The following is a 57,671-nucleotide window of genomic DNA, read 5'->3' on the forward strand; positions in this document are numbered from 1 at the left end:
GTCTAGTAAAAATCTACCTAAGACCAGCCAGCCACCAGTTGGAGTATTTGCTGAGGTTTTTGAAGATTTGTCAGCAGAAGATGTCCAAATCATCTCGATTCACATGTCTCATGCTTTATCTGGCACCGTAGAGGCAGCTCGTCAGGGAGCTACCTTGGCTAAGGCTGATGTAACGGTTGTCGATAGTTCTTTCACGGACCAAGCGATGAAATTCCAAGTCGTTGAGGCTGCTAAGATGGCAAAAGCTGGAGCGACTTTGGAGGAGATTTTAGAAAAACTTGAGGAAGTCAAAGCCAAGACAGAACTATACATTGGCGTATCAACCTTAGAAAATTTGGTCAAAGGTGGCCGTATCGGCCGTGTGACTGGTTTGATTAGCTCGCTTTTAAATATTCGTGTCGTCATGCAGATGACAAATCATACCTTGACTCCTATTGTCAAAGGACGGGGCGCTAAAACCTTCAAGAAATGGCTGGATGACTTGAAAGAGTCTCTGAAAGAGAAGGAAATTGAAGAAATCGGAATTTCCTATGCGGGTGGACCAGAATTTGCCAATCAAATGAAGGAAGAGTTACAAGAGTTTGTTGAAAAACCAATCCCTGTCTTAGAAACAGGTTCCATCATCCAAACTCACACTGGAGAAAATGCATGGGCCGTTCTAGTTCGCTATAAATAGAGTAAATTATTTGTAAAATGTCTGCTTAAGACTTGACCTAGACGCTTTTTTTAGATATGATAATATCTGTTAGGGTTATTAACCCAGAAAAAAATTGGAGGATTTGTTAAATGGCTAACAAACAAGATTTGATCGCAAAAGTGGCAGAAGCTACAGAATTGACTAAAAAAGATTCAGCAGCAGCAGTTGACGCTGTATTTGCAGCAGTTACAGAATACCTTTCAAAAGGTGAAAAAGTTCAATTGATCGGTTTTGGTAACTTTGAAGTTCGTGAGCGTGCAGCACGTAAAGGTCGCAACCCACAAACTGGTAAAGAAATCACAATCGCAGCTTCTAAAGTTCCAGCTTTCAAAGCAGGTAAAGCTCTTAAAGACGCTGTAAAATAAGACAAAAATCAAAAGCCTATTGTATCAGCTTCCTAGCTTTTACAGTAGGCTTTTTCTTATGTTTTGGCATAACACCAATCATTTTTCCTAAGCTTCTAGAAGATACAGTATTTGTTTGTTAGAGAAGGCAGCAAAAATCAGGATGCTCCTCCTGCTCAACTTAAAATATGATATAATGTAGCTAAGAAATGGGGGTAACTATGTATTTTAAAAAAGTAATAACCTTTTTAACCATGCTTGCAGCTATTATGGCTTTGACAGCTTGCTATTATCCAAGGAAAAGAGTTCCTAGGTCTGAAGCCTCTTCTGTCCAAAAGGTGAAAATACCAAAGAAATCAGAATCGACGAAGGCTACAAGCTCTAGTCAGCAAGAAAGATCAAAGAGTAGCCAGACCTCATCATCTAGTGCTCCAGCTTCTGAGAGTAAGGCGACAAGTTCGCCAGATGAAGTAACGGATGGCTTGCCTCAAGATGCACAGTCTGCCAATAAAGACAAGATCTATGCAACAGGTAATGCCAAGGTGTATTATCGTTCTTTTGAAGGAGGATTTAGTGCTCAAACGCCTGATTTCAAAGGCTATACAGAGGAGCAAGTCAAAAAGGTGCTTGGCGAGCCAGAGGCCGTCATAAAGGATCCAAACTATATTAAAGACACTTTTAAAGCTCAGGAGTTAGAAAATATAAAAGAGCTCTATCAAGGTCAGCGTGTGACAGAAGAGCAGGCAAAAGCTTTCTATGTAACAGCAGCGGATATTGCACAGGCAGCTAGCTTGAACCAAGACTATCAGTTGGAGAGTGACTATATTTTATATAGCTATAAGCAACATAAAATTAATCTGATTTTCTCTAAAGGAGAGTTGTATTATATGACTCCTAATCCTGATTATCTTTATTTTAAATAATCTTGGAAAATTCTTGCGCTAGTTTACTAGGCTTGCTATAATAGCTAAAACGAAATGAGAAGGAGCAAGGATGAAAGCTTATACGAATGTCAATCTGGTGACCTGTGACAGCGCATTTCATGTTTATCGGGAAGGCTTGCTGGTTGTGGAAGATGAACGCATTGCCTACTGTGGCCCCTATGACGAGGCCTGGCTAGAACAGTGCAGCGAGTTGGTGGATTATGAAGGCGCTTGGATCATGCCAGGGCTGGTCAACTGCCATACGCACTCAGCCATGACCTTGCTGCGTGGGATTCGTGACGACAGCAATCTGCACGAATGGCTAGAGGACTATATTTGGCCAGCAGAAAGTCAATTCACATCGGATCTAACAACCAAAGCTGTCCAGCTGGCTCTAGCTGAAATGCTCCAATCGGGAACAACGACTTTTAACGACATGTACAATCCTCAGGGAGTGGAGATTGACAGGATCTATGAGACTGTGCGGCAGTCTGGTATGCACTGCTATTTCTCACCAACCCTCTTTAGCTCAGAGGCGGAAACAGCTGAAGAGACTCTGGCTCGTACTCGTGCCATTATTGAGGAAATCCTCGCTTATGAAGATGAAGATTTTCAGGTCATGGTGGCGCCGCATTCGCCCTATGCCTGTGACGAAGATCTACTCAAGGGCAGTCTTGAGCTAGCGCGTGAGCTGGATTTGAAGCTTCATATCCATGTGGCAGAGACTCAGGAAGAAAATAAAATCATCCTGGAGCGCTATGGTAAACGGCCTTTGGCTTTCTTGAAAGAGCTTGGCTACTTGGAGCAGCCAGCCATTTTTGCTCACGGAGTTGAGCTCAATCCGTCAGAGATTGCAGATTTAGCGGCATCTCCAGTCAGCATCGCCCACAATCCTATCAGCAACCTCAAGCTGGCTTCCGGTGTAGCTCCGGTGACGGATTTACTAGCCGCTGGGGTGACTGTTGGCTTAGCGACGGACTCTGTCGCTTCCAATAATAATCTGGACATGTTTGAAGAAGGTCGGACAGCAGCCCTGCTCCAGAAAATGCAGGCAGGTGATGCGACTCAGTTTACGATCGAGCAGGCCTTGAAAGCTTTGACCATTGAAGGAGCCAAGGCACTGGGATTGGATAACAAAATTGGCAGTCTGGAAGCGGGTAAGCAAGCCGATTTCATTGCCATTCAGCCTAAGGGACGACTTCACCTCTATCCTTTGGAAAATATGCTGTCGCACCTAGTATATGCAGTCAAAGGCAGCGATGTTCAGGATGTCTATATTGCAGGGCAGCAGGTTGTCCGAGACGGTCAGGTACTGACAGTTGATCTAGAATCGTTCCGTTAGAAAGAAAAGCCGAGTTTAGCAGAGCTGACGCTTAGCAGTTTAGTTATTAGGGTTAATAGTAGCGAGTCAGTCCGCCTGACTCGCTTTTTCGTTATTTAGTTTTCCGATAAAATTGTAATAAATGTTTACCCGAATAATTCAGTTGCGTTTCGTGCCAGTTGGCTTGCGACTCAATTTCTGCCAAGTCAGAAATGAAACTCCCGTCGGAATGAGTTAGACTGACAAATTTAGACTAAGTTTTGTAGTATTTCATGTGATAGATTAGGCTTAAAAATCTCATTTTATGGAGTTGAAATAAGTTGCTTCATGGACACGATTCGAAGAGCGATTGGAACGATTCTCATTTTGAGTACGCATCTTGTTTTATGTTATCTCTACATGATATAATGAAAAAGAGGTATAAGCTATGTCAGATTTAGAAATTAAAAAAATTGATATCAAAGATTTTGGTTGCTATAAAGACTACAAACAGCATAGTCAGTCAGGCATCGGTAATGATTTTAATGATGGAAGTATTAATATTTTTTACGGTAGAAACTATTCCGGAAAAAGTACTTATTCGAAAATTTTTCAAACTATTGAACTTAAGCAACTTCCAGAAAAGTACGGAGATATAGAGTTTGAAATCAAATTATCTAACCAGATAGTTATCAAATCAAATGAAATAATGACTCATGAGTTACCTATAGATTGTAAGGTTTTTAATCAGCGATTTATTGACGATAATATTTATCTTCACAATGACAATAAATTAAATAGTTTCCAAATTTCGATAGGTAGTGATACTAATGAGATTTTGAAGAAAATCGAAGATATACGATTAAACGAACTTAAACCTAGAAATGAAAAATTGTCACAGATTGAATCGGATATAACTAAAAAACAAGAAAAGCTTAAGAGCAGTGAAGATGATTTGAATTTAAAACTGAGAACAACTGCATCAGAAATCAAGAATTTAAAGAATCCCTCGGTCGTAGTTGGTAATAGATATGATATACGAGATATAAAGGAGGAGTTTGAAAAATATTCAGCTCATTTTCCTATTTTACCATTACAAGATGATGAGAAGGCTGTAGCTGAGTTAGAAAAGAATGTTGAACAAGCCAAAATACGAATTCTTGAAAAAACATAAATAAACCACAAAAAATTGATTTAGTTAGTTTTGATAAAAATTTTAATTTCACATTATTTTTAGAAAATACGAAGAAACTTTTATCTAAAGTTGTCTCAGTAAGTAATATTTTAGATGAATATAAAGATAGTCCAGATAAAATAAATTGGATTAAGCATGGTGTTGATATCCATGGAGATAATCCAGAAAAATGTGTATTTTGTGGTAACAGCATTGATGGTGAGCTTATTAAAAATCTAAAGTTGGCTTTTTCTGATGAGTTAAGCTCTCTGGAAAACGAATTAGTATTGCAAAATAATAGGATAAAATCAGAAATCCAAAAATTAGATGCTATTCCAAATATTAATAGGGAAGATTATTTTAAAGATTCTGTATCTGATATTCAAAATATAAACAAAGAGATTGAAAATAATATTGATAATAGAAAAGAGTTCTAGAAATACTAGAATCAAAGATTTCAGAAAAACAACGAGACATTTTTTTAAAATTGAAATTAATGATTTAAATTGGATTGATTTTTCCGAAATTCAAGTTGAGATTGACTCACTATATAATGACACTATTGAACAGATAGAACAATTTGAGGATAGGAAAACTAAAAGTATAGATTTTCTTCGAAGATATTATATTGTAAAAGAGTTTCCTGTATCTGAGTTCACTAAACTATCTCAAGAAATTAACCAACTTAAAGAAGATATAAATATAAATGAAAATTCTGAAGAACATAAAAAAATAAAGGAACAAAAAGAAAAATTTGAGCAAGATATTATTGAGCTTGAAGGTAGTTTAAAGTCAGAATCTGAAGCAGCAAAACGTATAAATATGATACTTCAAAATTCTTTAGCACATTCAGAGATGTCCCTAAAATCAGTCGATGATGAGGAAGGTATATATTTTGAAGTTTCTCGTAATGAAGAGAGAGCATATAATTTAAGTGAGGGTGAAAAATCATTAATAGCCTTTGCTTATTACATTACAAGATTAGAAAGTTTGTCGACAGAAGAAAAGTCAAAAACAATCTTATTTATTGATGACCCTGTCTCTAGTCAGGATGAAAATAACATTTTTTATATTTACAACCTAATTTTTTGTCTTCTAGAAAAGAAAGAATTTTTACAGTACTTCTTGTCCACTCATAATCTAGATTTCTTGAAATATACAAATAGATTTTCTAATAAAAATAAAAAAGATTATTACTTAATAGAAAAGATAAAAGAAGCTGAAAATGTCCCGTCGAAAAGTTATATAAAAAAATTGCCCAAGCATTTATCAAATAAAGTCACAGAATTTGTATTTCTGTTTGAACAGATATATAGAGTGGCGACGGAAGATGAAGACGAAAATAATTTTTCTGTTTTTTATAATTTTCAAAACAATGGTAGAAAATTTATTGAAACTCTCTTGTACTTTAAATATCCTGATTATAAAACAAAGAATGACGATAAAATTATTAATTATTTCGGAGATGAGAATGCTCCATTTATACAACGCATAAATAATGAGTACTCTCATGGAGAAGATAGGTTTGATAGAACTCGCAATCCTATTAATACAAGCGAATTTAAGCATGATGCTAGAATAATATTAGGTGTCTTATACCAAAATGATTCAGAACAATTTAAATCATTTCTCAATAATAGTAATTTAACTCTCCCAGATTTTCTGGAAGATAGATAAAAATAAAATAAGGACATTTCATTAAAGAGAAGTCCTTATTTCTATATTGCTAAGTGTCATGCTCCCTTTGTCTCGGCTTTTATGCTAGTCCGGAGAGTTCTTTTCAATTTTTGCTGGCTAACAGATTCTTTGTCAAAGAAAAACTCCGGGATACCCCAGAGTTAGTGTTAGATTTAAGCTTTCTTTGATTTAGAAATATAGAATAATTGTAGAACGATACCAAGGAGTGCCATACCAATAACGATGTAGAAGGCCATTGAATAGTCTCCCTTGTTTGCTTGAGCAAGTCGAGCTCCTAACTGTGGTCCGGCAATAGCTGCAACACCATAGGCCGTGAACATCCAGCCGTAGTTTGTGCCGACATTGGCCACGCCCCAATTTTCGGCTGTGATACCTGGGAAAGATCCAAGGAAGCCACCGAAGGACAGGGCAACAAGCATGACGCCTAAGATTGCAAGGATGCTTCCTTCCCCTTTAAAGAGGGCGGTCAGTGCCAAGCCACCAGCGACAGCGCCAAACATGGCGATTACAGTAGGGTAGCGGCCGATTTTGTCCGATACAGCTCCCCAGAAGATTCGTCCAAAAGTATTGGCGATAGAAACCAACATAACGAATAGAGTTGCTTCTCCAACTAGTTTATATTGGTCGGAGATAGACGCTGCTGAGCCGATAATCATCATACCACCAGTAGCACCTAAAATGTAGATGAGCCACAGCAACCAGAAGTTGCCTTCGCGCAGCATTTCTTTGTGAGTTTTTCCTGTCTGTGCAGAACTTCCTGATGCTGGAGTAGCCGCTGGAGCTTTTTCCATGACAAGAGAAGAGCAGCAGATAACGACAAGTAGGGCAATTCCCAGAACTTTAAATGTAGAATAAACGCCCATTGAAGCGATGAGAGTTTTGGCAAGTGGTCCGATGATTAGTGGTCCAAGTCCAAAGCCAGCTGCGGTTAAACCACCCGCGAGACCTTTTTTATCAGGGAACCATTTGGTAGCGACAGAAGTTGAAGCGCCATAGGCTGAACCGATACCGAGACCAAGGACAACCCCGTAGGTCAAGTAGAGTACAGGAAGAGAAGTTGCAAATCCTGTAGCAAACATACCAGCACCAAAGAGAATGCCTCCTAGAAAGACAAATTTCTTAGGGCCTAATGAATCGACTTTAGGTCCGAAAAGAATCATGCCGATTGGCACCATTGCAAAAGAGATACTGAAGGCTAGAGAGGTTTGAGCTTGCACCCATCCTTGGCTAGCATTGGCTTCCAGTAGCGCTTTTTGAAAAACAGACCAGGCGTATCCAGCACCTAAAGAAAGGTTGGTTAAGATAGCTGCTGCTAAAATGAACCAGCGATTTGGTGTTTTTTTCATAATGATATCCTCATTTATATATTTTTTCTAAAAAGTGATAGAAAACCAGCCGTACCCAAATAGTTGTCCTGCATGTTTCCTGCAAGGCAGGTAAAATAGCAGAAGCTTGGCTACAGAATTTCTTACGATAAAACCGATATATCAAAATTAAGCGCTTACATATTTGTTAACATCTCTATCATATCGTGCTTTGAGGCAAAAATCTACTTAATTAAAATGAATAGGTCTATTAGGCAGATTAATATTTTTCCTTATTTACAATCATTCTTAATAGAAAATCCCTCTTTGTCATGATATAATGGAAATAAGCTAGAAATGAATGTATATGGAGTATAGAGAAGATGAATGAGGAGCATAAAAAAGATTACCAAGAAGTGATTAAACATCTGAGGCTGAAAGGTGTTCGAATCACGGAGACGAGAAAGGCTGTGATTGCTTTTATTATCAGCAGTCATGACCACCCTAGTGCAGAGATGATTTACCAAGCCCTCTTGCCTGAATTTCCTAATATGAGCTTGGCGACTGTTTATAATAACTTAAAAGTATTAATTGATGAAGGCTTTGTCTCTGAGCTCAAAGTCCGAAATGACACGACGACTTATTATGATTTTATGGGGCATCAGCACCTCAATGTCATTTGTGAAAAATGTGGTCGAATTGCAGATATGGACTTGGATTTACCAGATGTTCAGCAGGAAGCAGAAGAGCAGACCGGTTATCAAATTACCAAGAGCCAGATGGTCGTTTATGGCATTTGTCCAGAGTGCGCCCAGCAGGAACAAGTGGCTAGTTAGAAGTCTTGAATGAGAATTGATTTTCTCAAAATCCTGATCAAGTGGAAAATTTCACAAATATCCCGCTGAGACTAGATTTTTGAGAGAAAATTTTGTAAAATAGAATAGATAAACGGGGTAGACCCCGGAAAATAAAAGGAGAATCCATCTAATGGTAAAATTGGTTTTTGCTCGCCATGGTGAGTCTGAATGGAACAAAGCTAACCTCTTCACTGGTTGGGCTGATGTAGATCTTTCTGAAAAAGGTACACAACAAGCGATTGACGCTGGTAAATTGATCAAAGAAGCTGGTATCGAATTTGACCAAGCATACACTTCAGTATTGAAACGTGCAATCAAAACAACAAACTTGGCTCTTGAAGCTTCTGACCAATTGTGGGTTCCAGTTGAAAAATCATGGCGCTTGAACGAACGTCACTACGGTGGTTTGACTGGTAAAAACAAGGCTGAAGCTGCTGAGCAATTTGGTGATGAGCAAGTTCACATCTGGCGTCGTTCATACGATGTATTGCCTCCAAACATGGATCGCGATGATGAGCATTCAGCTCACACTGACCGTCGTTACGCTTCACTTGACGACTCAGTAATCCCAGATGCTGAAAACTTGAAAGTGACTTTGGAACGTGCCCTTCCATTCTGGGAAGATAAAATCGCTCCAGCACTTAAAGATGGTAAAAACGTATTCGTAGGAGCTCACGGTAACTCAATCCGTGCCCTTGTAAAACACATCAAACAATTATCAGATGACGAAATCATGGACGTGGAAATCCCTAACTTCCCACCATTGGTATTCGAATTCGACGAAAAATTGAATGTAGTTGCTGAATACTACCTTGGAAAATAATTGATGATGAAGCTCTGCTTAGCAGGGCTTTTTCTCATTGTTGGAGAAAAATTCTTTTTCGATCCTTTTAGATTTCCATGCTTCATTGCTGGGGAAATGTGGTAAAATAAAAGATAGATTTTTACGAGGATGAGAGAAGAAATGTCTAAGAGAAAATTTGATAGCCATTCTATCACAGGCCGACTCTACCTTCTATTTGGTATAGTCGGAGTCTTATTTTTGGTGCTGATTGCTCGTCTGGGCTATATGCAGGTCGTCAATCAAGAATTTTATACTGATAAATTAGCTAAGGCCAGTAAAACAAAGATTAAGTCGAGTTCGGTTCGTGGACAAATCTATGACGCTTCGGGCAAGCCCCTGGTGGAGAACACAACCAAGCAAGTGGTGACCTTTACACGAGACAATAAACTGACAGCAGAAGAAATCCGTGAAACAGCACAAAAACTGCTGCAGTATGTGTCTGTGTCGGACCTAAAGGTGACCGAGCGCCAAGAAGTTGACTATTATCTGGCGGACAATAAAGTTTACCGCGAAGTGGTTGAAAAATTACCTAAGGAAGAAAAATTTGATACGGATGGCAATCGTTTACCTGAAGCCAAGATCTATAAGGCAGCAGTGGAGAGTATTGATCCAAGCCAGCTAGGCTATACAGATGAGGAAAAGAGGATTATCGCTCTATTTAGCCAGATGAATGCTGTTCCAAACTTTTCAACAGGGACGATTCAGACAGATGATTTGACGACGGAGCAGGTCGCTACGATTGCGTCCATCGGAAAAGAACTTCCGGGTATTAGTATTTCAACCAGCTGGAATCGGAAAGTTTTGGAAACATCGTTGGCTTCGATTGTTGGTCAAATTTCAACCGAAAAAACAGGTCTGCCAGCTGAGGAAGCAGATGACTATGTCAAGAAGGGCTATTCTCTGAATGACCGAGTGGGAATTTCTTATCTGGAAAAAGAGTATGAGTCTGTTTTACAAGGAAAACGAGCAGAAAAAGAAATTCGGCTGGACAAAAATGGCAACATGGAGAGCGTTGAGACCATTTCCGAGGGAAGCAAAGGGAACAACTTGAAACTAACCGTAGATCTGACTTTCCAGCAGGGAGTCGAGGATATTCTCAGAAATGCCTTTAATATGGAGCTAGCCAAGGGCAATGCAACCTATTCAGAAGGTGTCTATGCCGTGGCTATGGATCCCAATACAGGATCAATCTTGGCTCTGGCTGGTGTCAAGCATGATCTGGAAACAGGCGAAATCTCGGCGGATGCGCTGGGTACCATTACCAATGTTTTCGTTCCAGGTTCTGTCGTCAAGGCGGCTACCTTAACCGCTGGTTGGCAGTATGGAGCCATTTCAGGAAATCAATCCTTGGTCGATCAGCCGATTCTTTTTGCGGGTTCTACTCCCATCAATTCTTGGTTTACGGCCTATGGTTCACGTTCTATTACGGCGGTGGAGGCTCTGGAATACTCGTCTAATACCTATATGGTTCAGGTGGCCCTAAATATGCTTGGAACTCCGTATAGCCCAAATATGGCTTTAGGAACCCATAATGTCGATGCTTCAATGAAAAAGCTCCGTTCGACTTTTGCAGAATATGGTCTGGGGACTGAAACAGGGATTGATTTACCGACAGAATCAACAGGCTATATTCCTAAAAACTTCACGGTCAGCAATTATATTACGGATGCTTTTGGTCAGTTTGATAACTACACTCCACTTCAGTTGGCTCAATATGCGTCGACAGTAGCCAATAACGGCAAACGGGTAGCTCCGCATCTGGTTGAAGGCATTTACGCCAGCAACGACCAAGGTGGACTGGGAGACTTGATTGAGAAGAAGGAAACAAAAGAATTAAATCAGGTCAATATTTCTGAGGGAAATATGGCTCTGATAAAACAAGGTTTCTATCAGGTGGTCAATGGATGGAGTGGCTTTACAACTGGACGGACGATTGCGCAGGGCGCTATGGTTTCTATCAGTGCCAAAACAGGGACTGCCGAAACCTTTGTCAACGGTGGTACATCTGCTATCAATACCAATGTTGTATCCTATGCACCAAGCGATAATCCTAAAATAGCTGTGGCCGTGGTCTTTCCGCACAATACCGACCTTTCCTCAACGGTTAGCCACAGTATCACCCGTGATATTATCAACCTTTATAATCAACAGCACCCTATGAATTAGAAAGGAAAGGCAGTAGAATCAGATCAAGATTTTACTGCTCAACGATTACCATTATGCTTTATCCAACCCCTATCGCCAAATTGATTGATAGCTTTTCCAAACTGCCGGGAATCGGCATCAAGACAGCTACTCGTTTGGCCTTTTATACCATCGGGATGAGTGACGATGATGTCAATGAATTCGCCAAAAATCTACTAGCTGCCAAGCGTGAGCTGACTTACTGCTCTATCTGTGGCAATCTGACGGACGATGATCCCTGTGCCATCTGTACAGATCAAACGCGCGATCAGACTGTGATCCTCATCGTTGAGGATAGTCGTGATGTGTCTGCCATGGAAAATATCCAAGAATACCACGGACTTTATCATGTCCTCCACGGCCTCATTTCCCCCATGAACGGTGTAGGACCAGATGATATCAATCTCAAGAGTCTCCTGACTCGCTTGATGGACAGCCAAGTGATGGAAGTGATTGTGGCCACCAATGCAACGGCTGACGGAGAAGCAACTTCTATGTATATTTCGCGGGTGCTCAAGCCTGCAGGTATCAAGGTGACTCGACTGGCCCGCGGATTGGCTGTCGGCGCTGATATCGAATATGCAGACGAAGTAACCCTGCTCCGAGCGATTGAAAATCGGACAGAATTGTAAGACAACGGAAAGATTTCCTGCTGAAAAACAGCTTTGGGAGTCTTTTTTCTATTCAAAAATGCGGGGAAATATGGTATACTGAAACAGTCTAAAAAGAAGATGGGGCAACCCAAAATGAACTTATAGCTAGAAATGTTAGGATAAGATAATGGTCAAACAAACCTTGATTTTACTATATGGTGGCCGTAGTGCTGAGCGAGAAGTTTCAGTCTTGTCGGCTGAGAGTGTCATGCGCGCTATCAACTATGACAAATTTTCTGTCAAGACTTATTTCATCACAAAAGCTGGCGATTTTATCAAAACGCAGGAATTTACAGAAAAACCAGCTACAGATGAAAAGCTCATGACCAATGATACGGTTGACTTCTCGCAGCAAGTCAAACCGAGTGACATTTATGAGGAAAATGCAGTTGTCTTTCCTGTTCTTCATGGACCTATGGGCGAGGATGGCTCTATCCAAGGCTTTCTTGAAGTGCTGCGCCTTCCTTATGTGGGCTGCAATATCTTGTCTTCCAGTGTTGCCATGGACAAAATCACTACCAAACGTATTCTGGAATCTGCTGGAATCCCACAGGTTCCTTATGTAGCAGTGATTGAGGGTGAAAATCTGGAAGAAAAGATTGTCGAAATCGAAGAAAAATTGACTTATCCGATTTTTACCAAACCGTCTAACATGGGCTCTAGTGTCGGTATTTCTAAGTCTGATAATCAAGAGGAGCTGCGGGCGGCGTTGGATTTGGCCTTCAAGTACGACAGTCGTGTCTTGGTTGAGCAGGGAGTCAATGCGCGTGAGATTGAGGTTGGTCTCTTAGGAAATTATGACGTTAAGAGCACCTTGCCGGGCGAAGTGGTCAAGGATGTGGCTTTCTACGACTATGAAGCCAAGTATATTGACAATAAGATTACCATGGATATTCCTGTAAAAATCTCGGATGAGGTTATTTCAGTCATGCGTACGAATGCTGAGACAGCCTTTCGTGCCTTGGGCGGACAGGGATTGGCTCGCTGTGATTTCTTCTACACTGAAGAGGGGGACATTTTCCTCAATGAGCTCAACACCATGCCTGGCTTTACTCAATGGTCTATGTATCCCTTGCTTTGGGAAAATATGGGACTGCCTTATTCCGAGTTGATTGAGACATTGGTAAATCTAGCTGAAGAGGCCTTTGCTAAGAGAGAAGCGCATCTTTTATAATTATGATATAATAGAGGGACTGAGATGACAGACTGAATATTTACTATTTAGTCTGGCCTCAATCCCTTCTTTTTTGGGAAAAAGCGGAAAAATGAGTTAAAAATATGAAATTAGATTTATATGAAATAGCAGAAGTCTTGGCTGCCAAAAATGATGTCAGTCAGTTTGAAAATGTGACTTTGAGAAAGGCTGAATTTGACAGCCGGTTGATTGAGGCGGGGGATCTTTTTATCCCGCTTAAGGGGGCGCGTGACGGACATGACTTTATCGCGACGGCCTTTGCTCAGGGAGCTGCAGCGACCTTGTCTGAGCATACAGTAGCAGACGGTCCTTATATCTTGGTCGATGATGTACTAGCGGCCTTTCAAGCCTTGGCTCAATACTATCTGGAAAAGACAGGGGTAGATGTGCTCGCTGTGACGGGCTCCAATGGGAAGACTACAACCAAGGATATGCTGGCTCACCTACTGGCTACTAGCTACAAAACCTATAAAACTCAAGGCAACTATAATAATGAAATCGGTCTGCCTTACACGGTGCTCCACATGCCGGACGACACAGAAAAGCTAGTTTTGGAAATGGGACAGGATCACTTGGGGGATATTCATCTTCTGTCTGAAATTGCCAAGCCTAAAACGGGCATTGTGACCTTGGTTGGCGAAGCTCACTTAGAATTTTTCGGAAGCCGTATGGAGATTGCTAAAGGCAAGATGCAGATTGCGGATGGCATGAGGAAAGACGGTCTACTCTTGGCTCCGGCTGATAAGATCGTCAATGATTTTCTGCCAGACCAGCAAAAAGTGGTTCGCTTTGGTCCCGATGCAGATATTTGCTTGACCCGTCTAGAAGAGCGCAAGGATAGTTTGACCTTTGAAGCGAATTTTCTGGAGCTGGCGATTGACTTGCCCGTGACTGGCAAATACAATGCGACCAACGCTATGATTGCGTCTTACGTAGCTTTGCAGGAGGGGGTCAGTGAGTCGGCGATTCGTCAGGCCTTTGCACAGCTGGAATTGACCCGCAATCGAACCGAGTGGAAGAAGGCGGCTAATGGAGCCGATATCCTGTCTGATGTCTACAATGCGAATCCAACAGCTATGCGCTTGATTCTTGAAACCTTCTCAGCGATTCCAGCTAGTCAGGGTGGCCGCAAGGCTGCAGTCTTGGCGGATATGAAAGAGCTGGGTGCTGACTCCAAGCTGATGCACGGAGCCATGATTACCAGCCTCAATCCAGAGATTATCACAGATCTATTCCTCTATGGAGAGGATATGGAAGCTCTCTACGTCTATGCTCGGGAAATCTACCCACCAAATCGGGTGCATTATTTTGTCAAAAATGCTGACAAGGATCAGTTTGAAGATTTGACCAAGACCGTTAAGACTTGGTTGCAATCATCCGACCAAATCTTGCTCAAGGGCAGTAATTCGATGAAGTTGGATAAACTAGTGGAGGTCTTGGAGCATGGAGACAAGTGATACAGCTTTAATTCTGCAACGACTGTTGGCTATAACGGATACAGGTTTGTCTTTTGCTGCCAGTGACTTTGATCGAGAACGCTATGCGGATATCAGAGACAATCTGAATCAGCTGCTCAGAGAGACCAGCCATCTGGAACCGGATGAGCTGTCTGACTTGCTCCGTCCGACAGATTTTTATGCGACTCCTTTGGTCGATGTCCGAGCTTTTATCGTTCAGCAGGGCAAGATTTGTCTAGTACGAGGACAGCAAGAGGAGACATGGGCTCTGCCGGGTGGTTTCTGCGAAGTAGGCTTATCTCCCAAAGAAAATATAGTAAAAGAAATTCAGGAAGAAACTGGATTTCAAGCTAGCGTAGTACGCTTGCTGGCTGTCTTTGATAGCAATAAATTCCAGCCACAAAGTAAGCAGTATGTCAAACTTGTGTTTGAATGTCAGCTGAAAGAAGGAGATTTTCAGCCAAATTTAGAAATCGCTGAGCTGAGTTTCTTTGCCCCACAGGATTTGCCTCTTCTATCCGAGAAAAGGATAACAAAAGAGCAGCTGCAACTTCTCTGGAATATTTATCAGAATCAGCAAGAACAATATATAGACTAGATTGAAGTTGATGCTGATTGGATGCTTATATCCAGTAGACCAGATAATCTAGCTCAATCTGACTAGAGTTGTAATGGCCAGAAGCTATTACTCTAGGAAGTTGAAAACTTTTTGAAAAGAAATTAAGGACTTTGCTAGGAAGAGCAAGCCCAGTGTCCTTAAAAATATTTATTAGGATGAAAATTTGAAAGATGAATTTACTAGATTTTTTTACTAGTCACAAAACAGAACCGCCTGTGATGACGCCTTTTGCTTATATTCTGCTCATGATGAGCCTAGTGTCCGTCATCTATGTTGCTAGTCGTTTTTTTGAGCGAAAGAAAGTGCAGACTTTTTTTAGAGTTGCCCAAATCGTGCAATTAGTCTCTTTGTATGGCTGGTACTTGGTTATTCAGGAGCCTTTGTCGGAGAGTCTCCCCTTGTATCATTGTCGAGTCGCTATGTTTGCTGTCTTGCTACTGCCAGATAAAGTAGCTTATAAGCAATATTTCGCCTTGTTGGGAGTATTTGGACCGATTTGCGCTATTGTCTATCCGATTTTGGACCCTTATCCATTTCCGCATATCACGCTATTTTCATTTTTCATCGGTCATTTAGCCCTGTTAGGCAATTCGATTATCTACCTGATGAAGCATTATGATAGACTTAATCTGTCCTATCGCCGTATCATAGAAATCACCTTTGGCTTAGATTTCCTCATCTTGCTTGGAAATATTGCATTCGGAGGCAACTACGGTTTCTTAAAGGAGCCACCTCTGGTAGGAGATCATGGTATGCTTGGGAATTATATGATCGTGTCTGTGGTCTTAGCGACGGCCTTGCTTCTATTTTCTTACTTGTTCAAAGAAATGAAGGAAAGACAGGCAGAGCGATTGACCCAATAAAGATTGGAAGAGGAAATGATTTCTCTAGCAACTAGGAAAATTCTGCCTAGATCTTCAATCTGACTGCGAGTTTGAACTTACAGATTTTAAAAGTAGAAAGGAAACTGGATGCATCATTTTTTGACTACCAACCAAACTGAACCACCCTTTGTTTCAGCTTTGGCCTACTCTTTGATGATGGCATTGCTTTTGCTGTCTATATATGCATCGATAAAATACCATAAGAATCCTAGCTTTATCAAAAGCATGAAAATTCTTCAATTGTGCCAACTGGCAATTCTTTATAGCTGGTATGTGGGTTTTCAGCTCCCTCTGGCAAATAGTCTGCCTTTGTACCATTGCCGTTTGGCCATGTTTGCGGTGGTCTTTCTGCCAGATAAATGGCCCAGCAAGCAGTATTTTGCCCTTCTAGGAGCCAGCGGGGCAGTCTTCGCCCTCGGTTATCCAGTCTTTGATCCTTATGATTTCCCGCATATTACCAGCTTCTCTTTCCTGATTGGTCACTATGCCCTCTTGGTTAATTCCCTGATTTATCTGATGAATCACTACGACAAGACCCAGCTCAAGAAATATACGATTGTCCTCTATACTTTTGTGCTCGATGCCTTTCTTGTCGGTGTTAATCAAGTGACGGGTGGGAATTACGGTCTGCTAAAAAGTCCGCCTTTTATCAGTCAGCACAATCTTTTAGTAAAATATTTAGCTGTGTCAATTATTTTGTCCGCTACTTTGCTTCTTTTTGATGAAGTATTTAAGAAACGCTGGAAAAAACAGTTGGAAATTGTTTAATATTGAATGTTATAGCTCCTGCCAAGTTTAGTTGGCAGGGGTTTTCTTAAATCTGATTTTAATCTTAATCTTTGCAATTTTCTCTTTAGCAGTGTCATTGTCGAATTTTAAGACAAGTTAGCCAAATATAAAGAATAGAATCGCTGGCAAGGGCGATTTTTATCTTTCTTATATAATTGAAAAAAAGCGCTAAATCCGCTATAATAGGTAGGTTGAAAGGATTAGAATATTCCAATGTAAAATAAAAAAATACTGACATTCACCATTATCCTAAAATGAAAGAAAGAGAAGAAAATGACTCTACAAGAAGAAATTAAGAAACGACGCACCTTTGCCATTATTTCCCACCCGGACGCGGGGAAAACAACCATCACTGAGCAGTTGCTCTATTTTGGGGGGGAGATTCGTGAGGCTGGTACCGTAAAAGGTAAGAAAACAGGAAATTTTGCTAAGTCTGACTGGATGGATATCGAGAAACAACGTGGGATTTCGGTCACTTCATCTGTTATGCAATTTGACTACGACGGCAAACGTGTCAATATCCTAGACACACCAGGGCACGAGGACTTCTCTGAAGATACCTATCGGACCTTGATGGCGGTGGATGCTGCGGTCATGGTCGTGGACTCTGCCAAGGGTATTGAAGCCCAAACCAAGAAATTATTTGAGGTTGTCAAACACCGTGGGATTCCCGTCTTTACCTTTATGAACAAGCTGGACCGTGACGGTCGTGAGCCACTGGACCTCTTGCAAGAATTGGAAGAAGTCTTGGGGATCGCTAGCTATCCGATGAACTGGCCAATCGGGATGGGGAAAGCTTTTGAAGGCTTGTATGACCTTTATAACCAACGTTTGGAGCTCTATAAAGGGGATGAGCGTTTTGCTAGCCTGGAAGATGGGGACAAGCTTTTTGCCAGCAATCCTTTCTACGAGCAAGTCAAGGATGATATCGAACTTCTAAATGAAGCGGGGAATGAGTTTTCAGAGGAAGCTATTTTAGCTGGTGAGCTAACCCCGGTCTTCTTTGGTTCAGCTCTTACTAACTTTGGTGTGCAGACCTTCCTTGAAACTTTCTTGAAATTTGCTCCAGAACCACACGGACACAAGAAAACAGATGGTGAAATTGTGGATCCTTATGATAAGGATTTCTCAGGATTCGTCTTTAAAATCCAAGCCAACATGGATCCTCGTCATCGAGACCGTATCGCTTTTGTCCGTATCGTATCGGGTGAATTTGAGCGAGGCATGAGTGTCAACCTGCCTCGTACTGGTAAGGCTGCCAAACTGTCGAATGTTACTCAGTTTATGGCGGAAAGTCGTGAGAATGTCACCAATGCCGTAGCAGGAGATATCATCGGGGTTTACGATACAGGTACTTATCAAGTTGGAGATACCTTGACAGTTGGAAAAAATAAGTTTGAATTTGAACCGTTGCCAACCTTTACACCTGAAATTTTCATGAAAGTTTCTGCTAAGAACGTCATGAAACAAAAATCCTTCCACAAGGGGATTGAGCAATTGGTGCAAGAGGGAGCCATTCAGCTTTATAAGAATTACCAAACAGGAGAGTACATGCTGGGCGCTGTTGGTCAACTCCAGTTTGAAGTCTTTAAACACCGTATGGAAGGCGAGTACAATGCGGAAGTGGTCATGAATCCTATGGGGAAAAAGACAGTTCGTTGGATCAAGCCGGAAGACCTAGACGAGCGTATGTCTTCAAGCCGAAATATCTTGGCCAAAGACCGCTTTGACCAACCAGTTTTCCTCTTTGAAAACGACTTTGCCCTCCGTTGGTTTGCGGATAAGTATCCAGATGTAGAGTTAGAAGAGAAGATGTGATTCAGTACTACCAATTGGAACTAAACTTCCTAATTGGTGGACGCTAGCCGCTATTTGGCGGACTAGCTAGCTGCCTTACACTTATGTTTAGAAAATAATATCGATTTGCTTGGTTATTGTCAGGACATAGGAGCTTTGGCTATGAGGCTAAGTGTGGGCATTATGTATGAGCTATTAGACAATCATTCTAGATCGCAGAAAGGAGTTCTATGTTTCTGGAAAGAAAACTAAAAGACCAATCTGTCTGGATCAACATTGACTCAGATGATGTTAAAAAGAATGGACAGATTTATCAGGATTATAATATCGACCTTGAAACTATCGAATATGCGCTGGATAAAAACGAGCGGGCTCACATGGACTACAATCGTGAGAATGGGACGGTTCTTTTTATCTATAATGTCCTGAATTTAGCGACAGAGAAGGACTACTATGAGACCATTCCGATGACTTTCGTGGTGCAGCAGGATCGTCTCATCACCATCAGTAATCAAGACAATGCCTATGTGGTTGATATCATGAAGGCCTACACGGAGCACCATGAACCCGTGTCAGTCTATAAGTTTCTTTTTGCCAGTCTAGAGTTGATCTCCAATTCCTACTATCCGGTCATTGAGCAGATGGACAAGCGCAAGGATGAGCTTAACAGACTTTTGCGTCAAAAGACCACCAAAAAGCACTTGTTTGCCCTCTCCGACTTGGAAACTTCTATGGTCTATCTGGTGGCGGCATCCAAGCAAAATACTATTCTTCTGGGGCACATCAAGAGCCATGCTGTTTATCGTAGCTTCGATGAACTAGAAACCGAGCAGTTTGAAGATGCCATGATTGAGGCACGTCAGCTAGTTTCAATGACGGATTTGATTGCTCAGGTTCTTAGCCAGCTTTCGGGCTCCTACAATAACATCCTGAACAACAATCTGAATGATAATTTGACTGTCTTGACCATTATTTCGGTTCTTCTAGCAGTTTTAGCCGTTATCACCGGCTTCTTTGGTATGAATGTACCCCTGCCTTGGGCAACGGACAAGAATGCTTGGCTGTACATTATCACCATCAGTATTGTTCTTTGGGTTCTTCTGACCAAGTTCCTCAACTGGGTGGTCAATAAAGAGCGATGAATAAAATACATTAAACGAATGAGGTTTTCGAACCTCATTTTTTTGTGGTGCTAGCTGGAGCGGGTTTCATCTTCTGTTTATGAAAAATAAAGAGAAAATTTCCTGTATAGTAGGACAAAAAGTTGAAAAACTGCTTTCAAAGTAGTATACTAATCTTAGTATTATAATAGGAGGTTTCATATGCTGCATGTAAAAAAACTAGAAAAAAGTTTTGGGCAAAAGCAAGTCTTGTTCGGTATTGATTTTGAAGCCCAGCCGGGGCATATCCTTGGTTTGATTGGGAAAAACGGTGCTGGGAAAACAACGATTTTTCACAGTATTTTGCGCTTCCTAGACTATAGTGGAGATATTCGTTTCGAAGGGCAGGCTATTGAGCAGGAGACCTATAGCAGGATTGGCTATCTGCCTGAGGAAAGAAGCCTGATGCCCAAGCTGACGGTCTTTGAGCAAGTGCGCTATCTGGCAAATCTAAAGGGTGTGCCAACCGCTGTTGTCAAAGAAAGACTGCCCCAGTGGATGGAAAAGCTTCAGGTCAAGGGGAAATTAACCGACAAAATCAAGAGTTTGTCTAAGGGGAACCAGCAAAAGGTTCAGCTGATTATCACGCTCCTGCATGAGCCAGACTTGATTATTTTAGATGAGCCTTTCAGCGGTCTGGATCCTGTCAATACTGAAATCCTGAAGGAAGTCATTGTTGAGGAGAAAAAGCGCGGAGCAACGATTATCTTCTCGGATCATGTCATGACAAATGTGGAAGAGTTGTGCGATGATGTCTTGATGATTCGTGACGGGCAAGTGGTTCTCAATGGCGATGTGCAGGCAGTCCGCAACCAATATGGCAAGACTCGTCTTTTCGTTTCAAGTGACTTGTCACAGGCTGAATTAGAAGCCCTGCCCCATGTTGTCAAGGCGACGCAGACCAAGCAAGGCATCTGGAAATTGATTTTGGACGACGAAACAGCTGGTCCTGAATTGTTTGATCGATTGACTCAGGGAAGTTATGTGGCAACTTTCGACCAGCAGGCACCGACAATTGATGAAATTTTCAAATTAGAATCAGGGGTGGAAGTATGAAACAAATGTTAATCGTAATCAAAGAAACCTACCTGCGTCATGTCAAGTCTTGGAGTTTTGTCTTTATGGTCTTGTCTCCTTTTCTCTTTCTTGGGCTGAGCTTGGGGATCGGTTATCTTCAGGGAAGTTCTATGGCTTCCTCTCAAAAGGTAGCAGTACTGACCCAGCTTGATTCTGTCAGAGAAGTATTAAGAGCTGAAGATCAGCTGAGTTTTCAGTACAAAGATGAAGCAGCAGCCAAGCAGGCTGTAAAAGATAAGAAAATCGCAGGTTATCTGACGATTGAGGAAAGAGGCGGACAGCTCTCTGCCACCTACTATGCAGAAACCAGCATGAACGCTGCAACGAAAATGGCTCTGTCCAATTCCCTTATTCAGGTTCAGCAGGCTTTAAACCTGGCTCAGGCCGATTTATCAGATGAGCAGAGTCAGATTCTTGCGCGGACAGTCCAGTTTGAAGAAAAAATCGATGAAAACAAAGAAAGCAAGAAGATGGTTCAGACCTTTGCTGCAATAGGACTGGGCTTCCTGCTTTATATGATTCTGATTACTTATGCTAGCGTTACTGCCCAAGATGTGGCCAGTGAAAAGGGCACAAAAATCATGGAAGTCATCTTCTCCAGCATTAAAGCGACGGATTATTTCTATGCCCGTATGATTGGGATTTTTGCAGTGATTCTTAGCCATCTGGGCATTTATGTGCTCGGTGGACTGGCGGCCTTTCTCTTTGCGGACAGCATTCCTCTTGTGTCCCAAGTCTTGAAGAGCAATCCAGCCATTCAACAGTATATCGGAGAAGCTGTATCCTTGAATACCCTAGCTTTTGTAGCAGTTAGCATATTTATGTATGTTGTCTTATCAGCTTTTCTTGGTTCAATGGTGGCACGAGCAGAAGATACAGGAAAAGTCCTTTCGCCCGTTATCATGCTGATTTTAGTCGGCTTTATGGGAGTTTCAGCTTTGGGGGCTGCAGGAGACAATGTGATTTTGAAAGTTGGTTCTTATCTTCCTTTCATCTCGACCTTCTTCATGCCATTCCGATCTATCAATGGTTATGCGACCAGCTTGGAAGCTTGGCTTTCTCTAGGAATTACAGCTGCTTTTGCGGTGATGATGACCGTTTTCATTGCACGAATCTACTCCAGTCTTGTCTTGCAGACGGATGATTTGGGAGCTTGGAAGACCTTCAAACGTGCTTTAAGATATAAATAAATCACAACTTCACTGGAGTCATCTGGTGAAGTTTTCTTTTTGTATTTTAATTTAATATTTTGAATAATAGGGCTAGGTAAAAAGTGGAATTTATGGTAAAATAGTACAGATAAAACAAGGAGTGGAAAAATGGTAGAACCTAAATATAAGCGTATTTTGATTAAACTATCTGGAGAAGCTTTGGCTGGCGAAAAAGGTGTAGGGATCAACATCGCCACTGTCCAAAAGATGGCTGAAGAAATCAAGGAAGTCCATGAACTGGGCATTCAAATTGCCTTGGTTATCGGTGGCGGTAATCTTTGGCGAGGCGAGCCAGCAGCAGAAGCGGGTATGGATCGCGTTCAAGCGGACTATACTGGCATGTTGGGAACAGTCATGAATGCACTTGTAATGGCAGATTCCTTGCAGCAAGTGGGCGTTGACACCCGCGTTCAGACAGCGATTGCGATGCAGCAGGTGGCTGAGCCTTATATTCGTGGACGTGCTCTTCGTCACTTGGAAAAAGGTCGGATCGTTATTTTCGGTGCTGGTATTGGTTCACCATATTTCTCAACAGATACGACTGCTGCTCTGCGGGCTGCAGAAATTGAGGCAGATGCTATCCTCATGGCTAAAAATGGTGTGGACGGGGTCTACAATGCCGATCCAAACAAGGATAAAACAGCTGTGAAGTTTGATGAATTGACCCACCGTGATGTTATTAATAAAGGCTTGCGCATCATGGACTCGACTGCTTCTACCCTTTCTATGGACAATGACATTGACCTAGTCGTCTTTAATATGAATGAACCTGGCAATATCAAACGAGTAGTCTTTGGCGAGCAAATCGGGACAACTGTCTCAAATAATTTATAAAAATCAGGAGAAAAGAAAATGGCAAATGCAATTGTAGAAAAAGCAAAAGAAAGAATGACCCACTCGCACCAAAGTTTGGCGCGTGAATTTGGTAGCATCCGTGCGGGTCGCGCTAATGCTAGCCTTTTGGATCGCATCCATGTGGAGTACTATGGAGTAGAGACACCGCTTAACCAACTTTCTTCTATCACGATTCCAGAAGCGCGTGTGCTATTGGTAACGCCTTTTGACAAGTCTTCTATCAAGGATATCGAGCGTGCCATCAATGCATCTGACTTAGGTATCACACCATCTAGCGACGGATCTGTCATTCGTTTGGTTATTCCAGCTCTGACAGAGGAAACTCGTCGTGAATTGGCTAAAGAAGTGAAAAAAGTCGGTGAAAATGCTAAGATTGCGATTCGTAACATCCGTCGCGATGCGATGGACGAAGCCAAGAAACAGGAAAAGGCTAAAGAAATCACTGAAGATGAATTGAAGGTTCTTGAAAAGGATATCCAAAAAGTCACTGATGATGCAGTGAAGCATATCGATGATATGACAGCGACTAAGGAAAAGGAACTTCTAGAAGTTTAATATTTTAGCAGAATCAAAACTCAGTTGGCCTAGGCTGGCTGAGTTGTTTTAACATAAAAATCCTTGCGATTAGAAGAGGCAAGGTAGAAGTAGGACTATATGAACACAAATCTTGCTAGCTTCATCGTGGGGATTATCACAGATGAAAACGATCGTTTTTACTTTGTCCAGAAAGACGGACAGACTTATGCGCTTTCTAAGGAAGAAGGGCAACATGAGTTCGGTCAGTCTGTCAAGGGCTTTGCCTACAGCGATATGAAGCAGAAACTTCGCCTGACGACTCTTGAAGTCACAGCGACCCAAGAGCAATTTGGCTGGGGAACAGTGACGGAGGTTCGTAAGGATCTAGGCGTCTTTGTCGATACCGGCCTGCCGGATAAGCAAATCGTCGTGTCACTAGACATCTTGCCAGAAATCAAGGAACTTTGGCCTAAGAAGGGCGACCGCCTCTATATTCGTCTGGATGTGGACAAGAAAGACCGCATCTGGGGTCAACTGGCCTATCAGGAAGACTTCCAGCGTCTGGCTCGCCCTGCCTACAATAACATGCAGAACCAAAATTGGCCAGCCATTGTTTATCGGCTCAAGCTTTCTGGCACCTTTGTCTATCTGCCAGAGAATAATATGCTGGGCTTTATCCATCCGAGCGAGCGCTATGCAGAGCCACGTCTGGGGCAGGTCTTAGACGCACGAGTAATTGGCTTCCGTGAAGTAGACCGCACCCTTAATCTCTCCCTCAAGCCTCGCTCCTTTGAAATGCTGGAAAACGATGCCCAGATGATTTTGACCTACCTGGAGAGCAACGGCGGCTTCATGACTTTGAACGATAAATCTTCACCAAATGACATCAAGGCTACTTTTGGTATTTCCAAAGGCCAGTTTAAAAAAGCTCTGGGCGGTCTCATGAAGGCTGGTAAAATCAAGCAGGACCCGACTGGAACGGAGTTGGTTTAAATGAGAAAATCTTTTTACAGTTGGCTGATGACGGAGCGCAATCCTAAAAGTAATAAGCCCAAAGCAATTTTGGCGGATTTGGCTTTTCAGGACACGGCCTTTCCTAAGCACACGGATGATTTTTATGAGGTCAGTCGTTTTCTGGAGGAGCATGCAAATTTTTCCTTTAACTTGGGCGAGTTTGATGCTATTTGGGAAGAGTATCAGGCCCATTAAGTGGATAATGGCTAGGTATAGTCATTTTCTCCTTGCTTTGATATAATAAAGGTAATTCATTCAAAAATATTAAAATAGAGAGGTTCTTTGTTTGCAGGAATATTCAGTAGAATTAAAACTGGGTCATCCAGATGATGCCTTTCATCTCTTTGGCTCTAATGAACGCCATCTGCGCCTGATGGAGCAAGAATTGAAGGTCATCATACATGCCCGAACCGAGGTTGTGCAGATTTTGGGGACGGAGACTGCCTGCGAGGAGGCTCGCCAGATCATTCAGGCTCTCTTGGTCTTGGTCAATCGTGGCATGACCATCGGTACTCCCGATGTTGTGACAGCTATTACTATGGTCAAAAATGATGAAATTGATAAGTTTGTAGCTCTTTACGAAGAAGAGATTATCAAAGACAGCTATGGCAAGCCAATTCGGGTCAAGACACTTGGCCAGAAAATTTATGTGGATAGTGTTAAAAATCATGATATTGTCTTTGGGATCGGGCCAGCTGGAACAGGGAAGACTTTTCTGGCGGTGACCTTGGCAGTGACTGCTCTCAAACGTGGGCAGGTCAAACGCATCATCTTGACGCGACCAGCGGTAGAAGCTGGTGAGAGTTTGGGCTTTCTGCCTGGTGACCTTAAGGAAAAGGTGGATCCATATCTTCGTCCGGTCTATGATGCCTTGTATCAGATTTTGGGTAAGGACCAGACGACGCGCCTGATGGAGCGAGAAATCATTGAGATTGCACCCTTAGCCTATATGCGGGGGCGGACGCTGGATGATGCTTTTGTCATTCTGGATGAAGCTCAAAATACGACCATCATGCAGATGAAGATGTTCCTGACACGTCTCGGCTTCCAGTCTAAGATGATTGTCAATGGAGATATCAGTCAGATCGACCTGCCTCGCAATGTCAAGTCCGGCCTCATTGATGCTCAGGAGAAATTGAAAAACATCTCCCAGATTGATTTTGTGCATTTCTCAGCTAAGGATGTGGTTCGCCATCCAGTAGTGGCGCAGATTATCCGTGCCTATGAGCCGCCAGCTCCTAAGAAAGAGGATCGTGAAGTAGCTGAGGACGAAAGCGCGAGCTGATGATAAATGATAAAAAACGACTAACTTGATGAACATGTTAGTCGTTTTCTAGTGTCTGCAAATTATTTGGTTAAACCGTAGTTGTAGTCATCATCTTGCATGGCTTCAACTTCACCAAGAAGGTAACCATTTCCGACCTGAGAGAAGAAGTCGTGGTTAGATGTTCCTGTTGAGATCCCGTTCATGACGATTGGGTTGACATCGTCCGCTGAATCTGGGAAAAGTGGATCTTGTCCCAAGTTCATGAGTGCCTTGTTGGCATTGTAACGAAGGAAGGTTTTCACTTCTTCAGTCCAGCCAACACCGTCATAGAGGCTTTCTGTATAGCCTTCTTCGTTTTCGTAGAGGGTGTAGAGCAGGTCGTACATCCATTCTTTGAGTTTCTCTTGCTCTTCTTCAGGCAATTCATTGAAACCAAGTTGGAATTTGTAACCAATGTAAGTCCCGTGGACAGACTCATCACGGATGATTAGTTTGATGATTTCCGCAACGTTGGCTAGTTTGTTGTTACCGAGATAGTAGAGGGGCGTAAAGAAACCAGAGTAGAAGAGGAAAGTTTCAAGGAAAACGCTGGCAATCTTCTTTTCAAGGGGGCTACCATTGAGGTAGATTTCGTTGATAATTTCAGCTTTTCTCTGTAGGTATGGGTTTGTGTTAGTCCATTCAAAGATTTCTTCGATTTCAGCCTTGGTATTCAAGGTAGAAAAGATAGAAGAGTAAGACTTGGCGTGAACAGACTCCATAAATTGAATGTTGTTGAAGACAGCTTCTTCGTGGGCAGTACGGACGTCCTTACGTAGAGCATCCACACCAGATTCAGATTGGAGGGTATCCAGCAATGTCAATCCTCCGAAGACTTTGCCGACCAAGTCTTTTTCCTTGTTGGACAATTTTCTCCAGTCATCCAGGTCATTAGACAAGGGAATCCGTGTATCGAGCCAGAATTGCTCCGTCAGCTTTTCCCAAGTTGATTTGTCGATGACATCTTCGATAGCATTCCAGTTTATGGCTTTATAGTATGTTTCCATGATAATCTCGCTTTAAACTTCTAATACTTGCTTATGTCGCCAATGGAATGATTTCCTTGGCGACATTGCGATAAGTGTTTTTTATACTTTATTTTGTTGAATTTAAATGGTGTAATTGTAAATTGTTACTTACTAGATGACACAGCTTTCACATTGGTTAGCGCCTACTTCGCCGCCATCATCAGTGAAGGTGCGGACGTAGTAGATGGACTTGATGCCCTTGTTGAAGGCGTAGTTACGCAGGATAGAAAGGTCGCGGGTTGTTTGCTTACTTTCTTTTTTCCACTCGTAGAGGCCTTTAGGAATATCGCTACGCATAAAGAGTGTCAGTGAAAGTCCTTGGTCCACGTGCTCAGTTGCAGCTGCGTAGACATCGATCACCTTGCGCATGTCCATGTCATAGGCGCTGGTGTAGTAAGGAATGGTCTCAGTTGACAAACCTGCCGCAGGATAGTAAATCTTACCGATTTTCTTTTCCTGACGTTCTTCGATCCGTTGAGTGATTGGGTGGATTGAAGCAGAAACATCATTGATATAGCTGATAGAGCCATTTGGTGCAACAGCTAAGCGGTTTTGATGGTAGAGGCCGTCAGCCTTGACCTTATCGCGTAACTCTGCCCAATCCTCTGCAGATGGGATAAAGATGTCTGCAAAGAGCTCTTTGACACGCTCAGACTTAGGTACAAACTCACCTGTCAGGTATTTGTCAAAGTAAGTACCGTTAGCATAGTCAGATTTTTCAAAGTTATGGAAGGTCACACCACGCTCACGAGCGATATTGTTAGACTCAACCAAAGTCCAGTAGTTCATGAGCATAAAGTAGATGCTGGTGAATTCGACAGCTTCCGCTGATCCATAATCGATCAACTGCTGAGCCAAATAGCTGTGTAGTCCCATAGCTCCCAGACCAAAGGTATGCGCCAGACTGTTACCGTTGTCGATGGAAGGCACAGCTGTGATGTGTGAGCTGTCAGTGACAAAGGTCAAAGCACGTGTCATGGTTCGGATGGATTTTCCGAAGTCAGGCGAAGTCATCATATTGACAACGTTGGTAGAGCCTAAGTTACATGACACATCTGTTCCCAAGTGTAGATACTCTTGGGCATCATTCAAGAGGCTAGGCTCCTGAACTTGCAGGATTTCTGAGCAAAGGTTGCTCATGATGATTTTACCGTCAATTGGATTTGAACGATTAGCTGTATCGATGTTTACGACATAAGGATAGCCAGATTCTTGTTGGAGTTTAGAAATTTCTGTTTCCAAATCACGGGTCTTGATCTTAGTCTTGGTGATCTTAGGATTGGCAACTAGCTCATCGTATTTCTCTGTGATATCGATATAGGCAAATGGTACACCGTATTCACGTTCGATTGAGTAAGGGCTGAAGAGATACATATCTTCATTCTTGCGCGCCAATTCATAGAATTTATCTGGAATGACAACACCGAGTGAGAGGGTTTTAACCCGAACTTTTTCATCAGCATTTTCTTTTTTGGTAGAAAGGAAAGCGATAATATCTGGGTGGAAGACATTGAGATAAACAACCCCAGCTCCCTGACGTTGCCCCAGCTGGTTAGAGTAAGAGAAGCTGTCCTCAAAGAGTTTCATAACAGGCACAACGCCAGATGCAGCTCCCTCATAGCCCTTGATAGGCGCTCCAGCCTCCCGCAGATTGCTGAGGGAAATTCCGACTCCGCCTCCGATACGAGACAATTGCAGGGCGGAGTTGATGGAGCGGCCGATTGAGTTCATATCATCTGTTACTTGGATGAGGAAGCAAGAAACCAATTCGCCACGACGAGCTCGACCAGCGTTGAGGAAACTTGGTGTAGCCGGTTGATAGCGCTGGTGGATGATTTCATTTGCGATATCCTTGGCAATGGCTTCATCTCCGTTGGCAAAGTAGAGGGCATTAAAGAGCACCCGATCTTCCATGCCTTCGAGATAATATTCACCATCATTGGTTTTCAGTGCATACTGGTTGTAGAATTTATAGGCAGCCATGAAAGATTTGAACTTGAAATCTTGAGCATGGATAAAAGCAGACAACTCTTCAATATATTCAGGAGAATAGAGTTGGATAAATTCTTTTTCCAAGTAGTTCTCTTCGATTAAATATTGAATTTTTTCAGTAATAGAAGCAAACTTCATCGTGTTTGGTTCAACATTTTCTTTAAAGAAGGCTTCCAAGGCTTCTTTATCTTTGTGAAGCATGATTTGCCCATTGACTGGACGGTTGATTTCGTTATTTAGACGGAAGTAAGTCACATCTTCTAAGTGTTTGAGTCCCATAATTTTCCTTTTTCTAAAATGTCTTTTGCTTTTACAAAATAAACGGCTCCTACGAATGATAGGAGCGGCAACAAAGCTCTAAATACTGGTGAGATTATGATAATTTTTTTAGTTTACCAGGCTGGAAACCAGAAAATGCTTCAGTTGGTGTTTGAATAACAGGCGCTGCATTGAAACCGAGGCTTTTGACATGGTCGATGTATTCTGGTTGCTCATCAAGGTTGATTTCGCGATATTCCACATTGTTGGTATCAAGAAAACGCTTGGTCATCTTGCATTGAACACAATCGTTTTTAGAGTAAATAGTTACCATTAGATGATTCCTCTATACTTTCATTTTCTTAAATTTAAATCTGAAACTAGTATATCTAAAAGCGAATTCGATGTCAACAGTTTTGAACTAAATATTGTATGATGTTTTCTTATAGCAACTATAGAGATACAATATATAGTGTATAAAACATCGAAACAAAGAGAAATAACCACAAGGAGTCACAGCGCTTACTGTACTTTAAGCGAAGCTAGACCAAGAAGAATTTATTATAAGGAAGAAAGCCTTGAAACGATTTCGGAAAGAGAGGGAGTTGACGATCTAATCTACTATAATTAAAACAGAATTCATTTTCAAACTCTAACGAAATATTTTGTAAGCGGGCTATAAAATTCTTGAAAAAGATTTCAAAAAGTGATATAATATCAACTTGTAAGGGTTATCACTTTAACTCAAAAGAATTATTTTAAAGGAGAGTCTAACTATGGCTTCTAAAGATTTCCACATTGTGGCAGAAACAGGTATTCACGCGCGTCCAGCAACATTGTTGGTACAAACAGCTAGCAAATTTGCTTCAGATATCACTCTTGAGTACAAAGGTAAATCAGTAAACCTTAAATCAATCATGGGTGTTATGAGTCTTGGTGTTGGCCAAGGTGCTGACGTTACAATCTCAGCTGAAGGTGCAGACGCGGATGATGCTATCGCTGCTATCTCAGAAACAATGGAAAAAGAAGGATTGGCATAAGAAAATGACAGAAATGCTTAAAGGAATTGCAGCATCTGACGGTGTTGCTGTTGCTAAGGCATATCTATTAGTTCAACCGGATTTGTCATTTGAGACTGTTTCAGTCGATGATACGAATGCAGAAGAGGCTCGTTTGGATGCAGCTCTTGAAGCTTCACAGAACGAGCTTTCTGTTATCCGTGAGAAAGCAGTAGATAGCCTTGGTGAAGAAGCGGCTCAAGTATTTGACGCTCACTTAATGGTACTCGCTGACCCTGAAATGGTTGGTCAAATCAAAGAAACGATCCGTACTAAGAAAGTAAATGCGGAAGCTGGTCTGAAAGAAGTTACAGACATGTTTATCGCTATTTTTGAAGGTATGGAAGACAATCCATACATGCAAGAACGTGCGGCAGACATTCGTGACGTAACGAAGCGCGTTTTGGCAAACCTTTTGGGCAAGAAATTACCAAATCCAGCTTCTATCAATGAAGAATCAGTTGTCATTGCACATGACTTGACTCCTTCTGATACAGCTCAATTAGACAAGAAATTTGTTAAGGCGTTTGTAACCAATATCGGTGGACGAACAAGCCACTCTGCGATTATGGCGCGTACGCTTGAAATCGCAGCGGTATTGGGAACCAATAATATTACTGAACTCGTTAAAGACGGCGATATCATTGCAGCAAATGGTATCACTGGTGAAGTTATCATTAACCCAACTGAAGAGCAGGCAGCAGCATTCAAGGCAGCTGGTGAAGCTTATGCGAAGCAAAAAGCTGAATGGGCTCTCTTGAAAGATGCTCAAACAGTGACTGCCGATGGCAAACACTTTGAACTCGCTGCTAATATCGGTACACCAAAAGACGTTGAAGGTGTCAATGCAAATGGTGCTGAAGCCGTAGGTCTTTACCGTACAGAATTCCTTTACATGGATTCACAAGACTTCCCAACAGAAGACGAGCAATACGAAGCTTACAAGGCTGTCTTGGAAGGCATGAATGGAAAACCAGTGGTTGTCCGTACGATGGACATCGGTGGAGATAAGGAACTTCCTTACTTCGATATGCCGCATGAAATGAACCCATTCCTTGGTTTCCGTGCATTGCGTATCTCTATCTCTGAAACTGGTGACGCTATGTTCCGTACACAAATCCGCGCTCTCTTGCGTGCTTCTGTACATGGACAATTGCGCATCATGTTCCCAATGGTTGCTCTCTTGACAGAATTCCGTAAAGCTAAAGCAGTTTACGAAGAAGAAAAAGCGAAATTGCAAGCTGAAGGCGTTGCTGTAGCGGATAATATCCAAGTGGGTATCATGATTGAAATTCCAGCGGCAGCAATGTTGGCGGATCAATTTGCCAAAGAAGTTGACTTCTTCTCTATCGGTACTAACGACTTGATCCAATACACAATGGCAGCTGACCGTATGAACGAACAAGTTTCATACCTCTACCAACCATACAACCCATCAATCCTTCGCTTGATCAACAACGTTATCAAGGCAGCTCACGCTGAAGGCAAATGGGCAGGTATGTGTGGAGAAATGGCCGGTGACCAAACAGCTGTGCCGCTTCTTGTCGGAATGGGCTTGGATGAATTCTCTATGAGTGCCACTTCTGTCCTTCGGACTCGTAGCCTCATGAAGAAATTGGATACGAAGAAGATGGAAGAACTTGCACAACGCGCATTGACTGAATGTGCAACGATGGAAGAAGTTCTTGAACTTAAAAAAGAATATCTTGACTTCGATTAATCTGAAAATTAAGATCAGGAAATTTTCCTGGTCTTTTTTAGTTTTTTCAGCGTCATAGTAGACCTAGTGTAGAAAGTGAGAATTGATAAAAAAGAGAGAAATATAGAGGGTTAATATAAGCAAGAGAAGATGATTCATGAAATTTGTGAAAAATTTCTTTAAATTTATAAAATTTAGTTGAAATTTTCAGAAAATTTGATAAAATGATACTTAATAACATTTTGGAGGGGACACGTGACACAATATAAGAACTATATAAATGGAGAGTGGAAAGCTTCTGAAAATGAAATCACCATCTCATCTCCTATCAATAATGAGATTTTAGGAACTGTTCCTGCCATGAGTCAGGCAGAGGTTGATTATGCGATGGCGAGCGCTCGGGCGGCTTTGCCAGCTTGGCGCGCCCTTTCAGCAGTCGAACGTGCAGCTTATCTGCATAAGGCCGCGGATATTTTGGAGCGCGATCAGGAGAAGATTGGCGAAATCCTTGCAAAAGAAGTTGCCAAGGGTATTAAAGCGGCGATTGGAGAAGTTGTTCGGACAGCAGACTTGATTCGTTATGCGGCTGAAGAGGGCATCCGTATTCATGGCCAGGTTATGGAAGGGGGTGGCTTTGAAGCTGCCAGCAAGAAAAAACTGGCTGTGGTCCGTCGTGAGCCTGTAGGAGTTGTACTGGCCATTGCGCCATTTAACTACCCAGTCAACCTGTCTGGTTCTAAGATTGCTCCTGCCCTTATCGGCGGAAATGTTGTAATGTTTAAGCCACCTACTCAAGGTTCGATTTCTGGTCTGCTCTTGGCTCAGGCTTTTGCTGAGGCTGGTCTGCCTGCTGGTGTTTTCAATACCATCACAGGACGTGGTTCAGAAATCGGGGACTACATCATTGAGCATAAGGAAGTAAACTACATTAACTTTACTGGCTCCACTCCGATCGGTGAACGCATCGGCAAGCTGGCCGGCATGCGTCCAATTATGCTAGAATTGGGTGGTAAGGATGCTGCAGTCGTGCTGGAAGATGCTGACTTGGAGCATGCAGCTAAGCAGATTGTTGGCGGGGCATACAGTTATTCAGGCCAGCGCTGTACGGCTATTAAACGTGTCATTGTCATGGAGAGCGTAGCAGATAAATTAGCGGCGCTGATTAAGGCAGAGGTAGAGAAACTGACGGTTGGTGATCCCTTTGATAATGCGGATATTACACCAGTCATTGATCATGCATCAGCAGATTTCATCTGGGGCTTGATTGAAGATGCTCAAGAAAAGGGAGCGTCAGCCTTGACAGAAATCAAACGTGAAGCAAATCTCATCTGGCCTGCCTTGTTTGACCATGTGACACTAGATATGAAATTAGCTTGGGAAGAGCCATTTGGTCCTGTTCTTCCGATTATTCGTGTGACTTCCGTTGAAGAGGCTATTCAGATCTGTAACCAGTCAGAGTTTGGTCTTCAATCTTCAGTCTTTACAAATGATTTTCCGAAAGCATTTGAAATTGCTGAGAAACTGGAAGTGGGTACTGTACACATCAATAATAAGACCCAACGTGGTCCAGATAACTTCCCATTCCTTGGTGTTAAGGGATCTGGAGCCGGAGTGCAAGGGATTCGTTACAGTATCGAAGCGATGACACAAGTGAAATCCATCGTGTTTGATGTGAAATAATGAGAAAGGCGGCTTTGTGCGGCCTTTTTTCTTACCTTTATGAACTTGTAATTCTAACAAGTGTTCGAACAATATAAAAATAAGCAGGCGTTGATATTTTTGATTGCTTATCATTTTAAAATGTAAATTTACATATTGGTCTAGATAAATTATTTTAGGAATCCTAGTACAGGGATTGATTTTTAAGTACAGATATTAGCCTCAAACTCTTTGAAATCAGTATTTTATCAGATATTTTCCACAAAAACCTTGATATAGCAACTCATTCTTTTGAAGAAATTGGGCTTTTGAAATTTTTGAGATAGTTTTTGGAAATTTACTTGAAAAATATAAGAAAATGGGGTAAAATAGAAACATAGAAAACGCTTACAAACAGAAAGGTGACTAAATGGATAAAAAAGAAGCATTAAGAACCTTTACAACAGGTGAAAACTTTCATTTGCAGCATTATTTGGGAGTGCATCAGGACGTGGTGGATGGCAAGGCTGGCTACACCTTTAGAGTTTGGGCTCCAAATGCGCAGAATGTGCATCTGATTGGAGATTTCACCAATTGGTATGGAGAGCAGATTCCTATGACTCGCAATGAAGGCGGTGTCTGGGAAGTCTTCACGGATTTGCCTAAGGAAGGAGATATTTACAAGTACAATATCAAACGCAGTAGTGGTCAGGAAATCTTGAAAATTGATCCGCTGGCTATCTATTTGGAAGAGCGCCCAGGTACGGGAGCCATTGTTCGGACTATTCCAGAGAAGAAGTGGCAAGATGGACTTTGGCTGGCTCGGAGAAAGCGTTGGGGCTTTTTCTCAAGACCGGTCAATATTTATGAAGTGCATGCTGGATCTTGGAAACGCAATCCTGACGGCAGTCCATATTCTATGGCTCAGCTTAAGGAGGAGTTGATTCCTTATCTGGTCGAAATGAACTATACACACGTTGAGTTCATGCCGCTCATGGCCCATCCTTTGGGACTCAGCTGGGGCTACCAGCTCATGGGTTACTTTGCCTTTGAACATACTTATGGAACGCCAGAGGAATTTCAGGACTTTGTCGAAGAATGTCACTTGAATAATATTGGTGTCATTGTGGACTGGGTTCCAGGTCACTTTACCATCAATGACGATGCCTTGGCCTACTATGATGGAACACCAACCTTTGAGTACCAGGATCATGACCGAGCTCATAACTATGGCTGGGGTGCCTTGAATTTTGACTTGGGAAAAAATGAAGTGCAATCTTTCTTGATTTCTAGTATCAAGTTCTGGATTGATTTCTACCATCTAGATGGGGTTCGTGTGGATGCGGTTAGCAACATGCTCTATCTAGACTACGATAGTGGTCCTTGGCAGCCAAACAAGGACGGCGGTAATCGTAACTATGAAGGCTACTATTTCTTGCAGCGCTTGAATACGGTCATCAAGCTAGCTCATCCTGATGTCATGATGATTGCTGAAGAGAGCTCGTCCGAAACTAAGATTACGGGTATGAGAGAAATGGGCGGTTTGGGCTTTGACTTCAAGTGGAATATGGGCTGGATGAACGATATTCTCCGTTTCTATGAAGAAGACCCGATTTACCGCAAGTACGATTTTAATCTGGTGACCTTCAGTTTTATGTATGCTTTTTCTGAAAATTTCCTATTGCCTTTCTCTCACGACGAAGTCGTTCATGGTAAGAAGAGCATGATGCATAAGATGTGGGGTGACCGCTATAATCAATTTGCTGGTCTCCGCAACCTCTTGACCTATCAAATCTGCCATCCAGGCAAGAAACTGCTCTTTATGGGTTCAGAATTTGGTCAATTCCTAGAGTGGAAGTCAGAAGAGCAGCTGGAATGGTCAAATCTGGACGATCAGATGAACAAGCAGATGCAGAGCTTCACTTCTGCCCTCAACGCCTTTTATCGAGACAATCGTCCGCTTTGGGAGATTGATTTGAGCTATGATGGCATCGAAATCATTGATGCAGACAATACCGATCAGAGCGTCCTTTCCTTTATCCGTAAGACGGAAAAAGGAGATATTTTAGTCTGTGTATTCAACATGGTGCCAGTAGAGCGCAAAAACTTTACCATTGGTGTGCCAGTGGCAGCCGTTTATGAAGAAGTATGGAATACTGAATTAGAGAAATGGGGAGGTGTTTGGAAAGAACACAACGAAACAGTTCAGTCTCAAGAGGGACTATGGAAAGATTATCCGCAGACCTTGACCTTTACGCTACCAGCTTTGGGAGCAAGTATTTGGAAAATCAAGCGTCGTGTGAATGTTCGTAAAAATGCTAAAAAAGATTCCACAAAGGAGTAGGATATGAAGAATGAAATGCTAGCTTTGATTCTTGCCGGTGGGCAAGGAACTCGTCTTGGAAAGCTCACACAAAGTATTGCAAAACCAGCAGTACAGTTTGGTGGTCGTTATCGTATTATTGATTTTGCGCTGTCGAACTGTGCCAACTCTGGGATCAACAATGTCGGTGTGATTACCCAGTACCAACCACTTGCTTTGAACAGTCATATCGGGAACGGTTCAAGCTGGGGCTTGGATGGTATCAATACAGGTGTATCCATTCTTCAGCCTTACTCTGCCAGTGAAGGAAATCGTTGGTTTGAGGGAACTAGCCACGCTATTTTCCAAAACATTGACTATATCGACAGTATCAATCCTGAATATGTCTTAATCCTATCTGGTGACCATATCTACAAGATGGACTATGATGATATGCTCCAATCCCACAAGGATAACAGCGCTAGTTTGACGGTTGCTGTCTTAGATGTGCCTCTCAAGGAGGCTAGCCGTTTTGGTATTATGAATACCGACGCTAACAATCGGATCGTTGAATTTGAAGAAAAACCAGAAAATCCTAAATCTACCAAGGCTTCTATGGGAATCTATATCTTTGACTGGCAACGTCTCCGTAATATGTTGATTGCTGCTGAAAAGAGCAATGTCGATATGTCCGACTTTGGTAAAAATGTTATCCCTAACTATCTTGAATCTGGCGAAAGCGTTTATGCTTATGAATTTAACGGCTACTGGAAAGACGTTGGTACGATTGAGTCACTTTGGGAAGCCAACATGGAATACATTAGTCCAGAAAATGCTTTAGACAGTCGTGATCGTCAGTGGAAAATTTACTCACGCAACTTGATTTCACCACCAAACTACCTTGGTGCAAATGCTCATGTTGAAGATTCTTTGGTAGTTGACGGCTGTTTTGTGGATGGAACTGTTAAGCATTCTATTCTTTCAACAGGCGCTCAAGTTCGTGAGGGTGCAGAAGTCACTGATTCTGTCATTATGAGTGGTGCTATTATTGGCCAGGGAGCTAAGATTAAACGTGCGATCATTGGTGAGGGCGCTGTTATTTCTGATGGTGTAGAGATTGACGGAACAGATGAAGTGCAAGTAGTCGGATATAATGAAAAAGTGGGGGTACCAACAGATGAAGATTGATAAATATTCAGCGATTTTAGGAAATACGGTCGGTTTCCACGACATGTCAACCTTAACAGACCATCGTCCAGTTGCTAGTTTGCCATTTGGTGGGAAATACCGTTTGATTGACTTCCCACTGTCTAGTCTTGCTAATGCTGGTGTTCGTAGCGTCTTTGGTATCTTCCAACAAGACAATATCAGCTCTGTCTTTGACCATATTCGTTCAGGTCGTGAGTGGGGCTTGTCTACACTTTTGAGTCACTACTATCTAGGCATTTACAATACCCGTGTAGAAAGTAGCACAGTTGGTAAGGAATATTATGAACAGTTACTGACTTATCTGAAGCGTTCAGGCTCTAACCAAACTGTAGCCCTGAACTGTGATGTGTTGATCAACATTGACCTTAATCAGGTCTTCCACTTGCATAACACAACCCAGCAACCGATGACAGTGGTTTACAAGAAATTGCCATCTAAAGATATTTCAGATGTGAATGCAGTTCTGCAAGTCAGTGAAACAGACCATGTCCTAGGGCATAAGCTGCATAGTGATAGAGACGAGGGCGAGCTCTTCAATATGTCTACAGATATTTTTGTAGTAGATACGCCTTGGTTGATTGAAAAATTGGAAGAAGAAGCCCAAAAAGAATTCCCACAAAAACTGCGCTATGTTCTTCGGGACTTGGCAGCTGAAGTTGGAGCTTTTGCTTATGAGTACACAGGCTATTTGGCAAATATCTACTCTGTTGCTTCCTATTATAAAGCTAACATTGACATGCTTGATCGGCAGAAATTCTACTCTCTCTTCTCACCAAATCAAAAGGTTTATACCAAGGTGAAAAACGAAGAGCCGACTTACTATACAACTACATCAAAAGTAAATCGCTCTCAGTTTGCGTCAGGTAGTATCGTAGAGGGTGAAGTTGTAAACTCTGTTATTTCGCGGAATACAAGAATTTTAGCAGGTAGCAGTGTCAAAGACAGTCTCCTCTTCCCACGTGTTGTCGTTGGAAAAAATGCAGTGCTAGAATATGCAATTGTGGACAAGGGCGTTGAGATTGCTGAGGGAGTAGTCGTTCGAGGTACAGCTGAACATCCAGTTGTCCTGAAGAAAGGTCAAAAAGTTACAGAGGACATCGTTTCATGAAAATTTTATTTGTAGCAGCAGAAGGAGCACCTTTTTCCAAGACGGGTGGTTTGGGAGACGTTATCGGCGCCCTTCCCAAATCTTTGGTCAAAGCTGGCCATGAAGTTGGAGTCATTCTGCCATACTATGACATGACGGATGCTAAATTTGGTGATCAAGTTGAAGACCTCTTCTCTTTTGAAGTCAGTGTCGGCTGGCGTCGGGAATATGTCGGTGTCAAAAAGATTGAGTTGGAAGGTGTGAACTTCTACTTTATCGACAATCAGCATTATTTCTTCCGTGGGCATATCTATGGCGATTTTGATGACGGCGAACGTTTTGCCTACTTCCAATTAGCAGCAATCGAACTGATGGAGCGCATTGACTTTATCCCAGATGTTCTCCATGCGCACGACTATCATACGGCCATGATTCCTTTCTTGGTCAAGGAAAAATACCGCTGGATTCAGGCATATAACAACATCAAGACGGTGTTGACCATTCACAACTTAGAATTTCAGGGACAGTTTTCGGACAGCATGCTCTGGGAACTCTTTGGTGTCGGCTATGAACGTTATGCGGACGGGACTCTCCGCTGGAATGACTGCCTCAACTGGATGAAGGCGGGTATTCTCTATGCGGATCGCGTGACAACTGTCTCACCTAGCTATGCCAACGAAATTCGGACGGCTGAGTTTGGTTGCGGTCTGGATCAGGTTCTTCGGATGGAGTCTGGCAAGCTGGTCGGTATTGTCAATGGTATCGATACAGATATCTACAATCCAGAAACCGATAAATTGCTGGCTTACCACTTTAATAAAGATGATTTGACCGGGAAATTAGAAAACAAACGAGCTCTTCAATCAAAAGTAGGCTTGCCAGTTCGGGATGATGTTCCTGTCGTTGGTATCGTCTCTCGTTTGACTCGTCAAAAAGGTTTTGATTTGGTGGTGGAAGAGTTGCATAATCTGCTTCAGGAAGATGTGCAAATTGTGCTACTTGGAACAGGTGACCCTGCATTTGAACGTGCTTTCGCTTGGTTTGGCCAGGCTTATCCTGAAAAATTATCCGCGAATATCCTTTTTGATGTTACTTTGGCTCAGGAAATCTATGCGGCTAGTGATATTTTCCTTATGCCGAGCCGCTTTGAACCTTGCGGTTTGTCTCAGATGATGTCCATGCGTTACGGTACACTGCCGCTGGTTCACGAGGTTGGTGGCCTGCGGGATACGGTTGAACCTTACAACGTCTATGATGGGCAGGGAACAGGCTTTAGCTTCAATAACTTCTCTGGTTATTGGCTAACATGGACATTCAAAGAAGCCCTCAATCTTTACTGGCATGACCAAGAAGCTTGGCGTAGTCTGCAAATACAGGCGATGGAAAGAGATTTCTCTTGGGATACAGCCAGTCGAGCATACAGTGATTTATATGAGTCACTACTCTAGTATGTTGCATTAGAACAGCAATCCTCTCTTGTTTCTGACAAGAGAGGATTTGTCGGGTAAGTGGTCTTTCTCATGTTGACATCTTATCCAGACGGATGCTTTTCCCTAAAAGAAAGGAAGTTAATTCGTAAAAATGGAATTAAATAAAGAACAGTTTATCCGAGATTTCAAGGATACTTTGCACGAACGACAGCTGATTAAGATTGCGGATGCTACACCTGCCGAGCTTTTTCAAGCCCTCGCTAGTACCATTCGTAAATATATCACGCCACTGTGGCTGGAGCGCCGCAATAAGCTCGTGGAACAGCAGCAAAAGACAGCCTATTATTTCTCGATTGAGTTTCTGCCGGGACGTATGCTGGAAACCAACCTGCTCAATTTAGGTATTCTTGATACGGTCAAGGAAAGCTTTGCTGAGCTAGGAGTTGACTTTGAGGATGTAAAAAATGCTGAGCACGACATGGCGCTGGGAAATGGAGGCCTTGGTCGTTTGGCAGCGGCCTTCATGGACTCGCTAGCTACAACGGGCTATCCAGGTTTTGGAAATGGGATTCGCTATCGCTACGGTCTTTTCAAGCAGAGAATCGTGAATGGCTATCAGGTGGAAATTCCAGATGATTGGTTTGGCAGTCTAGGCAATGTCTGGGAAACCCGTAAGGATCACGGCATTGTGGATGTCAAGATCTTTGGCAATGTTTACCTCCGTGCTAATGAAGAAGGCCGCATTGTGCCGGTTTATGAGCATTCTAAAACTTTGCGTGCTGTGCCTTATGACGTGCCTCAGATTGGCTTTGGCAATGACAATATCAACAATCTCCGTTTATGGGATGTTGAAATCCCAGAAGAATACGAACTGGACTATCCAACTATTGAAGCCCGTCGCCGGGTGCAAGACATCACTGCCATTCTCTATCCAGACGACTCTAGCTACGAAGGAAAAGAACTGCGCCTGATTCAGGAATACTTCATGACCAGCGCAGGGCTGCAAACCATTATCAAATCCTACCTCAAGCAAGGTCGTCCGCTCAAGGATATTCATGAGAAGGTTTCTGTCCATATCAACGATACCCACCCAGCAGTTGCGCCAGCTGAGTTTATGCGTCTTTTGCTGGATGACTATGGTCTCGAGTGGGCAGATGCTTGGAATGCTACGGTTAAAACCATGAGCTACACCAACCATACCATTTTGTCTGAAGCCTTGGAAAAATGGGATGCAGAGCTCTTTAAGAATGTCCTGCCGCGGGTTTATCAGATTATCTTAGAGATTGACAATCGCTATGTAGCTGAAATGGCTGGACGTGGTATCGATCCACGGGTCATCGAAAATACTCGGATTGTCAAGGACAATCAAGTCCACATGGCTCACTTGGCGATCATTGGCGGTCATTCAATCAATGGGGTTGCCAAACTCCATACCGAACTGCTCAAAGAAGACACTTTGCGTGATTTCTACAGTATTTACCCAGAGAAGTTTAACAACAAGACCAATGGCATTATCCAGCGCCGCTGGCTGCAGATTGCGGATGAGCCCCTGTCAGCTGAGATTGATAAGTTGATTGGCAAGGGCTGGAGAAGTGATATCCACGAGCTGCGCAAGCTATTGAAATTCAAAGACGACCAGCAAGTGCTGGCTGATTTCTACCGAGTGAAGCAAGAAGCCAAGGCCCGTCTGGCTGACTTCATCAAGGACTCAACAGGAGTAGAAGTTTCTACAGAAGCTATCTTTGATGTGCAGGTAAAACGCCTCCACGCCTACAAACGTCAGCTGCTCAACCTGCTTCATATCATCAAGCTTTACTGGGATCTCAAGGACAATCCTGACAAGGACATGGTACCGCGCGTCTTTATCTTTGGTGCCAAGGCTGCTCCAGGCTATCACTTTGCCAAGTCGGTTATCAAGCTAATCAATGAAGTAGCCAATCTGGTCAACAGGGATGAAAGCCTGCAAGGCAAACTCAAGGTTGTTTTCCTGGAAAACTACCGGGTCAGCCTGGCTGAGCTCATCATTCCAGCAGCAGATGTATCAGAGCAGATTTCTCTGGCTTCCAAGGAAGCTTCTGGTACTTCCAACATGAAGTTCATAATGACAGGTGCCATTACCCTAGCCACTCTGGACGGAGCCAATATCGAAATCAAGGACGAGGTCGGTGACGACAACATTGTCATCTTCGGGATGGACAAGGACCAAGTCTACGAGCACTATGCCCGCCACGATTACTACTCACGCGGTGTCTATGAAAGCAATCCTGACATTCGCCGGGTGGTCGATACCTTTGTCAATGGCACCATTCCAAACGTCCGTGAAGAAGGCTCTGAAATCTACGAAGCCCTCATCACCCACAATGATGAATACTTCCTCTTGGAAGATTTCCACTCCTATGTAGAAGCTCAAGAGAAGATTGATACTCTCTATCGTGACAAAGAAAAATGGGCCCGCATGAGCTTGATCAATATCGCTACATCTGACAAGTTCACCTCAGATGATACCATTGAGCAATATGCCAAGGAAATCTGGAACTTGGAGAAATAACACTCCTGAGAAAACATGGACAATAAGAGATTGGGGCTTGGGTCTCAGTCTCTTTTGCTATCCATCTACCATCTTGTCTAGAAATATGCTATAGTAGAGAAAGTATGAGAATTCAATTTTTTAAAAAGCAGGATAAGCAAGTATGAAAGACTACACGATTTTTTACCAACAATTAACAGCTCCCTTTCGCAGTCGTCCTAGGAAAGTGAAAGGGATGGCATATTTTAATAGGGGGATGACTGTTTTTATGCCTTTGGTGTATGGATTGGTCTTGATTGATGCCCTTCTGACAGAGGGGTGGAAAGGGCTGCTTACTTGTTTCTTCTTACCAGCCATTGGATTTGGTCTCTTGTCAGCTATTCGTAAACGACTGAATCAAGCACGCCCTTACGAGAAATGGGCTATTCAACCCTTGCTGGCCAAGGATACATCAGGCAAGTCCATGCCCAGCCGCCATGTCTTTTCGGCGACAGTGATTTCCATGTGCTTGCTCTATTTTTTCTGGCTGCCGGGGCTTATCTGCCTCTTGCTTTCAGCAGGTCTGGCTCTAGTGCGCGTGATTGGCGGCGTGCACTATCCAAAGGATGTAGTGATAGGATACCTTTGCGGAATTTGCTGGGGAGCTTTAATCTTTTTATTATAGATGTCTGGCGAGAGCCAGATTTTTCTTTGTAAAGTAAGGTAGGAGTAGACAAAGTGCCCGAGTCTATATTATAATGTAAGCAGTACCAAACTTTTATCATCAAGGAATGCCTGATTTTGGATGATGAAAAATATGTAAGGAGACTATTATGTCAGAACCGTTATTTCTAGAGTCTGTGATGCAGGAGAAAATTTGGGGCGGCACTAAGCTGCGTGATGTTTTTGGCTATGAAATCCCCAGTGACCATGTTGGCGAATACTGGGCAATTTCGGCTCATCCGAACGGTGTCTCAACCGTTAAGAATGGTCGTTTTGCCGGTCAGAAGCTAGATGCACTCTATGCTGAGCACCGTGAGCTTTTTGGCAATCGTCCAGAGCCTGTCTTTCCACTTTTGACGAAGATTTTGGATGCCAATGACTGGCTTAGCGTTCAGGTCCATCCAGATGATGCCTATGGACTAGAGCACGAAGGTGAGCTTGGCAAAACAGAATGCTGGTATGTTATCGCTGCAGACGAAGGGGCAGAGATTATCTACGGTCACAATGCCAAGAGCAAAGAAGAATTGCGCCAGCAAATCGAGAGCAAGGACTGGGCTCATCTTTTGACCAAAATTCCGGTCAAGGCTGGTGACTTTTTCTATGTGCCAAGTGGCACCATGCATGCCATAGGCTCAGGTATTCTGATTTTAGAAACTCAGCAGTCTAGCGATACCACTTATCGGGTCTATGACTTTGATCGTAAGGACGATGCTGGCAATCTGCGTGAGCTGCATTTGGAGCAATCGATTGATGTTTTGACTATCGGCGAGCCAGCCAATAGCCGTCCCGTTACCATTCAGGCAGATAATTTGACCTCTACTCTTTTGGTGGCCAATGACTTCTTTGCTGTTTACAAGTGGGACATTGCTGGTTCTGTTGAATTTAAAAAGACAGTAGATTACAGCTTGTTCAGTGTCTTGGAAGGTGCTGGTGAGTTGACAGTGGATGGACTAGTGTATCCTATCGAAAAAGGCTCTCATTTCATCCTGCCGAGCGATGTCACAGAGTGGATCTTGTCTGGCGACTTACAACTGATTGTTAGCCATCCATAGTGAAAAAACAAATGAGAGTGGGACAGAAATCGGTAATTCGTTAGAATTCGATTTCGTCGTCCCACCTCCGCACAGTTGAGTAGGGCTGTGAAAGCTGATGAAATCAGCGTAGTAGAGCCCACTCAACCACTGCGTCTTGCTCGACAATCCAAAGACAATTGAGAGGCTAGGACTTTTGTCCCAGCCTCATTTTTCTTTATTTTAGCAGAATGGACAGAGAAAATAGGCCTTTAGTTGCAATCGGTGAAAAAGTCCGATAAATAGGCCATTCCATCATGGTTGCTTGAAGAATTTTTTTTTGAAAAATGGTACAATGAAATGGAATATCTAAAGGAGTCGAATATGGAACACAAAGAAAAAGATTTTAGTTTGTCCTGGTTTTTTAGATGGTTCTTGGATAATAAGGCCATTACCGTATTTTTGGTGACCTTACTCATCGGTTTGAACATTTTTATTCTTAGCAAAATTAGCTTTATTTTTACACCAGTGATTGAGTTTATTGGTGTCATTATGTTGCCAGTGATTTTGGCTGGGCTGCTTTACTATCTGCTCAATCCCATTGTCGACTGGATGGAAAAGCGCAAGATTAGCCGTGTGGCTGGAATTACGATTGTCTTTGTCTTGATTGGTATCTTGATTGTGTGGGGCTTGGCGGTTGCTATTCCTAGCTTGCAGCATCAGATAGTGAGTTTTTCAAAGAATGTTCCCGCCTATCTCAAGCAAGCCAATAAAATGATTGAAGACGTTTTGGACAATCATATTTCAGATGATTTGAAGCCACAAATCGAGCAAGTTACGAATAAGCTTTCGACCCAGATTACTTCATGGGCTAGCAATTTTTCATCTAAGGCAGTCAATTGGGCTAGCAATTTGATTAGTACGGCTTCACAAATCATTGTAGCTATTATCATCATGCCTTTCATTCTTTTCTATTTGCTACGTGATGGGAAGAATCTCAAAGGCTATGTAGTTCAGTTCTTGCCAACGAAATTCCGCGAGTCATTTGGTCAGGTCATGACAGATGTCAATACCCAGCTGGCCAATTATGTTCGTGGTCAGGTGACTGTAGCCATTATTGTGGCCTTTATGTTTATGATTCTTTTCAAGATTATCGGCTTGCGTTACGGTGTGACTCTAGCCGTTGTGGCAGGAGTTTTGAACTTGGTACCTTATCTGGGAAGCTTCCTTGCTATGTTGCCAGCCTTGGTTCTTGGTTTGATTGCTGGTCCGATCATGCTGTTGAAAGTCATTATCGTCTTTATCGTGGAGCAGACTATTGAGGGGCGCTTCGTGTCTCCATTGATCTTGGGAAGTCAATTAAGCATCCATCCGATTACAATTTTATTTGTTTTGCTGACTTCAGGAACCATGTTTGGTATTTGGGGCGTCTTGCTGGGGATTCCAGCTTATGCGTCAGCCAAGGTTGCCATCACAGCGCTCTTTAAGTGGTACCAGAAGGTCAGCGGTTTGTATGAAGAAAGTGTTCAAGAATTAGGAGAAGGCAGTGAGTAAGAGTAAACAAATGTTAACAGCCCTGCAAAATCAGGATTTAGCGCAGGCTGAGAAGTATTTTGAAGAGGCTTTGAGCCAAGATACCGATCAAGAGTTATTAGAATTAGCCGATTACTTAGAAAGTATCGGCTTTTTCCCTCAAGCCAAACGAATTTATGAAAAATTGGCTCCGCTCTACCCTGAGTCCTATATCAGTCTGGCAACGATTGCTGCTGACGATGGTGACTTGGAAGAAGCTTTTGCTTATTTAGAGGAAATCGACTCAGAAAGTGAATGGTATGTGGCAGCTCTCTTGGCAAAGGCTGACCTCTATCAGCTAGAAGGATTGCCAGATGTGGCAAGGGAGAAATTGCTGGAAGCTGCCAAACTATCGGACGAACCTTTAGTGACTTTTGGTTTGGCAGAAATTGAGTTTGAATTGGAAAATTTTGCCCAGGCTATCAAGGAATATGCCCAGCTAGATAATCGCTCTATTTACGAGCAGACAGGCGTATCTACCTATCAGCGCATCGGTCTTTGCTATGCCAGTCTGGGGAAAATCGAAGCAGCCATTGAATTTTTGGAAAAGGCTGTGGAGCTGGAGTACGATGAAGAGACGGTCTATGAATTGGCAGCTATCTTGTACGAACAAGAGGAGTACCAAAAAGCTAATTTGTACTTCAAGCAGCTGGATACGATTTCGCCAGATTTTGAAGGCTATGAGTATGCCCACGCGCAGTCTCTCCATGCGGAGCATAAGACCGAGGAAGCTTTGGCAATGGCCGAGCAAGGCTTGACCAAAAATCCTTTCGAGACTCGCCTTTTGCTTCTTGCTTCGCAATTATCTTACGAACTGCATGATGTGGAAAAATCCGAGGATTACCTGCTAGCAGCTCAGGAAAATGCAGATGACTTAGAGGAAATTGCTCTACGCCTGACCAATCTCTATCTGGAGCAGGAACGCTACGATGCGGTCTTAGCTTTTGAGGAACAAGAGCTAGACAATGTCTTGACTCGCTGGAATCTGGCGCGGGCTTATCAGGCCTTGGAAAATCTGGAAAAAGCTAGGGAGCTGTATCAGGAACTGGCAGATGATTTGCAGGAAAATCCTGAATTTTTGGAAGAATTTGTTTATCTCTTACGCGAATTAGGGCGTGTGGAAGAAGCAAGAGTACAGGCTGGTAAGTACCTGCGTTTGGTTCCAGATGATACTGCTATGGCCGATTTGTACGAAAGTTTGTAAAGTTTTTTTGGAAAATCTCCTGCATTTCTAGTTTTGAGGCATATTAGCAAGAAGATTTTCTTATGGACACGATAGTCTGATTAAAGAAGGAGTGGAGATAATGTCCCAATTGAAAAGAATCCAAGAAATGGAAGAGCATTTGAATAAATACGCTCAGACGCTGGCTGCAGCTCAATCAGCTTTGGCTGAGCTGGAGGCCAGCCAGAAGCATTATATCCAGCTCCGAGATTATTACACCAGCCAAGCTTTCTTTGACGATTTGGAATTTTCCAATCGACCTGACTTTCCTGAGGATGTGGCATGTGGCGTTTTGAGCGAAGATGCTGTTTATGACCTGATGGGAGAGCACTTTGAGACGGCCTTGCAGCTACTAGACCTATCCAGTGCCATGCTGAAAGAAAGGTAAGGACATAGAAATAATAGGAGCTGAACAGTTACAACTGTAGTAAAACCTAAACAAAGTTCGACCAACTATTGACCGTACCAAAGTGACAAAAGACTAGCAGAAAGGCGGATGAGCATGCGCGACAATCATCTTCATACCTATTTTTCCTATGATTCTGAGGCTGATTTTTCTGACTATCTGGACCATTACGAGGGCGAGATTGTCACCACTGAGCACTATGACTTGTCCAATCCCTACCCTTACCAAGCTGCCTCGCCCCATGATGATGTGCCTGACTATGCGGCCTATTCAGCAAAAATAGCAGAGCTAAACCAGCAATATGGCAACCGCATCAAAAAGGGGATTGAAATTGGTTACTATGCTCCGCGTAAGGCCGATATTTTAGCTTTCCTAGCCGACAAGGAATACGACTTGAAACTCCTATCTGTTCACCACAATGGTAGTTTTGACTATCTGGAAGAGACTGTCTTGCAGCTGGACAAGATGGAGTTAATTCCCCGCTACCTGAGAGAGCTAGAAGAGGCAATCGAGGCTGTTCCGGCGGATGTCCTAGCCCACTTTGACTATGGCTTTCGGAAATTCGACCTTACCGTAGAGGAGTTAAAAACTTTTGAACCAGAGCTGCGACAGCTTTTTCAAAAGATGATTGATCATGGTTTGGCCTTTGAACTCAACTGCAAGTCCATGTATCTCTATGGACACGAGGAACTCTATATCTATGCTATCTCTCTAGTCAAGAAGCTGGGCGGTCAGCGCTTTTCAGTAGGATCAGACGGCCACAAACTAGAACATTTTCGACTTAAGTTTGACCGTGTGGCTCAAATCCTCGCTGATGTCGGTATTGAGGAAAGCCAGTTGATTTAAGGCTACCGTGCGGTTTTTCAAACTTCCATTAAACGATTTTTTTGAAATTCGACCAGAATATGATATACTTAATTATCTTAGAAAATACAGAAGTTTATTGATATAGGAGAAAAAATGGCAGAGCCAGTGAAATTATTTCAGTATAATACCCTAGGAGCCTTGATGGCTGGACTTTATGGTGGGAGCATGACGATTGGGGAGCTCCTGAAATACGGCGATTTAGGGATTGGTACACTGGATTCCATTGATGGGGAGTTGATTGTTCTTGATGGTAAGGCCTATCAGGCCAAGGGATCTGGCGATGTGCCTGAAGTTGTAGAAGTTTCAGATGATGTAACGGTGCCCTACGCTGCGGTTGTTCCCCACCAAGCAGAGGTCATTTTCCGGCAGCGCTTCGAAATGACAGATGAAGAGCTGGAAAAGCGAATTGAATCCTATTACGATGGGGAAAATCTATTTCGCTCCATCAAGATTCATGGAGAATTTTCCCACATGCATGTGCGAATGATTCCAAAATCGACTTCAGAGAAGAAGTTTGCTGAAGTAGCCGTAAGTCAGCCTGAGTACCATGCGGACAATGTTTCTGGAACTATTGTTGGTTTTTGGACACCCGAAATTTTCCACGGTGTCAGTGTAGCCGGCTATCATCTTCACTTTATTTCAGATGATCATACCTTTGGTGGTCACGTTATGGACTTTGTTATCAAGGAAGGAATTGTGGAGCTAGGTGCTGTGGATCAGTTGGATCAACGTTTCCCAGTTCAAGACCGTAAGTTCCTCTTTGCAAAATTCAATGTCGATGAAGTAAGATCGGACATGGACAAGGTTGAGTAGTCAATTGCTGTGACAATTGTCTACTTCTGATAAAAAAGAGGCTAGGACTCTGCTGTCCCAACCTCTGAAAGATAACTAGAATTTTAAATTTAGTAAGTTTGAGGAGCCGAGGCTCCTCTTTTGTTTTTCAATATCCGCCAAATCCATATTTTAGAAATTGATTAGTTTACATTTTCATGCTTTTAATCTTTTCTTCATCTGGTGTGACGCGCAGGGTTTTCTGGCCCGTATAGGTGACAAATCCTGGCTTGCCACCAGTTGGTTTATTGAGTTTTCTAGTCTCAATCATATCTACTTGGACCAGATTGGAGAGTCTAGCTTTGGAAAAGTAGGCCGCTAGCTCGGCAGCGTCTGTCTTGACCTCATCGCTAGGCTGAAGATTGCCTGTGATGACCACATGACTGCCTGGAATATCCTTGGCGTGAAACCAAAGCTCGTCTTTTTTGGCTATCTTAAAAGTCAGCTCATCATTTTGTAGATTGTTACGTCCAACCAGGATAATGGTTTGGCCATCTGTTGCCAAATATTTCTCCGGTTTCTGTCTTTTCTGGATTTTCTCTCTTTGGCGTCGGCGGATAAAGCCAGTCTGGATTAGTTCCTCCCGAATTTCTGCAATTTCAGTCAGGCTGGCCTGAGCAAGAGCTATTTCCACGCTCTCTAGGTAGAGAATCGTAGTCCGTGTCTCCTCAATCAAGCTGGTCAGGTGTTTGACGGCTTCCTTGAGCTTCTGGTAACGTTTGAAATAGCGCTGGGCATTTTGGTTGGGGGTTAGGGCCTTATCAAGTGAGATGCTAATCTTCTCACCTGTGTAGTAATTGTCCAACTCAACCTGGTCCTGATCGTTAGGTACCTGATGGAGAAAGGTAGTTAAGAGCTCCCCTTTTTGACGGAATTCCTCTGCATTCTCTGTTGCTAGGAGCTCTTCCTCTTGCTTGCCCAGCTTTTTCCGGTTCTTTTCCAACTCATTTTCTACCCGGCGGATGAGCTCGCTGGCCTGCTGGTTGACCCGATCTCGCTCAGCCTTGTCCTTGTAGAAAGTGTCCAAAAGCTCGGATAGCGTGGACATTTGGGTCTTACTGTCGGAAAATAGCAGAGCAGAGAAGGATTTTTCGGTCAGGCTTGGCTGAGTCGGACTGGCAAAGAAGGCTCGGAAAGTTTTGAGCTTGTCAGCGGTCAGACGACCACTGAGCTCAGTAGCCGTATCCCGACCCAATCCCTGAAAAATTTGCTGCAAGCGTTTGGGCTCTATGTCCTCAGTCTGCAGGATTTCAAAAAGCTTTTCATCACCCACAGTGAAAGGATTGAGACTGCCAGTCTGAGGCGGTGCAACATAGGTTGAGCCCGGCAGGATCGTTCGATAGCTATTTTGTGAAAATCCGACATGTTTGATGGCCTCAATAATCTTGTCGCTAGCCTTGTCCAAGAGAATGATATTGCTGTGCTTGCCCATGATTTCGATGACCAGAGTCACAGCCACGCTGTCGCCGATTTCGTTCTTATTGGAAACACTGATTTCCAAAATCCGGTCATTCTCCACTTGCTGGATTGCTTCAATGACAGCGCCCTGCAAGTATTTGCGCATCACCATGATAAAGGTATTAGGAACAGCTGGATTTTCAAACGTGGTATCTGTCAGCTGGACGCGCCCAAAGACCGAGTGGGCTGATAGGAGCAGCTTGTGGCTTTTACGGTTGCTGCGAATCTGTAAAACCAGCTCCTGTTCAAAGGGCTGATTAATCTTCTGAATGCGGCCGCCCAACAATTCGTGGCGGAGCTCCTCTGTCATGTGGTGTAAAAAAAATCCGTCGAAAGACATCTATATTCTCTCTTTCATAGAAATAACTTCTATCATTATATCATATCACAGAAAATAGAGCAGGAAGTTGATGAATATTTCTTGAAAGGGATCTATACATTAAAAGAAATAATCATAATGTACCCTAATTATTTTTTGAACTGTTTTACAGCAATATGACAATGCAAAGGAATGGAAAAAGAGGAGATTGTGGTATAATGTATATTATTCATAAATAACTTGAAAGCAAGGTATATTATTTGATTTGTACGAGATGTGATGAGTTCAAAAAAGTTTTAGCAGTGGAAGAGTACATTGTAAGAAGTGCTCCAGAAAAAGGAAATTTTCTTGAAGAACTTTTTGATGAATTTTCTGTAAACCAAGAAGTAGAAAGTATATGCCAAAATTGTAGTAATAAAATATCGAAAAGTGAATCTTACTTTGATGACGATGAGTTAATGGAAAGATTGTATCATTTTATTGGAGAGCAACTAACATCTAAAATTGAAGGTTGTCAGTTTTGTTCTCAACCATCAGAAATATTTACCAGTATGCGACATGGTGGATTCTTTGATGAAGAGGATGATGTTGAGGGTATGATTGATGATTTAGATACCTCAATTGAAGTAGGAGAATTTATCTATGATCAATTTGATTTAGATACCATTGATGAAATTGTTAAATCTATGTACTGCCCAGTGTGTGGCTTTGGTTCTGGACCTAATTATGATGAAAAAATAGACTATGGTTTTTTTGATGAGTTTTCGAAAATTTACACAAAAGAATCTTTAGACGAATTTGATGAAAGGTTTTATGGAGAAATTGAAGAAATAGAGAAAGAAGTCAGCTTATTGGCAAATGAATTAACAATGGAAGAGTTAGTTGACTTGAAGGATGAATATATACAAAACAAACTTTATGTTTCTCAAAATAAAGCTTTTTTAAGTCTTGAAGAAGTTATTAAGTCTTTGTATGAAAAGGGAGGTTATTACCCGTTAGCTTCTGGAAGAACAATTTTTAGAACACGAACTATGGAACTTGGCTATCAAATTAGCGAATCACCGCCAGATGACAAATTATGGGAGCCTCCATATGGGGTATCGGGGCATGGAAGGTATAATGATATTGGAGTGAGTGTTCTATATTGTGCTAATAACTTAGATGTTCTTCAAGAAGAAGTTCCTTTAGATCAAGGGAAGGAATATGTATATGCTAAATTTATTCTTAGTAAAACTTTAAAAATGTTTCCAATAAATTTTGTTTTTAAGAGAGGGAAAGATAAACAGAGTGATTTTGATGGACTTATTTCTCAGCCATCAAAATCGGATTTAAAGTCATTTAGGATAGAATATATTATGAGCAATATTGTTGCAGCAATCTGTTCAAAAATAGGATATAACGGAATAGCGTATAAATCTACTAAGTGTCCGGAATCTATAAATTATGCTTTTCTTAGATTTGATAAAGAAAACGAATTTACGATGGTTGAAGTATTTAAATAAAATAGCTTTAATAGAGAAACGTTGGAGATGATTTTATTTTTATTCTAAAAATGAAGATGATTCTTTGAATATCAGAATAATTAACAATGTATTATATAATTGGATTTTAATCTTGACATTTTCGTCAGGATACTTTATAATAGTGTAGATTAGAAAGTAATTTATGACTGTCTTTTAGAGAGCCTGTAGTTGGTGCAAGCAGGCGGTGGGCATGAACGAAATTGGGCTAATTGATAAAATGAATTTGAAACAATAAGAATTCGGTAGGCACACCTTACAGTGCAGCTTGTTTGATGACAAGACAGAGATATGGGGAATATTAGCTATTTTCCATAACTGAGGTGGCACCGCGATTTTCGCCCTCACACAGAATACCTGTGTGAGGATTTTTTGTTGCTTATTATAAAAAACAAGGAGAATTGCCTATGTTTAAACGATGGCGTCCCTAGGGATTAAATAGGAAATTATAAAACATAGAAATGGAGAAAGAACATGAAAAATAAACGATTAGTAACTATCTTAGGCCTTTTGGCTGTTTTGGCAATCGGTGGGATAGTCTATTCTAGCTTGAACAGCAAAGGCAACACCACTAAGACTAGTGGCGACAGTCAGACAGTCAAGGTAGGCGTGCTGCAGTATGTCAGCCACCCTTCGCTGGATTTGATTTACAAGGGGATTCAGGATGGTCTGGCTGAGGAAGGCTATAAGGGCGACAAGATTAAGATTGACTTTATGAATGCTGAGGGCGATCAGAGTAAGGTCTCTACTATGAGCAAGCAGCTGGTTTCCAATGACAATGATGTGCTGATTGGGATTGCGACTCCGTCTGCCCAAGGACTGGCTGCAGCTACTAAGGACAAGCCCATCGTCATGGGAGCTATCACAGATCCGGTCGGAGCAAACCTAGTGAAAAATCTGGACAAGCCAGGTGGCAATATCACGGGTGTCTCTGACCACAATCCAGCCAAGCAACAGCTAGATCTGATTAAAAAATTGACTCCAGATGTTAAGACTATCGGTGCGCTCTACTCTAGCAGCGAAGACAACTCCAAAGCTCAGGTGGAAGAATTCAAAAAACTAGCTGAAGAGGCGGGCTACAAGGTAGAGGAATACTCTGTTCCGTCCACAAATGAAATTGCTTCAACCATGAATGTCATGACTGGCAAGGTTGACGCTATCTGGATTCCAATTGACAATACCATTGCGTCAGCTTTTGCGACAGTTGTGTCCAGCAATAAAGAGGCTAAGAAACCGATTTATCCAAGTGCGACAGCCATGGTAGAAGAAGGTGGTCTTGCCTCTGTCGTTGTAGATCAGTATGACCTAGGTGTTGCGACTGGTAAAATGGCAGCTAAAGTCCTTAAAGGTGCCAAACCTGCTGATACTGCAGTAGATATTTTTGATAAAGGTAAATCTGTTATCAATACTAAAAATGCCAAAGAACTCGGTATCACTGTACCAGAAGATGCTCTCAAAGAAGCAGGACAAGTGATTAAATAGAGAGAAAGGAAGTTCGTTGCTCAATGGACTTCTTTTTCTTCTTGTAAATTCTATAACTGAGCTTGCGAAATGTTTAGAAATCTGTTAGAATGAATTATAATTGAATAGCAATCCGCAAGACCAGTAACCTAGGGGAAGTTTGACAGGGAGGGGAGCCAGCGACTGAGAGCTCTCTAGATGAAAGCTAGGCGAATTCACTTGCTTTATGATTGGTAATTAAGGTCTGGCTTGCCAGATAAAAAACGGATGGTACCGCGTGTCAACGCTCCGCTTCGGTGTGAGTGAGACCGCGGTTTTTATTTTTGGAGGAACTATGTCAACAATTGAAGAACGATTGCAGAGTCTGCGTGAGGAAACTTTAGCCCAATTGCAGACCATTACTCTGGAAAATGCTAAGGATATGCAGGAGCTGAAAGTATCTGTCCTAGGGAAAAAAGGGAGTCTTACTGAGATTCTCAAAGGGATGAAGGATGTTTCTGCTGAGATGCGCCCAATTATCGGGAAGCACGTCAATGAAGCACGAGATGTGCTGAATGCAGCCTTTGAAGAAGCTGCTCAAATCTTGGAAGAGCAGAAAGTCGCAGCCCAGCTGGCCAATGACGCCTTGGATGTGACCCTGCCAGGCCGTAAGATTCCAGCTGGAAATCGCCATATTTTGACCCAAACGAGTGAAGAAATCGAAGATATCTTTATCGGTATGGGCTATCAGGTTGTGGATGGTTTTGAAGTTGAGTCAGATTACTATAACTTTGAGCGGATGAATCTACCTAAGGACCACCCAGCACGGGATATGCAGGACACTTTCTACATTACAGAAGAGATCCTCTTGCGTACGCACACATCTCCTGTTCAGGCTCGTGCCATGGATGCCCATGACTTTAGCCAAGGGCCGCTCAAGATGATCTCTCCGGGACGTGTTTTCCGTCGCGATACAGACGATGCGACTCACTCTCACCAGTTTCACCAGATTGAAGGTCTGGTCGTAGGGGAAAATATCTCTATGGCTGATTTGCAAGGAACCTTGCAGCTGATTATTCAAAAAATGTTTGGTGCGGATCGGAAGATTCGTCTACGTCCATCTTACTTCCCATTTACAGAGCCATCTGTCGAAGTGGATGTATCTTGCTTTAAGTGTGGTGGTGCTGGCTGTAATGTCTGCAAGAAGACTGGCTGGATCGAAATCATGGGAGCTGGAATGGTGCACCCAAGTGTCTTGGAAATGAGTGGCATCGATTCGGAGAAATATTCTGGCTTTGCCTTTGGTCTCGGTCAGGAGCGGGTAGCTATGCTTCGCTACGGTATCAACGATATTCGTGGCTTCTACCAAGGCGATGTGCGTTTTTCACAGCAGTTCAAGTAAGAAGTCAGTAGAATAGAACTTGATTTGAACAATCCCATCACGAAAAGCCTGATTAGCAATGTTTGCGGACTTGAAATGCGTGGGAAAGAGGCTCATCAGTATACTAGCTTATAAGACAATTTTAGCTAGGAATATCGCTCACAGCCACTTCTGAGAAAGGAGTGCCCTATGTTAGTTAGAGTTCAGCCAGAAGATCTGGATATTTTGCGGGAGTTACAAGTGCAGACCTACCAAGAAACTTTTGGTCCTTTCATCAAACAGGCAGATTTAGAGCATTATTTTGCCCACGAGCTGGCGCATGAAAGGCTGGAGCAGGAGCTGGCCAATCCTGAGTCTGAGCATTATTTTGTGCTGGACAAGGAGCAAAAGATCGCTGGTTTTCTCAAGTGTAACTGGGGTCAGGCTCAGACAGAGCAGGAATTGGAAGATTCCTTTGAAATTCAACGGATTTATGTACTTGCCTCCCATCAGGGCTTCGGCTTGGGCAAGGAAATGTTTGAATTTGCCTTAGAAGAAGCTGAGAAACGTGGCTTTAGCTGGGCTTGGCTAGGCGTTTGGGAAAGAAATTTTAAGGCGCAGAACTTTTACTTTAAATATGGCTTTGAAAGATTTAGCCAGCATGAATATATCACTGGTGACACAGTCGATATTGACTGGCTTTTAAGGAAGAAATTAAACTAAAAAGACGATAACATCGCTGTTTATTGGGCTTTTAGTGAAAACAGAAATTTATAGAGAGGAATCAATACGACCGAAAAGACGAATGGACTGGCTTTGTCTATGAAATCAAAGCTAGCGCCGCTCGGTCGTAAAATCATCAATATGTTAGTTAGTTATAAATGGTTAAAAGAACTGGTTGATTTGGATGTGACGAGCGCCGAGCTGGCGGAGAAAATGTCTACAACTGGTATTGAAGTAGAAGGAGTCAGCTCGCCAGCTGAAGACCTTTCGAAAATTGTTGTCGGAGAAGTTCTGAGCTGTGAGGATGTACCTGAAACTCACCTGCACCTCTGTCAGGTCAATGTCGGGGAAGAGGAGCCTCGCCAGATTGTCTGTGGCGCACCGAATGTCCGTGCTGGAATCAAGGTTATGGTGGCTGTACCAGGCGCTCGCATTGCAGATAATTATAAGATTAAAAAAGGAAAAATTCGTGGGCTAGAGTCACTGGGCATGATTTGCTCTCTCGGTGAGCTGGGGATTTCTGATTCGGTCGTGCCAAAGGAATTTGCGGATGGCATCCAAATTTTGCCAGATAGTGCTGTGCCAGGAGATGAGGTCTTCCCTTATCTAGACTTGGATGATGAGATTATCGAGCTTTCTATCACGCCAAACCGGGCTGACGCTTTGTCTATGCGCGGGGTGGCACACGAAGTAGCAGCTATCTACGATAAGCCTGTTCATTTCAAAGAATTTCCTTTGACTGAAGGGGATAAAGAGGCTACGGCTAGCTTGTCTGTTGCCATTGAAAGCGAAAAAGCACCGTTTTATGCCGCTCGCATTTTGGACAATGTGACCATTGCCCCAAGTCCTCAGTGGCTGCAAAATCTCCTCATGAACGAAGGAATTCGTCCGATTAACAATGTAGTGGACGTGACTAACTACATCTTGCTCTACTTTGGTCAGCCAATGCATGCCTTTGATCTGGACACATTTGAGGGGGATCAGATTGTTGTGCGGGAAGCGCGTGCTGGTGAAAAACTGGTGACGCTGGACGGCGAAGAGCGGGAGCTGGAAGTTGGAGATTTAGTTATCACTGTGGCAGATAAGCCAGTGGCTCTTGCAGGTGTTATGGGCGGAGCAGCCACCGAAATCTCTGACAAGTCGACTCGTGTCGTTCTGGAAGCAGCTGTCTTTGATGGCAAGTCAATCCGTAAGACAAGTAGCCGTCTGGGCTTGCGTTCTGAGTCTTCTTCACGCTTTGAAAAAGGAATTAACCTTGCAACAGTAACTGAAGCTCTAGATGCTGCAGCAAGCATGATTGCTGACTTGGCAGGTGCAACTGTTCATGCTGGTATTGTCCAAGCAGGACAGTTAGATACGACTGACAAGCAGGTTTCGACTAGCCTTTCAGATGTCAACCGAGTCTTGGGAACAGATTTGACTTATGCAGATATTGAAGATATTTTCCGTCGTCTAGGCTTTGGACTCAGTGGTTCTGCGGATTTCTTCACAGTCAGCGTACCTGCTCGTCGTTGGGATATTAGTATTCCAGCAGATCTTTACGAGGAAATTGCTCGTATTTATGGCTATGACCGCTTGCCAGTTTCCCTACCTCAAGATGCTGGAACGGCTGGCGAATTGACGGCCACTCAGAAGCTACGTCGCAAGGTTCGGACGGTGGCTGAAGGAGCAGGACTGACCGAGATTATTTCCTATGCCTTGACTACGCCAGAAAAAGCTGTCGAATTTACGCTTAATCCTACAAATCTAACGGAGCTTATGTGGCCTATGACAAGGGAGCGCAGTGTTCTCCGCCAAAATATGCTCTCAGGCATGTTGGATACTGTCAGCTACAATGTTGCTCGTAAAAATAAGGATTTGGCCCTGTATGAAATTGGAAAAATCTTTGAACAAACAGGCAATCCGAAGGAAGAATTGCCTAACGAAATCAATAGCTTTGCCTTTGCTCTAACTGGCTTGGTAAGTGAGAAAGATTTCCAGACGCCAGCGACTCCTGTGGACTTCTTCTACGCTAAGGGTGTGGTTGAAGCGCTCTTTGATCGCTTGGGATTAGATGCTGATTATCAAGCAACTGACCAGCTTAAGAGTCTGCATCCAGGTCGGACAGCGCTGATTTCGATCAAAGGTCAGCCAGTGGGCTATGTCGGGCAGGTTC

50 protein-coding genes (2 of these 50 only partly in view) are annotated in these 57,671 nt (G+C 42.7%); 45 read left to right on the forward strand and 5 right to left on the reverse strand.

From position 1 onward, the window contains the following. The 7 genes from ACWPVL_RS07195 to ACWPVL_RS07225 all read left to right on the forward strand — a co-directional run. On the forward strand, positions 1-676 hold the 3' portion of the coding sequence (locus ACWPVL_RS07195) for a DegV family protein (protein ID WP_187422101.1). 158 nt of this gene lie to the left of the window's left edge; the window shows 676 of its 834 coding nt (coding positions 159-834); its start codon lies off the left edge, out of view; it ends in the stop codon at positions 674-676. A gap of 110 nt (positions 677-786) precedes the next feature. Then, a complete protein-coding gene (locus ACWPVL_RS07200) occupies positions 787-1,062 on the forward strand; it encodes an HU family DNA-binding protein (protein ID WP_005589527.1) in 276 nt (91 codons plus the stop codon). Positions 1,063-1,262: 200 nt separating this feature from the next. Continuing rightward, positions 1,263-1,964, forward strand: coding sequence for a DUF4947 domain-containing protein (locus tag ACWPVL_RS07205; protein WP_454387908.1), 702 nt, complete (start codon positions 1,263-1,265; stop codon positions 1,962-1,964). A 70-nt stretch (positions 1,965-2,034) separates the two neighbouring features. After that, positions 2,035-3,306 carry a TRZ/ATZ family protein gene (locus ACWPVL_RS07210; RefSeq protein ID WP_454387910.1) on the forward strand — a complete coding sequence of 424 codons (1,272 nt, stop codon included), beginning with the start codon at positions 2,035-2,037 and terminating at the stop codon, positions 3,304-3,306. Between the two features lie 406 nt (positions 3,307-3,712). Further along, positions 3,713-4,438 (forward strand): AAA family ATPase, encoded by a 726-nt coding sequence (locus tag ACWPVL_RS07215; RefSeq protein WP_454387912.1) that lies wholly within the window; start codon positions 3,713-3,715, stop codon positions 4,436-4,438. A 14-nt stretch (positions 4,439-4,452) separates the two neighbouring features. Further along, a complete protein-coding gene (locus tag ACWPVL_RS07220) occupies positions 4,453-4,875 on the forward strand; it encodes an AAA family ATPase (protein ID WP_454388210.1) in 423 nt (140 codons plus the stop codon). Beyond that, positions 4,853-6,115, forward strand: a complete 1,263-nt coding sequence (locus tag ACWPVL_RS07225; RefSeq protein ID WP_454387914.1) for an AAA family ATPase — start codon at positions 4,853-4,855, stop codon at positions 6,113-6,115. Before ACWPVL_RS07220 ends, ACWPVL_RS07225 begins: the two co-directional genes overlap by 23 nt. A 173-nt stretch (positions 6,116-6,288) precedes the next feature. Here ACWPVL_RS07225 and ACWPVL_RS07230 read toward each other — a convergent pair whose 3' ends face one another. Next, positions 6,289-7,482, reverse strand: coding sequence for an L-lactate MFS transporter (locus tag ACWPVL_RS07230; RefSeq protein ID WP_454387916.1), 1,194 nt, complete (start codon positions 7,480-7,482; stop codon positions 6,289-6,291). Positions 7,483-7,823: 341 nt separating this feature from the next. On the opposite strand from ACWPVL_RS07230, the gene ACWPVL_RS07235 reads away from it, so the two are divergent. The 18 genes from ACWPVL_RS07235 to ACWPVL_RS07320 all read left to right on the forward strand — a co-directional run bounded on the left by ACWPVL_RS07235 (position 7,824) and on the right by ACWPVL_RS07320 (position 25,837). Next, the gene (locus tag ACWPVL_RS07235; protein WP_454387918.1) at positions 7,824-8,276 is read left to right on the forward strand and encodes a Fur family transcriptional regulator; all 453 of its coding nucleotides are present in this window, start codon (positions 7,824-7,826) and stop codon (positions 8,274-8,276) included. Between the two features lie 151 nt (positions 8,277-8,427). After that, on the forward strand, positions 8,428-9,120 hold the full coding sequence (locus tag ACWPVL_RS07240; RefSeq protein ID WP_195914775.1) for a phosphoglycerate mutase: 693 nt from the start codon (positions 8,428-8,430) through the stop codon (positions 9,118-9,120). A 129-nt stretch (positions 9,121-9,249) separates the two neighbouring features. Then, on the forward strand, positions 9,250-11,307 hold the full coding sequence (gene pbp2b / locus ACWPVL_RS07245) for a penicillin-binding protein PBP2B (RefSeq protein ID WP_313963760.1): 2,058 nt from the start codon (positions 9,250-9,252) through the stop codon (positions 11,305-11,307). Between the two features lie 53 nt (positions 11,308-11,360). After that, entirely contained in the window at positions 11,361-11,957 is a 597-nt protein-coding gene (recR, locus tag ACWPVL_RS07250; RefSeq protein ID WP_005589561.1) for a recombination mediator RecR, read from the forward strand. Between the two features lie 148 nt (positions 11,958-12,105). Further along, on the forward strand, positions 12,106-13,152 hold the full coding sequence (locus tag ACWPVL_RS07255; RefSeq protein WP_454387921.1) for a D-alanine--D-alanine ligase: 1,047 nt from the start codon (positions 12,106-12,108) through the stop codon (positions 13,150-13,152). A gap of 104 nt (positions 13,153-13,256) precedes the next feature. Then, complete coding sequence (locus ACWPVL_RS07260; RefSeq protein ID WP_313963019.1) at positions 13,257-14,630, forward strand: UDP-N-acetylmuramoyl-tripeptide--D-alanyl-D-alanine ligase; 1,374 nt, start codon at positions 13,257-13,259, stop codon at positions 14,628-14,630. Continuing rightward, positions 14,617-15,228 (forward strand): NUDIX hydrolase N-terminal domain-containing protein, encoded by a 612-nt coding sequence (locus tag ACWPVL_RS07265; RefSeq protein ID WP_313963020.1) that lies wholly within the window; start codon positions 14,617-14,619, stop codon positions 15,226-15,228. Before ACWPVL_RS07260 ends, ACWPVL_RS07265 begins: the two co-directional genes overlap by 14 nt. A gap of 191 nt (positions 15,229-15,419) precedes the next feature. Then, positions 15,420-16,112, forward strand: coding sequence for a YwaF family protein (locus ACWPVL_RS07270; protein WP_313963021.1), 693 nt, complete (start codon positions 15,420-15,422; stop codon positions 16,110-16,112). 108 nt (positions 16,113-16,220) lie between these two features. After that, positions 16,221-16,901 carry a YwaF family protein gene (locus ACWPVL_RS07275; RefSeq protein ID WP_313963022.1) on the forward strand — a complete coding sequence of 227 codons (681 nt, stop codon included), beginning with the start codon at positions 16,221-16,223 and terminating at the stop codon, positions 16,899-16,901. Positions 16,902-17,195: 294 nt separating this feature from the next. Beyond that, the gene (locus tag ACWPVL_RS07280) at positions 17,196-18,740 is read left to right on the forward strand and encodes a peptide chain release factor 3 (protein ID WP_313963023.1); all 1,545 of its coding nucleotides are present in this window, start codon (positions 17,196-17,198) and stop codon (positions 18,738-18,740) included. A gap of 209 nt (positions 18,741-18,949) precedes the next feature. Beyond that, the gene (locus tag ACWPVL_RS07285; RefSeq protein ID WP_454387924.1) at positions 18,950-19,861 is read left to right on the forward strand and encodes a magnesium transporter CorA family protein; all 912 of its coding nucleotides are present in this window, start codon (positions 18,950-18,952) and stop codon (positions 19,859-19,861) included. A gap of 180 nt (positions 19,862-20,041) precedes the next feature. Continuing rightward, positions 20,042-20,935, forward strand: a complete 894-nt coding sequence (locus ACWPVL_RS07290; protein WP_454387926.1) for an ABC transporter ATP-binding protein — start codon at positions 20,042-20,044, stop codon at positions 20,933-20,935. Further along, a complete protein-coding gene (locus tag ACWPVL_RS07295; RefSeq protein ID WP_454387928.1) occupies positions 20,932-22,146 on the forward strand; it encodes an ABC transporter permease in 1,215 nt (404 codons plus the stop codon). Before ACWPVL_RS07290 ends, ACWPVL_RS07295 begins: the two co-directional genes overlap by 4 nt. A 129-nt stretch (positions 22,147-22,275) precedes the next feature. Further along, positions 22,276-23,001 (forward strand): UMP kinase, encoded by a 726-nt coding sequence (pyrH, locus tag ACWPVL_RS07300; protein ID WP_005589574.1) that lies wholly within the window; start codon positions 22,276-22,278, stop codon positions 22,999-23,001. Positions 23,002-23,019: 18 nt separating this feature from the next. Continuing rightward, positions 23,020-23,577, forward strand: coding sequence for a ribosome recycling factor (gene frr / locus ACWPVL_RS07305; RefSeq protein WP_005589576.1), 558 nt, complete (start codon positions 23,020-23,022; stop codon positions 23,575-23,577). A gap of 99 nt (positions 23,578-23,676) precedes the next feature. After that, positions 23,677-24,531, forward strand: a complete 855-nt coding sequence (gene cvfB, locus ACWPVL_RS07310) for an RNA-binding virulence regulatory protein CvfB (protein WP_454387931.1) — start codon at positions 23,677-23,679, stop codon at positions 24,529-24,531. Then, positions 24,532-24,747, forward strand: a complete 216-nt coding sequence (locus tag ACWPVL_RS07315) for a YozE family protein (protein WP_454387933.1) — start codon at positions 24,532-24,534, stop codon at positions 24,745-24,747. A gap of 91 nt (positions 24,748-24,838) precedes the next feature. Then, positions 24,839-25,837 carry a PhoH family protein gene (locus ACWPVL_RS07320; RefSeq protein WP_454387935.1) on the forward strand — a complete coding sequence of 333 codons (999 nt, stop codon included), beginning with the start codon at positions 24,839-24,841 and terminating at the stop codon, positions 25,835-25,837. Positions 25,838-25,899: 62 nt separating this feature from the next. Here ACWPVL_RS07320 and nrdF read toward each other — a convergent pair whose 3' ends face one another. The 3 genes from nrdF to nrdH all read right to left on the reverse strand — a co-directional run bounded on the left by nrdF (position 25,900) and on the right by nrdH (position 29,470). Further along, on the reverse strand, positions 25,900-26,865 hold the full coding sequence (gene nrdF / locus ACWPVL_RS07325; RefSeq protein ID WP_005589584.1) for a class 1b ribonucleoside-diphosphate reductase subunit beta: 966 nt from the start codon (positions 26,863-26,865) through the stop codon (positions 25,900-25,902). A 132-nt stretch (positions 26,866-26,997) separates the two neighbouring features. Then, complete coding sequence (nrdE, locus tag ACWPVL_RS07330) at positions 26,998-29,157, reverse strand: class 1b ribonucleoside-diphosphate reductase subunit alpha (protein ID WP_454387937.1); 2,160 nt, start codon at positions 29,155-29,157, stop codon at positions 26,998-27,000. Between the two features lie 94 nt (positions 29,158-29,251). Further along, positions 29,252-29,470, reverse strand: a complete 219-nt coding sequence (gene nrdH, locus ACWPVL_RS07335; RefSeq protein ID WP_005589588.1) for a glutaredoxin-like protein NrdH — start codon at positions 29,468-29,470, stop codon at positions 29,252-29,254. 442 nt (positions 29,471-29,912) lie between these two features. Here nrdH and ACWPVL_RS07340 point away from each other — a divergent pair, with 442 nt between their 5' ends. From ACWPVL_RS07340 to budA, 15 genes are all read left to right on the forward strand, one after another. Then, positions 29,913-30,176, forward strand: a complete 264-nt coding sequence (locus tag ACWPVL_RS07340; protein ID WP_005589589.1) for a phosphocarrier protein HPr — start codon at positions 29,913-29,915, stop codon at positions 30,174-30,176. Positions 30,177-30,180: 4 nt separating this feature from the next. After that, the gene (gene ptsP, locus ACWPVL_RS07345) at positions 30,181-31,914 is read left to right on the forward strand and encodes a phosphoenolpyruvate--protein phosphotransferase (protein ID WP_454387939.1); all 1,734 of its coding nucleotides are present in this window, start codon (positions 30,181-30,183) and stop codon (positions 31,912-31,914) included. A 234-nt stretch (positions 31,915-32,148) separates the two neighbouring features. Continuing rightward, positions 32,149-33,573 (forward strand): NADP-dependent glyceraldehyde-3-phosphate dehydrogenase, encoded by a 1,425-nt coding sequence (locus ACWPVL_RS07350; protein ID WP_454387941.1) that lies wholly within the window; start codon positions 32,149-32,151, stop codon positions 33,571-33,573. A 388-nt stretch (positions 33,574-33,961) separates the two neighbouring features. Then, a complete protein-coding gene (gene glgB, locus ACWPVL_RS07355) occupies positions 33,962-35,875 on the forward strand; it encodes a 1,4-alpha-glucan branching protein GlgB (protein ID WP_454387943.1) in 1,914 nt (637 codons plus the stop codon). A gap of 3 nt (positions 35,876-35,878) precedes the next feature. Next, positions 35,879-37,021 (forward strand): glucose-1-phosphate adenylyltransferase, encoded by a 1,143-nt coding sequence (locus ACWPVL_RS07360; RefSeq protein WP_045496498.1) that lies wholly within the window; start codon positions 35,879-35,881, stop codon positions 37,019-37,021. Next, complete coding sequence (gene glgD, locus ACWPVL_RS07365) at positions 37,011-38,150, forward strand: glucose-1-phosphate adenylyltransferase subunit GlgD (protein WP_454388212.1); 1,140 nt, start codon at positions 37,011-37,013, stop codon at positions 38,148-38,150. Before ACWPVL_RS07360 ends, glgD begins: the two co-directional genes overlap by 11 nt. After that, the gene (gene glgA / locus ACWPVL_RS07370) at positions 38,147-39,577 is read left to right on the forward strand and encodes a glycogen synthase GlgA (protein ID WP_454387945.1); all 1,431 of its coding nucleotides are present in this window, start codon (positions 38,147-38,149) and stop codon (positions 39,575-39,577) included. Before glgD ends, glgA begins: the two co-directional genes overlap by 4 nt. A gap of 133 nt (positions 39,578-39,710) precedes the next feature. Then, on the forward strand, positions 39,711-42,107 hold the full coding sequence (locus ACWPVL_RS07375; RefSeq protein WP_454387947.1) for a glycogen/starch/alpha-glucan phosphorylase: 2,397 nt from the start codon (positions 39,711-39,713) through the stop codon (positions 42,105-42,107). Between the two features lie 142 nt (positions 42,108-42,249). Then, entirely contained in the window at positions 42,250-42,750 is a 501-nt protein-coding gene (locus ACWPVL_RS07380) for a phosphatase PAP2 family protein (protein WP_454387949.1), read from the forward strand. Between the two features lie 148 nt (positions 42,751-42,898). Further along, positions 42,899-43,840, forward strand: a complete 942-nt coding sequence (manA, locus tag ACWPVL_RS07385) for a mannose-6-phosphate isomerase, class I (RefSeq protein ID WP_454387951.1) — start codon at positions 42,899-42,901, stop codon at positions 43,838-43,840. 342 nt (positions 43,841-44,182) lie between these two features. Further along, entirely contained in the window at positions 44,183-45,352 is a 1,170-nt protein-coding gene (locus ACWPVL_RS07390) for an AI-2E family transporter (protein WP_454387953.1), read from the forward strand. Further along, positions 45,345-46,574 carry a tetratricopeptide repeat protein gene (locus ACWPVL_RS07395; protein ID WP_454387955.1) on the forward strand — a complete coding sequence of 410 codons (1,230 nt, stop codon included), beginning with the start codon at positions 45,345-45,347 and terminating at the stop codon, positions 46,572-46,574. The genes ACWPVL_RS07390 and ACWPVL_RS07395 overlap by 8 nt, the downstream gene beginning before the upstream one ends. Positions 46,575-46,674: 100 nt before the next feature. After that, on the forward strand, positions 46,675-46,980 hold the full coding sequence (locus ACWPVL_RS07400) for a DUF4298 domain-containing protein (RefSeq protein WP_454387957.1): 306 nt from the start codon (positions 46,675-46,677) through the stop codon (positions 46,978-46,980). A gap of 114 nt (positions 46,981-47,094) precedes the next feature. Then, positions 47,095-47,844, forward strand: a complete 750-nt coding sequence (locus tag ACWPVL_RS07405; protein WP_454387959.1) for a hypothetical protein — start codon at positions 47,095-47,097, stop codon at positions 47,842-47,844. A 114-nt stretch (positions 47,845-47,958) separates the two neighbouring features. Continuing rightward, positions 47,959-48,678 carry an acetolactate decarboxylase gene (gene budA / locus ACWPVL_RS07410; RefSeq protein WP_048764600.1) on the forward strand — a complete coding sequence of 240 codons (720 nt, stop codon included), beginning with the start codon at positions 47,959-47,961 and terminating at the stop codon, positions 48,676-48,678. Positions 48,679-48,844: 166 nt separating this feature from the next. Here budA and fbpA read toward each other — a convergent pair whose 3' ends face one another. Further along, the gene (gene fbpA, locus ACWPVL_RS07415) at positions 48,845-50,494 is read right to left on the reverse strand and encodes an Rqc2 family fibronectin-binding protein FbpA (RefSeq protein ID WP_454387961.1); all 1,650 of its coding nucleotides are present in this window, start codon (positions 50,492-50,494) and stop codon (positions 48,845-48,847) included. A gap of 281 nt (positions 50,495-50,775) precedes the next feature. Here fbpA and ACWPVL_RS07420 point away from each other — a divergent pair, with 281 nt between their 5' ends. The 5 genes from ACWPVL_RS07420 to pheT form a co-directional block, all read left to right on the forward strand. Further along, positions 50,776-51,975: an RES domain-containing protein gene (locus ACWPVL_RS07420; RefSeq protein WP_454387963.1), complete on the forward strand. Its 1,200-nt coding sequence runs from the start codon at positions 50,776-50,778 to the stop codon at positions 51,973-51,975. Between the two features lie 492 nt (positions 51,976-52,467). Next, entirely contained in the window at positions 52,468-53,475 is a 1,008-nt protein-coding gene (trpX, locus tag ACWPVL_RS07425) for a tryptophan ABC transporter substrate-binding protein (protein WP_454387965.1), read from the forward strand. A gap of 313 nt (positions 53,476-53,788) precedes the next feature. Beyond that, positions 53,789-54,835, forward strand: coding sequence for a phenylalanine--tRNA ligase subunit alpha (gene pheS, locus ACWPVL_RS07430; protein WP_061910872.1), 1,047 nt, complete (start codon positions 53,789-53,791; stop codon positions 54,833-54,835). Between the two features lie 168 nt (positions 54,836-55,003). After that, positions 55,004-55,516, forward strand: coding sequence for a GNAT family N-acetyltransferase (locus ACWPVL_RS07435; RefSeq protein WP_454387967.1), 513 nt, complete (start codon positions 55,004-55,006; stop codon positions 55,514-55,516). Between the two features lie 99 nt (positions 55,517-55,615). Continuing rightward, positions 55,616-57,671 carry the 5' portion of a phenylalanine--tRNA ligase subunit beta gene (pheT, locus tag ACWPVL_RS07440; RefSeq protein ID WP_454387969.1) on the forward strand. The gene runs 392 nt beyond the window's last position, so only the first 2,056 of its 2,448 coding nucleotides appear in the window; its start codon is at positions 55,616-55,618; its stop codon lies off the right edge, out of view.

It is taken from the genome of Streptococcus sp. Marseille-Q8145, from assembly GCF_965112035.1.

What these genes read in the sequence shown, in the direction of transcription:
- frr (WP_005589576.1), top strand. Translation starts at nt 23,020, where the DNA reads ATGGCAAATGCAATTGTAGAAAAAGCAAAAGAAAGAATGACCCACTCG.
- ACWPVL_RS07340 (WP_005589589.1), top strand. Translation starts at nt 29,913, where the DNA reads ATGGCTTCTAAAGATTTCCACATTGTGGCAGAAACAGGTATTCACGCG.
- ACWPVL_RS07435 (WP_454387967.1), top strand. Translation starts at nt 55,004, where the DNA reads ATGTTAGTTAGAGTTCAGCCAGAAGATCTGGATATTTTGCGGGAGTTA.
- ACWPVL_RS07275 (WP_313963022.1), top strand. Translation starts at nt 16,221, where the DNA reads ATGCATCATTTTTTGACTACCAACCAAACTGAACCACCCTTTGTTTCA.
- ACWPVL_RS07230 (WP_454387916.1), bottom strand. Translation starts at nt 7,482, where the DNA reads ATGAAAAAAACACCAAATCGCTGGTTCATTTTAGCAGCAGCTATCTTA.
- ACWPVL_RS07280 (WP_313963023.1), top strand. Translation starts at nt 17,196, where the DNA reads ATGACTCTACAAGAAGAAATTAAGAAACGACGCACCTTTGCCATTATT.
- ptsP (WP_454387939.1), top strand. Translation starts at nt 30,181, where the DNA reads ATGACAGAAATGCTTAAAGGAATTGCAGCATCTGACGGTGTTGCTGTT.
- ACWPVL_RS07290 (WP_454387926.1), top strand. Translation starts at nt 20,042, where the DNA reads ATGCTGCATGTAAAAAAACTAGAAAAAAGTTTTGGGCAAAAGCAAGTC.
- nrdE (WP_454387937.1), bottom strand. Translation starts at nt 29,157, where the DNA reads ATGGGACTCAAACACTTAGAAGATGTGACTTACTTCCGTCTAAATAAC.
- ACWPVL_RS07200 (WP_005589527.1), top strand. Translation starts at nt 787, where the DNA reads ATGGCTAACAAACAAGATTTGATCGCAAAAGTGGCAGAAGCTACAGAA.
- glgA (WP_454387945.1), top strand. Translation starts at nt 38,147, where the DNA reads ATGAAAATTTTATTTGTAGCAGCAGAAGGAGCACCTTTTTCCAAGACG.
- pheS (WP_061910872.1), top strand. Translation starts at nt 53,789, where the DNA reads ATGTCAACAATTGAAGAACGATTGCAGAGTCTGCGTGAGGAAACTTTA.
- ACWPVL_RS07270 (WP_313963021.1), top strand. Translation starts at nt 15,420, where the DNA reads ATGAATTTACTAGATTTTTTTACTAGTCACAAAACAGAACCGCCTGTG.
- fbpA (WP_454387961.1), bottom strand. Translation starts at nt 50,494, where the DNA reads ATGTCTTTCGACGGATTTTTTTTACACCACATGACAGAGGAGCTCCGC.
- glgB (WP_454387943.1), top strand. Translation starts at nt 33,962, where the DNA reads ATGGATAAAAAAGAAGCATTAAGAACCTTTACAACAGGTGAAAACTTT.
- ACWPVL_RS07405 (WP_454387959.1), top strand. Translation starts at nt 47,095, where the DNA reads ATGCGCGACAATCATCTTCATACCTATTTTTCCTATGATTCTGAGGCT.
- ACWPVL_RS07315 (WP_454387933.1), top strand. Translation starts at nt 24,532, where the DNA reads ATGAGAAAATCTTTTTACAGTTGGCTGATGACGGAGCGCAATCCTAAA.
- ACWPVL_RS07210 (WP_454387910.1), top strand. Translation starts at nt 2,035, where the DNA reads ATGAAAGCTTATACGAATGTCAATCTGGTGACCTGTGACAGCGCATTT.
- ACWPVL_RS07390 (WP_454387953.1), top strand. Translation starts at nt 44,183, where the DNA reads ATGGAACACAAAGAAAAAGATTTTAGTTTGTCCTGGTTTTTTAGATGG.
- pyrH (WP_005589574.1), top strand. Translation starts at nt 22,276, where the DNA reads ATGGTAGAACCTAAATATAAGCGTATTTTGATTAAACTATCTGGAGAA.
- pbp2b (WP_313963760.1), top strand. Translation starts at nt 9,250, where the DNA reads ATGAGAGAAGAAATGTCTAAGAGAAAATTTGATAGCCATTCTATCACA.
- ACWPVL_RS07240 (WP_195914775.1), top strand. Translation starts at nt 8,428, where the DNA reads ATGGTAAAATTGGTTTTTGCTCGCCATGGTGAGTCTGAATGGAACAAA.
- ACWPVL_RS07260 (WP_313963019.1), top strand. Translation starts at nt 13,257, where the DNA reads ATGAAATTAGATTTATATGAAATAGCAGAAGTCTTGGCTGCCAAAAAT.
- ACWPVL_RS07380 (WP_454387949.1), top strand. Translation starts at nt 42,250, where the DNA reads ATGAAAGACTACACGATTTTTTACCAACAATTAACAGCTCCCTTTCGC.
- recR (WP_005589561.1), top strand. Translation starts at nt 11,361, where the DNA reads ATGCTTTATCCAACCCCTATCGCCAAATTGATTGATAGCTTTTCCAAA.
- ACWPVL_RS07265 (WP_313963020.1), top strand. Translation starts at nt 14,617, where the DNA reads ATGGAGACAAGTGATACAGCTTTAATTCTGCAACGACTGTTGGCTATA.
- nrdH (WP_005589588.1), bottom strand. Translation starts at nt 29,470, where the DNA reads ATGGTAACTATTTACTCTAAAAACGATTGTGTTCAATGCAAGATGACC.
- ACWPVL_RS07400 (WP_454387957.1), top strand. Translation starts at nt 46,675, where the DNA reads ATGTCCCAATTGAAAAGAATCCAAGAAATGGAAGAGCATTTGAATAAA.
- ACWPVL_RS07285 (WP_454387924.1), top strand. Translation starts at nt 18,950, where the DNA reads ATGTTTCTGGAAAGAAAACTAAAAGACCAATCTGTCTGGATCAACATT.
- nrdF (WP_005589584.1), bottom strand. Translation starts at nt 26,865, where the DNA reads ATGGAAACATACTATAAAGCCATAAACTGGAATGCTATCGAAGATGTC.
- ACWPVL_RS07375 (WP_454387947.1), top strand. Translation starts at nt 39,711, where the DNA reads ATGGAATTAAATAAAGAACAGTTTATCCGAGATTTCAAGGATACTTTG.
- ACWPVL_RS07235 (WP_454387918.1), top strand. Translation starts at nt 7,824, where the DNA reads ATGAATGAGGAGCATAAAAAAGATTACCAAGAAGTGATTAAACATCTG.
- ACWPVL_RS07205 (WP_454387908.1), top strand. Translation starts at nt 1,263, where the DNA reads ATGTATTTTAAAAAAGTAATAACCTTTTTAACCATGCTTGCAGCTATT.
- ACWPVL_RS07360 (WP_045496498.1), top strand. Translation starts at nt 35,879, where the DNA reads ATGAAGAATGAAATGCTAGCTTTGATTCTTGCCGGTGGGCAAGGAACT.
- ACWPVL_RS07295 (WP_454387928.1), top strand. Translation starts at nt 20,932, where the DNA reads ATGAAACAAATGTTAATCGTAATCAAAGAAACCTACCTGCGTCATGTC.
- manA (WP_454387951.1), top strand. Translation starts at nt 42,899, where the DNA reads ATGTCAGAACCGTTATTTCTAGAGTCTGTGATGCAGGAGAAAATTTGG.
- glgD (WP_454388212.1), top strand. Translation starts at nt 37,011, where the DNA reads ATGAAGATTGATAAATATTCAGCGATTTTAGGAAATACGGTCGGTTTC.
- cvfB (WP_454387931.1), top strand. Translation starts at nt 23,677, where the DNA reads ATGAACACAAATCTTGCTAGCTTCATCGTGGGGATTATCACAGATGAA.
- ACWPVL_RS07215 (WP_454387912.1), top strand. Translation starts at nt 3,713, where the DNA reads ATGTCAGATTTAGAAATTAAAAAAATTGATATCAAAGATTTTGGTTGC.
- trpX (WP_454387965.1), top strand. Translation starts at nt 52,468, where the DNA reads ATGAAAAATAAACGATTAGTAACTATCTTAGGCCTTTTGGCTGTTTTG.
- budA (WP_048764600.1), top strand. Translation starts at nt 47,959, where the DNA reads ATGGCAGAGCCAGTGAAATTATTTCAGTATAATACCCTAGGAGCCTTG.
- ACWPVL_RS07255 (WP_454387921.1), top strand. Translation starts at nt 12,106, where the DNA reads ATGGTCAAACAAACCTTGATTTTACTATATGGTGGCCGTAGTGCTGAG.